Source organism: Neiella litorisoli (assembly GCF_014773395.1).
In the GTDB taxonomy this organism is placed as follows: Bacteria; Pseudomonadota; Gammaproteobacteria; order Enterobacterales; family Neiellaceae; genus Neiella; species Neiella litorisoli.
Genome location: NZ_JACXAF010000034.1, coordinates 1 through 45,884 on the forward strand (window position 1 = coordinate 1; position 45,884 = coordinate 45,884).

The following is a 45,884-nucleotide window of genomic DNA, read 5'->3' on the forward strand; positions in this document are numbered from 1 at the left end:
AAAAAAGTAATGTGGAGATCAGATCGAAGTTCACGGAAAAAGTTCAAAAAAATCCCCGCCAATTGCTTAGCGGGGATTTGTGTATAAGAGACAGGCTTTCGCGGGCTTTTTAGATCCAATTGGCGATCAGCTTGTCGCTGGCAATTTAGAAATCAGCAGAGCGAGGCGCACGTGGGAATGGGATCACATCGCGAATGTTAGCCATGCCAGTGACATAACTCACCAAACGCTCAAAGCCCAGACCAAAGCCTGAATGCGGTACCGTGCCGTAACGGCGCAGATCGCGATACCAGCTGTAATCTTCTTTGTCTAAGCCCATTTCGGCTAGGCGTGCATCAAGCACATCTAGACGCTCTTCACGCTGGCTACCACCGATGATTTCGCCAATGCCTGGGGCCAACACATCCATCGCCGCCACTGTTTTGCCGTCTTCATTCATGCGCATGTAAAACGCTTTAATGTCTTTCGGGTAGTTTTTCACCACCACAGGTGCGTTGAAGTGCTCTTCAGCCAGATAGCGTTCGTGCTCTGATTGCAGATCAATCCCCCACTCAACGGGGTATTCAAATTTCTTGTCACACTTGAGCAGAATATCGACCGCGTCGGTGTAATCCACTTGCACAAAATCACTGTCAACAAAACGCTCAAGCCGCGCCACCGCATCTTTGTCGATGCGTTGGGCGAAAAATGCCATGTCATCAGCACGCTCAGCCAATACCGCTTTAAAGGCGTACTTCAACATGCCTTCTGCTAGCTTAGCGACATCGTCGAGATCGGCAAAAGCCACCTCTGGCTCGACCATCCAGAATTCAGCTAGATGGCGGCTGGTATTGGAGTTCTCGGCACGGAACGTTGGACCGAAGGTATAGACCTTACTCAATGCACAAGCGTAGGTTTCAGCATTAAGCTGTCCCGATACGGTCAGGAATGACTCTTTGCCGAAAAAGTCCTGCTCAAAGTCGATTGCGCCTTTGTCGGTGCGTGGCAAATTCTCTAAGTCGAGCGTGCTGACGCGGAACATTTCGCCGGCGCCTTCGCAGTCACTGGCTGTAATAATTGGCGTGCTAACCCAAACGTAACCTTGTTCGTGGAAAAAGCGATGAATGGCTTGTGCTAAGCAGTTTCGAACCCGAGTCACTGCGCCACCGACATTGGTACGGGCGCGTAAATGCGCGTGTTCGCGCAGGTATTCCATGCTGTGACGCTTTGGAGCCATTGGGTAGGTATCAGGATCTTCAACCCAGCCGAGGACATTCACTTCAATGGCATTCAATTCGAATGATTGACCTTTGCCTGGTGATTCCACAACTTTGCCGGTAACGGCAACCGAGCAACCCGTGGTGAGTTTGGTTACTTCCGACTGATAATTGTCGAGTTCATTGGGCACTACGGCCTGAACGGCATCGAAACTTGAACCATCGTGGATGGCTAAGAATGAAATCCCTGCTTTGGAATCGCGACGGGTGCGAATCCAACCTTTAACTGTAATGACCGAATCAATTGAGTAGTCGCCGGCTAAAACTGCGGCAACAGTAGCATGCGTCATGAAGCAAATACTCCGAAATTGCTGTCTGCGTTCAAGATGAAAGACACACATCTTACAGGTAAGATAGCGCGATACCAATCAGATTGAGCCAATGGTTTCATTTTGTCATTGGTTTCAGTGGATTTGTTCGGCAAAATTATTGATTAAGCAGAAAAAACGGAGCGGCTATGGTGTGGGATGGAGTTGATCGGCGCAAGGGCCCCGATTGGCGTGTTCGAACACTGCAAGTTTTGGCAATCATCGCATGGCTACTGTTTATCGGTAGTTTGCTGCTGTTCCATTTTGCCCGCCCAGAAATGAACTCTGGCATTGCCCGTTACTATGAACTAGAAATTCGTCAGTTTTGGGAACCAAGCTATACCGGTCCATTGATGTATTTTGTCTGGAGCAGTTGTGTTGTCAGTTTGCTGAGCTTGCTAGCAAATCGGCAATTAAGTCGTCGCGCCGATGATACGCGTCGGTATAACCTGATCCTGCTCACTGTCATCACGGTGTCATTTGGCATACTGCTGACCGTCAAGCTACTCGGCAACAGTTAAGTAGTCCGTTCACTTATCAGATGTACAAAACCAATACGATGGTTTTGAGGAGATTAAATTGGCCATTGAACAAGCATTGGTACTGACCTTTAAAGACAAGCTTGCGCGCGATGTGTTGGTGATCCCAAGTTTGCCCGAAGTGGCGATGACTGTTTGTGAAACCGTAGAGCGGGACGACGTATCACTAAAAGAAATCGCTGATTTGATTACACGCGATGCTGGTATGGCGGCGCGGATGATCAAGATTGCTAACTCGCCGTTGTTTGGCGTGTCTCAGCGGATCAAGACTATCCATGACGCGGTCAACCGGATTGGCCTGACGGCGATTAAAAACATTGCCACCACCATGGCAATGGAGCAGCTATATGTCAGCTCTAACGAGCAGATCTATGAATTGCTCGAAGAGAACTGGAAGCGCGCCGTTAAGGTGGCCAGCAGTGCCGCCGCCTTAGCCACTATGTATCCCAATCGATTGCCATTTAATTCCGAACTAATCACCCTTGCTGGCGTTGTTCACAATATCGGGGCGTTGCCGATATTGCTTGAAATGGAACGGATGCCCAAGGTCAGCGCTGATGTCGAGGTCATTGTTCGGGTGGTTCAGTCACTACAGCATGAAATTGGCACTAAACTCCTCGCCGTTTGGGAATTTGATGAGACCGTCATTGATGCGGTAACACAGTTAGCCGAGCCCAAGCCAACCGACGGTGAAGCCTCGTTGGGTGACTTTATTTGTGCCGCAGTAATCGCTCAAGGCGGTTACCACGAACAAGACCAAGATGAGTTACTCAAGCCATTTATCGACAAAGGTATTGTCGCCGATAGTGATGTTTTCACTTCGCCCGATTATCTGACCCCCTATCGCGATACACTGAGTTCGTTTAACTAACAAATCATCATGCCTTCAATCCCGAGGGCTCATTTGCGATGGCATGGCGAAGTATCTTTGATTTGCAAAACAGCCACTTCCTAGCCATGTTTAACACTGCCATGATGTAGTTCAGGACAAGGAGCTTGCCAGTGGTGCGGTTGTTTATTGTGGGTTTGTTGCTGATTGTTAGCATGCTTCATTACCAAAGTGTGCGAGCGGCCGAGGTTTCTATTGAGCAACTCGAGCAGTTGATAGAGCGAACCCCTGCCAACAACGACGTTCTCATCGAGCGCTATCAACGAGCGATTCAGCTCCTTACCGAGCGCGATAATTTTGCCGCGGAAGCTGAGCAATATCGTCAGCAGCTAACTCAGTATCCCCAAGACATTGCGAATGCCAAAGTGCGACCAGTGGTTGATGAGCAGCAAATCGCTGACGCCTACCGAGACAAAGATCAAGAACAAATCAGTCGCTTGATTAAGTCATTAGAACAACAGATTGTGTTGACCCGCGAGCAAATCCAAAGCTTAGAAAACCAAGGCCGTAAGGTGCAGGCTCGAATGGTTGATATTCCCCGTGAGTTAGATGAAATCGTCGCTGAATTAGAGCGCGGTTATAGCGAACAACTGGCTATCTCTGGTGACGCCTTGCTGAATGAAGCGAGTCAATTTCAATACGATGCGCTGCGCGACATGCTGCTGGCCAAACAGCAGCTGATCCAGCTTGAATCGCAGGGTGTTAGCCAACGGATTGAGTTAAATCAGCTACAAATTGCGCAACAGAATCAAGCGTTGCTGAATCTAATGCGGCAGTTGCGCTTAGCCAATGACCGGCTTGCTCAATTGCGTCAGCAGGAGGCCGCTGAAGCACTGGCAGAGCTCGATCACGCTGCCAAAGTGGTGGCTGACGACGACCCTGAGTTGCAGGAAATCATTGCCAGAAATATTGAATTAACCCGCGAGCTAGAAGAGTTGCAGGCCACACAGCAATCGGCGCAATTACGCTATCAAGGGCTGCACGAACTGTCGGTGCAAATCAATTCGTTGTTGCGGGAGTTGCGTAAGGACATTGATCGGTTTGAGCCCTCGGTTGAGTTTTCCGATGCCATTGTTGAGCAGCTCGCCGCACTCAGTGGCTTACCGAATATCCAAGAATTATCGAGATTGCTCAACCAACTGCGGGTTGATAGCTTTTCTTACCGCAATGAGCAGCGTAAAAATCGGCAGAATTTTCAGTTATCCAAACGCAATGACGAGCGTGATTTACTCGATCTGCAACAGCAATTATTGACAGAGTTAATTGGTATCAATGGCCAGCTTGAAGTGTTATTGAAACAAGCGCTGGCCAATATTGATCAGCTCACCATCCGGCGCAGTGATCTTGAAGATCAAGCCTTCCGGCTACTCACCTGGATCCCAAATATGAAACCCTTGACTACGTCCGATATCCCGGATGTGGTCAGCGACTTTAAACGCATCGCCAGTGAGCTGGTCCACCAATGGCGACTATACAGTCATCGCCCCGGAGAGAGCGCTTTTCAGCTCGTGCTGTTATTGTTGCTGGCGGTGTATTTACAGCGATTTATTAGCAAGTATGACGCCTACATGAGCCGCATTGGCGACCGTATTGGCAATGTACGCCGCGACAAAGGTCATTACTCGCTCGCCGCGATCTTTGGCTTAATTGCTCTGGGTAGCTTGCTGCCGATGGGCGCTAAATTTTCCGATTGGTTGTCGCAAAATAGTCAGGTCATGATTCAGCAATTGATTTGGCTCACCACGATTGGCGCGAGTTTGCACTTGGTTGCACGGCAGCTGCGCAAGCCCCCAAGCGTGTTAATCCACCATTTTCGGATGAAGCCTGCCGCGATTCAATTGATCATGCGGCACGTGATCTGGTTATCGCCGCTATTTCTAACCGTCTTACTCATCTACAAATGGTTGGCAGATTGGAATCAACTCGCGCTGTTTAGTGCAACAGGGCGATTAATGCATTTAATCAACGCTGTGCTGCTGACATGGGCGACGGCTTGGCTGTTCCGGCTGGTGTCTAATTTGGTCCATGAGCGCGGTGATATCATGCGGTTGCCAATGCGAATGCTGTGGTGGTTCGGCATCGCAGTACCGGCGGCGGCCACTGTGTTGTTGTTGCTGGGCTATATCGTGGCGGCCCAAATGTTGCTAAAGGGCTACCTTTGGACATTGTTGTCTGCAATAACTATTTGTATTTCTTACTTTTTGGCGTTGCGCGGCCTTGCCATTCTCTATCGCCGTCTGGCTTTCGAACGAGCGTTAACGCGGCGCGCGCAAGCGCTCGCCAAGCGTGAAGAAAATGATGATTCCGCTGATCCTGCGATTGAAGAACCACAAGAGAGCTATATCGAATTTGATGACATTGGTGCGCAAGCGAGCAAATTACTGCGGACCACTTTCGTGCTGGCATTCTATTTTTCCCTATTACCAATTTGGAGCGATGCCTTTAATTCGCTCAGCGCTTTTAATGATCTCACCCTGTGGTCGGTGCAAAGTGTTGGCGCGCAAGGGCAACTCGAAACCACATCAATTACCGTTAAAGTGTTACTAACGGCGATTGTCACCGGAGGTTTTACCCTTGTCAGTGTCCGCAATATTCCGGGCATGTTGGAGCTGTTGGTACTCCAGCGTATGCAGTTATCTCCGGGAACTGGTTATGCCATCACCACCATTACCAAGTATGTCATTCTGGTGGTTGGGCTACTGGTGGTGGTCGGTGCGCTGGGTTTTGATTGGTCATCGTTGCAGTGGCTCGTGGCCGCATTGACGGTGGGCTTAGGCTTTGGTTTGCAAGAAATTTTTGCCAATTTCGTCTCCGGTTTGATTATCCTGTTTGAAAAGCCAATCCGGATCGGAGATACCGTGACCATTCGTGGCATGAGCGGCACAGTGACGCGGATCAATACCCGCGCGACCACTGTGGTCGACTGGGACCGCAAAGAAATTATTATTCCTAATAAAGCCTTTATTACCGAGGACTTTGTTAACTGGTCATTAAGTGACGCCATTACTCGGATCGTATTGCGCATTGGTGTGCGCCATGACTCCGATGTGCGCATGGTGACGAAGATGATTTTGCAAGCCGCTGATGAGTGCGAGATGGTGATCGATGAGCCAACACCAGAGGTGTTCTTGCTAGAGTACAGTGATAGTGCGCTGATATTTGAATTGCGTGCATTTACCAGTGACACCTCGCATCGGCTGCCATCAATTCATGAGATCCACAGTCGGGTCATTAAGAAATTCAATGCGTTGAATATTACGGTGGCTCACCCGCAGTTAGACATCCATGTTAAACACGCTGCGGGCATTGCCACTAACAACGGATAAAGCGATGCTTAGCCCAAGATAATGTGCGGCACGAAACGGCTGGTATCTTGGGTGATGAGGCTATTGTCCTCGCGAATGGTGAGTCCGGCGGCTTGGTTATCAATGACCCAGCTGCCGATTAAGGTGTGGCTGTCGGCAAACTTCGGTAGTGGTTGATAGGCTTGGTAAATATAGCCTTGGTCGCCATAGTCGCCGGCTGATTCTGCGATCAGCTGACTATCTTTTTCGATGCGAATATTGGCTCCTTCGCGGCTGAACAATGGCTTGCGGACGTGACCGCCATCGAGAGACGGATTGTCACTGGCAAAAAAGGCCGGTAGCAGGTTGGGGTGGTTTGGGTGGCGTTGCCACAATAGCGGCAAAATGCCCTTGTTGGATAAAACACTCTTCCACAGCGGCTCCAAAAAATGGCATTCGGCCTTGGGAATATAATGGCCAAAACTATCTTCGAACATCATCTCCCACGGGTAGAGCTTGAATAGCGCCTGAATTGCTGAGTCATCTTGCTGGACGAACTGTCCTCGGTCGTTAATGCCAATTTCATCAAGGTAGATAAAGCGCGTTGCAACGCCTCCTTGACGGGCACAATCTTCAAGATAGGCAACGGTACCGCGATCTTCATCGCTTTCGCGGCAACAGGTAAAGGTGATCGGCAAACTGCTTAAATCGGCGAATCTGGCGATTAGCTTTTCTTGAATGGAATTAAACTGATCGGCCTCTCGGGATAAGCGACCTGCATCCACCTGTTGTTGCAGCCAAATCCATTGGAAAAAGCCAGCCTCGTACACTGAGGTTGGGGTGTCAGCGTTGTATTCCAGTAGCTTCGCCGGAGATTTGCCATCGTAACTAAAATCCATGCGGCCATAGAGCGATGGATAGCCGTTGTGCCAGCTGTTGGCGATGGCATCCCAAAAATGCGGCGGAATCGCGAGTTGCTCCATTAACTCCTGGCTAGCGACAACATCACCGACCAAATCAAGACACATTTGATGAAGCTCTTCGGTTGGGGCCTCTAAATCTTGCTCAATTTGTTGCAGGGTAAATTGGTAATAGGCCGACTCGTCCCAATAAATGTCACCGTCAATGGTATGAAAGTTAAAGCCATATTCTGCTGCGATTTGGTCCAAGTTCGGGCGGACGGTAATTGGCACTCGAAGCAACGCTAGCTACCCCAGCTGCTGGAGCGTTGCCCAAAGCCGCCGCGATTGAGCGTTGCTGCCCGCTTACCCATGCTATTCGGGCGGCTGTATAGCGAAGCTTGTGAGGCTGACATTAGGCGGTTCGGTGCACTGCGCGGGCGAGTATCACCAACATTACCTGTTTTGACATTTTCAGCGGTGCGGAAGCTTGCTGGATCATCTGCTGAGCGATACAAGGGGCGCGAGTGCACTTGGCCGGAATTCAACCCAGCACCGACCGATCCGGCCAGCCGTGACATGAAAAAGCCAGCCATGAATGGCTGCCAGAAACTACCGTTGTGGTAACACTGATCGCGACCAAAGTCAGTCTGGCAATCATGGCCGTTTTGATACATAGGCGCATCCTGCGCCGCTTGCTGCTGTGCCTGCTGGTACTGGGCAACACATTCCTGCTCGGAAAACACTCGGTCATTGACGCATTCACTAATGTCCGAGTAATTGACAATTTCTTGTCGAGGCTCAGGAGAACAGCTGATTAAGCTGCCCGAGGCCGCGCCCATAATGGTCAGTTTTAGCCATTGTGATCGTTTCATCTGCAACCTCTAATAACTCATGCAAGCAGCATTTAGAATACCGGTTGCTAATGCCGCGCAGCCGAGAAATAAACCGGCAGCAATCTGATCATCATTGATTCGCTTGACCAAGTCAGTCATGTACCAGCGCACCGTCATGAAGGTCACGATTTGGGCGAGCAGGGCAACCACGGCCCAAATGATGTAGTCGATAATGCTGACCGAATGAATGGCAGCACTGGCTACCGGAATGGTGTAGCCGACCAAACTCAAACCGAAAGCGATGGATGCGGCTGCGTTGTTGTTGCGCATTAACGTCCATTCGCAATAGGGCGTTACTTTGCCATATAAGACGCAAAACAAAACGATAAAGCCATAGCCCACCACGAAGTAGAGAGCGAATGCTGGCAGTCCTTGCAGTGAATCAATAATCATAAAATCCGACTCCGAGAATGACTCAAGGGTGATTAGTGGACGCTATGTTACCAACAACATGGAGACCACAAAAGCGATGCCAATCAATCCAGCAATGACGCCCCAGCCAGTTTGCCATTAACGTCATGAAACTGTCACTGCCGCAGGTTAGAACTAGCATTAGGATCAACTAGGGATACGGCGACAGATGCTGAACTGGTTTACACCATCAAGCGAAAATATGACGGCAGTGAAGTGTGTCCGAGCGCTACGAGAGTTTGCCACCATTCATGAAGCGCAGGCGCTGGACCTAATCGAGCAGCTGGAGCGGCTCACCGGCCATCCGGATATTGCCACTTATTTACAGGACAATCAGTGGCGCCTGCAAATGCCAAGGACTGTAGTGCGCGACATTATGGCCGAAGTCAGGCTGTTACAGCAGCTCACCGATGACGACTCATTTACTGATACTGAGCATTAGTGGCGCTGTTGTTTGATAAAGCAGCAGTTGTTTCACTAATCACTAAACGGGTGTTGGCAAAGCTCGGCTGAGGCAATAGTCTAGACCGATTGTTGTCTTTTGGAGTCCCAGTTTATGCTGGCGGAATTGATTCAATCGCCCTTTTTTATTGTGGTGACCAGCCTCTCGTTATTGGTTGCCTTAACCGTTGGTTATTGGCTTGCCAAACGCCATGGCAGTCAACAGCAAGCTCTACTGCAAGCTGCTGCTGAGCAGACTGCCCAGCAGCATGCTGAGCTGCAACATGCGCTGCAGCAGCGTTACCAACAAGAGCAGGACAAGGTTGCCGCGTTACAGCTGCAACTGAGCGAACAACAGACCCGCCGCGTTGAATTTGAAACCAGCGACAAGTTACTGCGTGAGCAGCTGTTGTTGACTCAGGGCAAGCTGGAACAGCATGAATCGACGATTGCTGAACTTAGGGACAAACTAGAGCACAGCCAGCGTCAGTACGACACTTTAAAAGAACGCTACGCCAACCAGACTCAAGCCCTCGAAGAAAAACAAGCGTTGCTGCAGCAATCGGAGCAGCGTTTGAGTAAAGAGTTTGAAAACCTCGCGAACCGCATTTTCGAGCAGAAAACCCAAGCATTTCGGGTGAATTCTGAATCCAGTATGGAAGCCTTACTCAAGCCATTTCGTGAGCAAATTAGCGGCTTCCAGCAGCAGGTGTCAAAACAAGCTGAAACCGATCTGAAACAGCACACCTTGCTGAAAAAAGAACTCGATGATTTGAAAACCTTGAACCTTCGCATGTCTGAAGAAGCCACGAACCTTACTCGGGCACTAAAAGGTGACAACAAAACTCAGGGCAACTGGGGAGAGGTGGTGTTGCAGCGGCTGCTCGATCAGGCGGGCTTGACCGAAGGGCGAGAGTACGAATTGCAGGTGGCACTGAAAAGTGAGCAGGGCAAGCGCTACCAGCCCGATGTGATTGTTCGTCTGCCCCATGACAAAGACATCGTAATTGACTCGAAAGTATCGCTAACTGCCTATGAGCGCTTTATCAATGCCGAGTCAGACGGCGAAAGTACGTTGGCGTTAAACGAACACGTTGCTTCGCTTCGCAACCACATTCGAGAGTTGGGCAAAAAGAATTATCAAAGCCTTGAGGGCATTCGCAGCTTGGATTATGTGTTGATGTTTGTGCCGGTGGAAGCGGCATTCTTATCGGCAATTCAACAAGAGCCAGAGATGATCAAAACTGCGCTCGATGCCAATATCATGTTGGTTAGCCCAACCAATTTATTGGTGGCATTGCGCACTATTCACAATATTTGGCGAGTGGAACAACAGAATCAAAATGCGCAAGAAATCGCCGAGCGGGCCGGCAAGCTTTATGACAAGTTTGTTGGCTTCGTTGATGATCTGAACAAAGTTGATAACGCCTTGGCGCGAGTGAACAAAGAATTTGACGCCGCTAAGAGTAAGCTCTCCACAGGACCGGGCAACTTAGTGCGGCAGACTACCATGCTCAAGGAGTTGGGTGTTCGCAGCAATAAGCAACTCAGCAGCGAATTAATTGATAAGTCATAAAAAGAAACCGCCTGAACGGCGGTTTCTGGTATTTGTGGCACTGTCGACTTAGTCGTCGGTACGCTCAGTAGCGTAGCGGAAATAACTTGCTTTGGTGCTTGGTGCGGAAGATGACTTCACGCTTTGCGCCGCCGCAATCTCAGTGCGTTTGGTATTTTTCAAATAGCCTAAAACTTCGATAAAACCTGACATAGTAAACTCCTAGCTAACGATTCAGCATGGTTCACCAGGGACCGTATGCTGTTGATCACTGAATTAGTATTTGTGTGTGATCTGGATCTCAAATTACATAAAAGTGTGATGGAGATCAACTTTTATTTTTAGCCGGTGTCGTCCTTGCTAACAGCGCAATTAGGAGGGTGTCATTAGGCTAATATATTGATTTTCCTATTTTTATGTTAGGTATTAAAAAGCCGAGCAATGGTGCTCGGCTAATATAAAATTTTTATGGCAGAACTTTTTTAAAGGGTTTGACCATGACTTTGGCGTATACCCCAGCTTCGATATACGGATCTTGGTCGGCCCATTCTTGCGCCTGATCTAAGCTTTCGAATTCGGCAACCACTAACGATCCGGTGAAGCCGGCATCACCTGGGTCAATGCTGTCGATGGCAGGCAAAGGGCCAGCAATAAGCAGACGCCCCTCTTCTTTTAATAGCTGTAAGCGGGCTAGATGTTGCGCGCGTACTTTTTGTCGCAGCGGTAAACTGTCGGCGACATCTTCTGAGCAAATCATGTAATACATGCATCAGTCCTTGGGTTGTTCTAATTGTTCCTGGCCTTGTTCCTTCTGCTCTTTCGGCAGATAGCGCCAGATATAAAAGCCTTGTGCCACGGCGAATACTAAGGTCATCACGGTCAGTCCAAAGACCTTGAAATTGACCCAAGTTTCGAGTGGTAAGCTAAAGGCAACATAAACATTAAGTGCAGCGCAAAACAAGAAAAACACTGCCCACGCGTAACCCAATTTGACAAACACGTCATGGGGAAGTTGCAGTTCGCTGCCGAGCATGGCTTTGATTAATGGCTTGTTAAAGAACCATTGGCCAATTAGCAATGCCGCAGCCATAGCGCCGTAAATGGCGGTAACTTTCCATTTGATAAAGGCGTCATCATGGAAAAACAGTGTCATTGAACCGAATACGGTGACCATGACCAATGTGATCCAATGGATTTTCTCGACCTGATTCCAAATCCATTTGGCCGCAGCGATCTGGACAATGGTGGCGACTATCAACACCCCAGTCGCGGTGTATATATCATGCATCTTGTAGGCGATGAAAAACGCCAACAAAGGCAGGAAGTCAAATAGTTGTTTCATTGGCTTGCCTGTTGATTGTAAAGAACTGGCAGGCAGTGTACCCAGTTGTGTGGCGTTCGTCACCCTATTCAACGGCGCTAAAAATGTCTCAGAATATGACCAAAATGGATTAGTATAAGGCGCTGGTAAATCGTTCGTTGGGGGAAGTTGTGGCTAGTCTTAGCTCTTGGTTGTACGGCGAATTACATTCAATATCAACCGCTTTGGTCGCGTGTTTGATTGTTGTTTTAGGATCTGACATCAATCAGTTACTACGTAAAACCATGCGTCGACATCATTTTGTTGTCCGTACATCGGTATTTATTTTAATCAATGCATTTGGCTTTGGTTTGGCCATTGTTAAGCTGTCGCCAGTTGTTGCAGGGCAACTAGCGCAACTGTCGCCAGCATGGTTATGTGGTTTGCTGATTGGCTGTTTCATCTTTATTGGTTGTTGGGCACAGCGCAATCGTCATGTCTGAGGTTTGCCTGTGAATTGGGATCAGGTATCCTCAAAAAAATTTATCATTAAAAAGGAAATTTATATATGAAAATTCGTTCGTTGCTTTTGGCCGCAGTGACCGCGGTGATGGCATTGACGGGTTGTCAGCAAACGACGCACGTTGCCAGTGATCAACCGCGAATTGAAATTATCGATGAGCAGGCGCTGCAGTTTGTCTCTGAAACCACTCAGATTGAAGTCCTCGCAGAGGGATTTGAATGGACAGAAGGGCCGGTGTGGGTGCAGTCGCAAAATGCGCTGCTGTTCTCCGATGTGCCGGAAAATGTCATTTATCAATGGCGTCCGGGTGTTGGCGTCACCGAATTTCTGCGGCCATCGGGCTCCAGCGGTGTGTATGCTGATGCCAGTAAGCAAGGCTCTAACGGTTTAGCGCTGGATATGACCGGCCAATTGTTACTGTGCCAGCACGGCGATCGCCGAGTGTCTCGTTTGGCCGCGCCTTTCGAGCAAGCTGAGCCCAACTATCAAACCCTTGCGTCGCTTTATCAGGGCAAGCGTTTTAACAGCCCAAATGATTTGACGGTTGGCAAAAATGGCCAGATTTGGTTTACCGATCCACCGTATGGCCTGCCGCAGGGACAAAACAATACCGAGCAACGGGAATTGGATTTTCATGGTGTCTATCGATTGGATACCGACGGCAAAGTGACTTTGCTAACGAAAGAGATGACGCGTCCAAATGGCATTGCGTTATCCAATGATGAAAAGACGCTCTATGTTGCCAATTCTGATCCCAATAAAGCCATTTGGATGGCATGGCAAATCGCCGATGATGGCAGTTTAAACGACGGCAGAGTGCTGTTTGATGCCACGTTTCATCTGAGCACTGGGCATGGATTGCCGGATGGTTTAAAAGTGCACCCCTCGGGGGTATTGTTTGCCACTGGCCCAAATGGCGTGTTGCTGTTAACGCCAGAGGGTAACCATTTAGCGACGATTCACACCGTCACAGCGAGCGCCAACGTTGCCTTCAATCAAGATTTTTCGTCTTTGTTTATTACGTCGGATAATCGCTTACTGAGAGTGGCGATTAATCCGTAAGTGGTTTTTCAACCGGCTCGTTGTTGCTACTGGCTCTGCTGTCGCTTTCGCGCAGCAGGGCTTGGATTTCAGGCTGCTGCAAATCGACAGTGGTGATATAGGTCGCCTCGGTCAAAATAACATCGGGCAGGGCATGGCCCTGCTGTAGCTTTGATGCCGCCATGACTCCTTGATAGCCAATCAAAAATGGCCGCTGTAAAAACAAACTGTGCAGCTCTTGTTGGGCCAGTGACTTCAATAGCAACTTGTTCGAATCAACGCCGATGTGCACTATGGTTGACGGTTGCGCTAACGATTGCCGAGCTAATACAGCTGCAGTGGTCGTGGACTCGTTGGGCGTAAATAAGCCGGCCAATTGGGGCACACTGGCAATCAGCTGAGCGGCTTGTTGCGCAGTAGTTGCACCGCTATCTGCATCAGACTGCGGCGTATCAATGTAATCATCAAGTACCACAGTTAATCCGGCGACTTGGGCGCCATCAATGAAACCTTGCTCGCGCTCTGATGTTGAGCTGACCTGTTTATGCAATCGCAACAAGCCAACAGCCGATCCAGGCGGAAGCTCTGCCGCCATGGCGATTGCTGCTCGCTCCCCAGTTGCATAATTATCGGTTAAAATCGCCGTGGCGCGCTCGGCCGGAAAATCGCGATCGATAAAGATCGTGCGGATCCCCTGTTGTTTGAGCTTGGCGACATCCTGAGCCCGCTCAGGGCTATTGGGCGCCATGACGATGGTGGAACAAGCCATTGTTTGCAATTCATCGATCACCACGCGTTGCTGAGCGATGTCTTTGTCATCAAACGATGATCTCACTTCTAGCTTTAATTCGACCTCCGCAGCGGCTGCTGATGCGCCAGCCTCCACTTCTCGCCAGAACTGATCGCCACCACTGGCCGTGACTAGGCCGATGCAATCGGGAGTTTGTTGTTCGCTAGAGAGCAAGGCTAAGACCGCAATAAAAGCAGAAATCGTTGAGCTTGGCATGGCGTAACTAATTGGTGGTGTTGACGTAACCTTGAGATTAGTCGAAAAAAAAGCCTCCAGAGGTTGGAGGCTATTTAATGTGATTCGAACTGGCGTTTAAAGCTGAGTGGCAGCTTTCATCTCGCTGATATAGCGGGCCATTTGTGCTAACAACTGCTCTGGCTCATCGACGTTTTGTTCAATGACTTTGACCACCGCCGAGCCGGCAATAGCACCAGCTGCGCCAGAGCTAATGGCTTCATGAACCTGCTCGGGGCGGGAGATGCCAAATCCCAACAGTGGTTTTGGCGCGTTGAATTGGCTTAGTCGGGCCAATAGTTCACTGACCGGCATACCGGCTTCTGTTTCCGCTCCGGTGACACCCGCGCGGCTCAGCAGGTAAGTGTAGCCACTGCCCAATTTGCCCAGTTGCTCAAGGCTGTCGTCATCAGCATTCGGCGGCGCAATGAAGATTGCATCAACCCCGTTGGCTTTTGCTGCAGCGGCAAATGGCTCGCTCATTTCAATTGGCACATCGGCCACCAATACCGAATCAACACCTGCCTTGGCACATTCGGCATAAAACTGTTCGACGCCCTTGGCAAACACCAGATTGGCATACATCAGCAGGCCAATTGGCAGATCAGGAAATTCTGCGCGGATTGTGGCGATGATTTCAAAACAAGTGATCGGCGTGGTGCCAGAATCCAACGCGCGGATGGTGGCGCCTTGAATGGTTGGGCCATCGGCTAACGGATCTGAAAATGGAATACCCAGTTCAAGGGCATCCGCACCGGCCTTGACCATGGTGCGAATGATGTCCAAGCTAAGCTCAGGATTGGGATCGCCAATGGTCACAAAAGGAACAAACGCCCCCTGTTTTTTGGCCGCCAAAGCTTCAAACATCACATCGTAACGGCTGCTCATGACATCACTCCTTTGTCTTTTAGAATTTCATGAACGGTGAAAATGTCTTTGTCACCACGTCCAGATAGATTAACCACCAGCAGTTGTTCTTTTTCTGGTTCGTTACGAGCCATTCGCAATGCCATCGCCAGCGCATGAGACGACTCCAATGCGGGGATAATGCCTTCGTGTCGTGCCAACTCTTGGAAAGCGTCCAGCGCTTCGTCATCGGTCACCGAATCGTACTCGGCACGGCCGATCGAATTGAGGTAGGCGTGCTGCGGCCCAACCGATGGGAAATCAAGACCCGCAGAGACCGAATAAGATTCTTGCACCTGACCATGCTCGTCTTGCATCAGCGGCGCCCGCATGCCAAAGAAAATACCTTCAGGGGCGTGTTTCAATGGCGCGCCATGCTCGCCTGAATCGATGCCATGGCCGGCGGGTTCAACACCAATCAAGCGGACATCTTGTTCGTCGATAAAGTCGGCGAACATACCAATGGCATTGGAGCCACCGCCAACACAGGCGATCACCGCATCTGGCAAACGACCTTCAACTTGCAGGATCTGCGCTTTGGTTTCTTCACCAATCATGCGCTGAAACTCGCGAACAATGGTCGGGAATGGGTGTGGGCCAGCTGCTGTGCCAAGCAGATAGTGCGCTTTTTCATAACTTGCAGACCAATCACGCAAGGCTTCATTGCAGGCATCTTTGAGCGTTGACGAACCAGAATGAACGGGGATCACTTCTGCGCCCATCAGTTTCATCCGAAATACGTTGGGACTTTGACGCTCAACGTCTTTGGCGCCCATGTACACTTTGCACTTCATGTCCATCAACGCACAGGCGAGGGCGGTAGCCACGCCATGTTGGCCGGCACCTGTTTCGGCGATGATTTCATTTTTACCCATACGCTTGGCTAGCAATACTTGTCCAAGCACCTGATTGGTTTTATGGGCACCGCCGTGAAGCAAATCTTCGCGTTTGAGATAAAGCTTGGTGTTCGTGCCTTTGGTGAGGTTGCGGCAACGAGTCAGCGCGGTTGGGCGACCAGCATACTCTTTTAGCAAAGCGCTAAACTCAGCCTGAAATTCAGCATCGTTTTGGGCGTCAACAAACGCTTTTTCGAGCTGTTTTAGGGCTGGCATCAGAATTTGCGGCACGTACATGCCGCCGAAGGGACCAAAAAATGGGTCAAGTAAGGTTGTCATTGACGCAATCCTTAATAGTGTCGCAGGGCATTGAATACGCCTGCGATTTTGTCGTGATCTTTGATGCCGGGGGCGCTTTCAACGCCTGAATTAAAATCTAAACCGGCACAGTTTAATGCAGCTGCTTGTGCTGCATTGGCAAGGTTTAAGCCGCCTGCAATCATGATGTTGGTTAAATCAACATCTGCTAAAAGCTGCCAGTCAAAGGCTTGACCGGTGCCGCCGCTTTGGTTGCCAATACGGCTATCGAGTAAGTGGCGATCAGCAGGCCATCGTTCAAAATCAGGCACTGCATCGCTGATGCCATGAGCTTTCCAGATTGCTGTTCCTTCGCTCAATAATGGCCTTAGCGTGGCAATGTAGTCACCATCTTCGTTGCCATGAAGCTGCACGGCCGCAAGCTTAAGCTGATTGGCGATGGCTGCGACTTGTTCCGGCGCTTCATCGACGAACACGCCAACATAATCAAGAGACGCCGCCTTGATCACCGCTAGTGCTTGTTCTGGGCTGATACAGCGCGGCGACTTAGCGGCAAAAATTAAGCCGCCATATTTTGCTCCAGCCGAGTAGGCGGCAGCGGCATCCTCTGGCCGAGTCAGGCCACAGACTTTGTGTTCACCCAGTACTAAGTTAGACACGGCGCGGTTGAGATCATCTTGCGCCATCAGCGAACTGCCGACTAAAAAAGCATCCGCAGTGCGATGCAATTCGCGAACTTGTTGATGCGTGTAAATGCCGCTTTCAGAAACGATAATGCGATCGTCTGGAATTTGTTCGCCTAATTCGAATGTTCGATTCAAATCAATGCTCAAATCACGCAAATCGCGGTTGTTGATGCCAATGACTTTGGCGCCCAAGGCAATGGCTCGTTCCAATTCCTCTTGGGTTGACACCTCGGTCAGCACCCCCATACCAAGTTGATGAGCTAAATCGGCAAGCGGCTGGTATTCATCATCAGTGAGTACCGACAGCATGAGTAAGGTGGCATCAGCGCCGTGCAGGCGACCCAGATAAATCTGGTAAGGATCAATAATAAAGTCTTTCAGGATCACCGGCTGAGTAACTTGATCGCGCACTTGCTTTAAGTAGGCCATGCAACCTTGAAAGTACTTGCTATCGGTCAAGCACGAAATAGCCGATGCCCATGGCAAATAGGCTTGAGCGATTTCATCTAAATCGAATGGTTCGCGGATCAGTCCTTTTGATGGTGATGCCTTTTTACATTCCAAAATGAATGCTGGGCTCACCGCTCTTAATGCCTGATAGAAATCGCGATCGCTTGGCGTAACGTCAGCAACAAAACTATCAAGTGGGCGCTGTTGTTTTAGGGTGACTAAGGTGTCGCGTTTATCGGCAACAATTTTGCCTAAAATGGTGTCATTCAACATGCTCATAGTTCCACTTGGCTGGCGCTGGCAAGGCTAGCCAGTGTGGTTAGACCTTGGCCTGAGCTCAGTACACGTTTGGCTTTGGCTGCGCCGCGCTGCAATGTTGGCTCCTTGCCAGCCAAATAAAGTACAGCAGCAACATTGGCAATGATGGCGGCATTGTGCGCTGGTTCGCCTTGGCCAGCCAGAATTTCTTTCGCGATTTCAGCATTTTCCTCGGGAGTGCCGCCGACTAAGTCCTCAACGGCAAATTCTTCCAAGTCAAAATCAGCTGGCGTAATCACTTTCTCTTCGATTTCGCCATGATTAATTTCTGCCACTTGGGTTGGGCCATGCACGGCAATTTCATCAAGGCCTGAACCGTGAACCACCATCGCCCGAGTGACGCCCAGTTGAACAAGAGCCTGAGCAATCGGCAGCACCAAATCTGGTGAATAAACGCCGAGCAGCATCACATCGGGTTGTGCCGGATTAATCAACGGGCCAAGCACATTGAAGATGGTGCGAGATTTCAATGCGCCACGAACCGGCATAGCGTGGCGAATGCCAGCATGATATTCAGGTGCAAAAATAAAGCAGGCGCCGCTTTTATCCAGTGCTTTGGCAGCTACTTCCGGCGGCATTTGAATGTTCACGCCAAGGGTTCTTAGCAAGTCGGCAGAGCCAGATTTGCTCGATACGCTGCGATTGCCGTGTTTACAAACAGTTAGTCCCGCCGCTGCAGCGACTAATACGCTAGTGGTCGAGATATTGATGGTGTTCAAACCATCGCCGCCGGTACCGACAATATCAACCACCTGTCCTTCGGGGCGCGGAAATGAGCGAGCCGCAGCTCGCAGCGCTTGCGCTGCGCCAGCGATTTCATCGGCGGTTTCGCCTTTGATTTTCAGCGCGGTTAGCAAACCTGCCATTAACGCTGGTTCAACTTCGCCTGCAACGATGGCAGCGAAAATTGTGCGGGTTTGCTCGCTGGTTAAGTTGTTACCGGCACAAAGAAGCTCGAAGCACTCTGGCAAAAAATTTGAGTTCATGTGGATGTCCTTATGCTGAAGCTGGATTCGATGCTGCAGACTTAACTGGCGCAGCAAGTGCCCATGCCAGACTTTGATTCAGTAGTTTGGCGCCATCTGTGGTTAATACCGATTCGGGGTGAAACTGCATGCCCAGTACACGCTCATCAGCGTTCATCACTGCCATTGGGATCCCTTGATAACTGGCGACAACCTCGAGGCCGCCAGTGACTCTGGTGCCCATCAACGAGTGGTAACGGGCAACCGGAAGAGGTTGCGGCAATCCACTAAACATGTGCTCGCCACAATGATCGATAGCGGATGATTTACCATGCAGAATGTCGCCAGCAGAGCCGACTTCGCCGCCAAATTGTTCAATCAGTGCTTGGTGCCCCAGACAAATACCAATGATAGGAACGACACCACGCGCCAGAGCGATCAGTTCAATCATGCAGCCAGCTTCATGTGGCGCCCCGGGGCCGGGCGATAGCACCAACACCGGGTTGTCTGGGCAGGCATCAATGGCGGCCATTACTTGCGCTGCTTGCAGATTATTACGGTAAATCGTCACCGGATAGCCTTCCGAGCGAAATTGATCAACCAGGTTGTAGGTGAATGAATCAAAGTTATCTAACAAGAAAATGTGTGCCTTACTCATTGGCCTTCTCCTTGTGTCGATGGTTGCTCGGCGAGTTGCTGATTGGCACAACGCACCGCGTTGATCACGGCTTGCGCCTTATTGCGAGTCTCATCTGCTTCCGATTGCGGATCAGAGTCGTACACCACGCCAGCTCCCGCCTGCACGTGCGCGATCTGATCCTTGACGAATGCGGAACGGATCACGATACAGGTATCCATGGCGCCAGTGCCATTGACGTAACCGACGGCGCCGCCATAACTGCCACGGCGTTGTTGCTCGACCGAGCGAATCAACTCCGATGCTTTGATCTTGGGCGCGCCGGTCAAGGTGCCCATATTCATGCAGGCTTGATAGGCATAGAGGGCATCCAGATCGTGGCGCAATTTACCCACGACCCGTGAGACCAGATGCATTACATGGGAGTAGCGGTCGACCTTGAGCAAATTAGCAATGTGGCGAGTGCCAGGCTCGGAAATTCGCGCAACGTCGTTACGTGCCAAATCAACCAGCATCAAATGCTCCGACAGCTCTTTTTTATCGAGCCGTAATTCAAGCTCAATGCGGCTGTCCAAATCCGGGTTAATGCTGCCATCGTCGTTAAAACCGCGACGGCGGGTACCTGCAATCGGATAAACCTCAACATCGCGGCTATCGGCGCAGAATTTCACCGCACATTCAGGGGAGGCGCCAAACAAAGTGAAATCCTGATCTTGCATGTAAAACATGTATGGGCTGGGATTGCTTTGTCGTAATGCTTGATACGCCAGCAAGCTGTCAGGACAAGCGAGGCTGAAGGTGCGAGACGGCACCACCTGAAAAATATCACCAACAAAGATGTTGTGCTTTAGCTGCTTTACATGGTCGCGGAAGGTGGCATCGTCCATGCTTTCGGCAACATCAGAATTGTTTGGCGCAGCACTTGTGGAGCCGAAGGATTGCAATGTTGCGTCGTTGGTTAACTCGGCAATGGCCTCAATACGAGGGGCCAGTTGAGCGATAACTTTGTCGGCGTGTTCGCCGCCAAAGACGGTCGCGACCAAATGACAATGCTGATTCACATGGTCCAAGTGCAATAAGGTTTCAGCCAAATAGAACACAAAATCAGCGCAATCGTTCACTCCTTGTGGCACTTGCGGCAGTTGCTCGACGCTGGCAATCAGATCGTACGCAAACACACCACCAAGGAAAATGGCGTTGGGTTCATCCGAGTCGGTAGTGATTTGATTAACGATGGTTCTTAGTGCATCAAATGGTGACGCTGCTTTCAGTCGCGACTCTTCATCCAAGCCCAATGCTGGTATATCGAATTGGGCTTCTATGGCATCGCCAGCGCATGATGTGGTGGCGATCTGGCTTAACTGTTCGGTTAGAAAGGGCAGTAAGCTGCGGCCATTATCGGTAAGTGCGGTGATACAAACGGTTCGTTCGTTGCACTCTAATCGTAATGCCGCGTCGATCAGCATCAAGCTTTGGGTGTGTTGCTTGGAGTCAATTTCGGCGGATTCAAGCAGCATGCTGTTGCTGTGTTGATTGCGGCCGCAAATTCGCGAATACAAGGCGAGTGGATCGGCTTGATAGCTAAGCGAGCGGGTGACTACATGAGCCTGGCCGATGGCTAAAGAATGGTGCTCAGTCATAGTGCCTCCTGAGCCGATTGCCGCAGCGGCAATGTCAATGTGATAAACCGTTTCATCTCTGCAATTCCTTATAATTGGTTACTGCGCGATAACCAGCAGAGTCAAGGTACAAAAAAGCCCGCTCTGGCTGGAGCGGGCTTTGCGATTCGTTAATTTCAGGCAATCAAAACTCAACGCACAACCCGCAAGGGACGTGCCACCACCAGTTGGTTACTTGAGTGTTTGCTGCAAAAGTCATTGCTAACGCCTGAATCTTTTTTGTGGGTGTTATTGGTACGTGATTGACCAACTATTGTCAAGAGAAGACTGGCCTGAGGAGCAATTACGGCATAAAACGGCATAAAAAAAGATGCCAACTGTTAATTGGCATCTTTGTCGTCGGTGTCATGGATATCGACTTGGACTAATCCTTGATGCTGGTTAGCAGGTGAAGCCCAAGCCATGTCACCAGCCAACCTGCTAGTGGCAGACTCCACCAGACCAGTAATTCGACCGGTGACAACATCAGGGTTATTCGCCTGATTCGTCAGTTTCGACCATGGTTTGCAAGCTGGCCCAAACTTGTTCTAGTTGGCGAACAGAACTTTCTTTGATGTCTGCGGCCACTTGCTCAGCAACTTCCATAGCAACTTCTGTGACCGTCTCGGTCAGATCGTTAGCCGAAGCCGCAGGTGCGAAAGCAGTTGAAGCCAAAGTTAATCCAGAAATAAGTGCGATTTGAATGCGTTTCATGATTTCTCTCCAGTACCCTTTCCTGTCTGTTGCAGGGGTGTGGGTTAGTGTTAGTTTCCAGTGACACCGCTGTGCTTCACTGCGTTACACAACCAGTAATTCAAGCTGTGTGCCAACTTGGTTAAAATTTTTAACGTATTGTTTTAATTATTGTTTATTTTGGTTGGTTAGTTTTTTTGAAATTGTAACGAGTGCCTTGGGCGGGATGTGTTAGTGAAAATAACTAGCGAGTTGGTGATTTTCACAAGTGCTGATAGTGCAACATAGCCGAACCATGAGTGCTGTATGCTGTTCTCATCAAATCGCTTGGCAGGTTTTTGTTACTGCGGTTACCATCGCATTTTGATTTCAGCCAAAGCTGAGCCATCACTAAACCGGACCAACAGCCAATGAAGATTGATTTGCATTGCCACAGCACATGCTCTGACGGCACCTTAACGCCGCAGGAGTTGCTATTGCGTGCCAGCAACATGCAGGTTGATGTATTGGCGCTGACCGATCATGACTCGGTTGAGGGCGTTGCCAAACTTCGAGAAGCGGCACAAGCGGTAAAGCCCCCCATCCAAATTATTAATGGTGTCGAGATCTCCTGTGCTTGGCACGGGCTCGAAATACACATCGTCGGTTTGCACTTTGATTTGCAGCACCCAGCAATCACTGAGTTATTGGGTCAGCAGGCCGAGCGACGCTTGACCCGCGCCATGACGATCGCCGCTCGTTTGCAGCGCAAAGGGCTGGACAACTGCTGGTCTAAAGTATCGGCGCTTGCCCAAGGCGGGCAAGTGACGCGCTCTCACTTTGCCCGCTTGCTGGTCAAAGAAGGTTGGGTAAGTTTGGAGAAAACCGCCTTCAAAAAATATCTGCGCAAAGGTCGCAATGCCTACGTTGCGCCACCTTGGTGTTCGATCCCCGAGGCAATTGCGGCAATTCAAGCGGGCGGCGGCCGAGCGGTGCTGGCACACCCACTGGATTACCAACTGGCTGGCAATTGGCTCAGCAAATTATTGGATGAGTTTAGTGATGCTGGCGGCGATGCGATTGAAGTGGCACAATGCCAGCAAACACCGGCGCAACGCCTGAAGTTGGCCGAATTAGCCAGACAGTACAATTTGCTCGCCTCGCAGGGTTCTGATTTTCACTTTCCTGCAGGGCGCCGAGAGTTAGGCCGAAGCCTTGAACTCCCAGCAGATTTAACCCCAGTGTGGGACGGCTGGTTGACAGCAAACGAGGCGTGAATAAAACAAAAGGATCCCGGCCATGAGTCAATTTTTTTATGTGCATCCCGACAACCCACAAGCCCGACTAATCAATCAAGCGGCAGCGATCATTCGCAATGGCGGCGTGGTAATTTATCCAACTGATTCGGGCTATGCCATTGGTTGTCATATTGGTGATAAGAAAGCGTTAGACCGCATTTGTCGTATTCGAAAAATCGATAAAGACCACAACTTCACCTTGGTTTGTCGCGATTTATCTGAGTTGAGTTTATATGCCAAGGTAGAGAACTCTGCTTTTCGCGTTATTCGTAATAACACGCCTGGCGCTTATACTTTTATTTTTAAAGCGACCAAGGAAGTGCCTCGCCGGTTATTGAATCCGAAGAAGAAAACCATTGGTATTCGAGTGCCGGATAACACCATTGCGTTGGCGCTGCTCGAAGCCCTTGGCGAGCCGCTGATGTCGACCACCTTGATCTTGCCAGACAGCGATGTTGCCGAGTCCGATCCGGAAGAAATTCGTGATCGCTTGGAGCATCAAGTGGATCTGATCATCAACGGCGGCCACCTTGGCGAATCGCCAACGACAGTCGTTGATTTCAGTGATGATGAGCCGGTTATCGCACGAGTTGGGCAGGGCGATCCTGACGTGTTTGCCTAAGCCATGAGCGAGGTTGCGTCGTCGCAAACAACACCCTCTAGTCTGGCGGAATCGTCTGTTCAAAGCCCGACGCAACAACAGCCCTTGCCGCTGGGCTATGTCCGCGGCGAGGCATTTACCGACCAGCCTCAAGATCTCTACATTCCACCTGAAGCTTTGGCCGTTATCCTCGATGTATTCGAAGGGCCAATGGATTTGCTGCTGTATCTGATTCGACGCAATAAGCTCGATATTCTTGATTTGCCGGTACTTGAAATTACCGAGCAATACATGGAATACATCGCCCTGATGGAAGAGCTAAAGCTGGAGTTGGCTGCTGATTACCTATTGATGGCGGCATTATTAGCTGAGCTAAAATCGCGCATGCTATTGCCTCGCCATTCAGACGATGAAGCAGAAGAAGCTGACCCACGAGCAGAGTTACTGCGGCGCTTGCAAGAATACGAGCTATTCAAGCGCAAAGCCGAGGAAATTGAACAGCTGCCGCGCAATGAGCGAGATTTCTTTTGCGCCAAAGCCGATCTTGATGACACGGTGAAGCCGACCAAACTGTCGCCAGATGTGGAATTAGAGGATCTGATGATGGCATTTGCTGGCGTCGTCAAACGGGCGCAGGCGTTTGATCATCACCATGTTGAGCGCGAAGCCTTATCGACGCGCGAACGCATGACTCGGGTGTTGGAAACGTTACAGCACGGAAAGTTTGTCAGCTTCGATCAGCTATTTGATGTCGAAGAAGGTAAGGGCGGCGTGGTCGTGACCTTCTTGGCGATTTTGGAGCTGGCTAAAGAGCAGCTGTTAGAGCTAACTCAGGCCGAACAGTTTGGCCAAATCCATGTTCGAGCGAAGGCTGCGTGATACAACTCGAATCGTTTGTATGAAGGGTTCTATGGTTTGTTGTGAGAGACGCCGTAAAATCATCCCTGATGGCTCTGCTGCTGCATCCATGCAGCAGAAGCTCACACAACAAACCATAGAACCCTTCAACGTAAGCTCTTGGCCTTCTATAGTGAGTTCGAAGTTTGCTGGCGATTGCTTGGGCTACATAACTAAAATAGCCGATTGATTAGGCTAGTTAACTAGAAATAACTGTAACGATGAAACCGGAGTCATCAGCAGAAAATGGCAAAACCCATTAACGACGAACAACTTGCCCAAATCATCGAAGCGGCCTTGTTTGTTGCAGATCAACCGATGACGCCGGTGGCATTGCGTGATTCGGTGTTGCAGCAATTCGCGGTGCCATTGCCACGGATCCGCGAAGCCCTAGAGCGGCTCAGGCAGGATTATTTATCACGAGGGGTGAACTTAATTGAAGTGGCGTCGGGATTCCGTTTTCAAACCGCGCCGGTGGTCAGTGAACAAATCGCCCTCATGTGGACCGAACGCGCGCCACGCTACTCCCGAGCAACGCTCGAAACCTTGTCATTAATTGCTTATCGCCAGCCGATCACCCGAGCTGAAATTGAAGACGTGCGCGGCGTGTCGGTGTCGTCGCAGATCATGAAAACCTTACAAGAGCGCGGTTGGATTAAATCGGTTGGTCATAAGGAAGTGCCGGGCAGGCCATCCTTGTGGGCAACAACTGCTGAATTTCTGGATTATTTTGGCCTCAAAAGCCTCAGTGATTTACCCGAACTTGAGATGCCTGAAAATGCTCGAGAGCTGGCGCTGGCTAACGAATATCCGTTACTTAATGAGGTTGAAACGAGCAAAAAAACTGAAGCCGAGGATCAAACCCAAAGTGCCGACGCAGATGTTTCAGTTGCTGAACAGGCGATAGTTAAAGACCTAGACTGATTACTTGATGTTCGTATCAAAATGATACACACTGTCATTCACATTGAATTGGCGCTTTGCCGGATCTGAATAGGGAATTACAGTGACACTGGAACAAGTTAACTTCTCGCAAAAACAACGTCTTGCCTATATCGATTTCAAATTACTCTTCACTGGTTATGTGACCCGCAGCGAAATCGTCAATCGCTTTGAGCTGGGATTAGCCGCCGCAAGTCGCGATTTGTCGCTCTACAAAGAGCTAGCGCCGAATAATATGGCGTATGACAACGCCGAGAAAAAGTACTTTATCACCAACAAATTCGCTCCGATTTACCACCACGATCCGCGCACCTCATTGATGAAAATTGCCTATCAGATTTCTGATGGTTTCGATGCTGTTGGCGATGTTCAATTTCCGGTTACCGCACCCACTCAGCTTAACGTGCCTGATATTTTTATTGTCGCGCGCTTATCCCAAGCAGTGATCAACAAACGCCCTGTACGGGTGACCTACACATCGCTAAGCAGCGGCACCAGTGAGCGTGAATTGGTACCGCACACCATTGTCGATAATGGCTTGCGTTGGCATGTCAGAGCCTATGATCGCAAAACCGAATCGTTCCGAGATTTTGTTGTCACTCGCTTGAGCAAAGTGGAAGTGCTGGCAGAAACCATCGATGAAGTTGAAACGTCGAGCTACGACACCCACTGGCAAGCGCCGTTGACCTTGGAGCTAGTGGCTCACCCAGCCAACATCAAGCACCCGCAGGCCATTGAAATGGATTACGGCATGGACAACGGGGTATTAATGATTAATACCAAAGTCGCCCTAGCCGGTTACCTATTGCGCCGCTGGAATGTTGACTGCTCCGGCATGGCGAGCTTGCGTGGGCCGGAGTATCAGCTGTATTTGCGGAACAGCAAAGTGCTTGACGGCATTGAAGAGCTGGCTATTGCGCCGGGCTACCAACTGCCTCAACGCTAGTTTCGCAATCTGTGCAGTTGCTGGAGCGCCGCAACCAAGCAACTGCAGCCATCAGCGCCAGCGCAACTAATGCGGCAGCGATAGAGCCCAACATCGCGTGTTTGAATCCCCAGTACTGGGCCAGCAAGCCGGCCAATGCTGTGCCTGCCATCATGCCGCTGCGCATTGCATTGGTGTAAAAAGCAGAAGCAAAACCCAAACGCGCAGTTGCTGCATCTTGGATCAGACTGATCCCCAAGCCTGCGAAAATGCCAAAATAAATAGCGTTGAGAGCCTGCAGTGCAAATAGCTGCAATGGCGATTCGGCAAACTGCATGCCGATGTAGAACAGCAGGGCAAAACCAAAGCCCAAGGTGAACATGCGGTAATGGCCGAATCGGCCTGCCCAGCGAGGAACCAACAACATAATCGGAATTTCCAAACCAGCGGTCAGGCCCATGAGCATACCGGGTAATGACACCGGCAGGGCAAGTTCTTCGGTAAGATAGAGCGGCAGAGCGGTCAGATACAAGGTGTTGGCGAGGTTGCCGACTAACATCACCGCGCCAAGCAGCCACAACTCCAATGAAAGTGGCACCTTGGGTTGTTCCGTTGATGCTGACTTTTGTACCGTGGTTGCCTTTGGCAGGCACGTCCACGCCATCACAATGACCAGTAAGCACAGCATGGCTGATAAGTAGAAATTAGCCGAAAATCCAAACCAATCGACTGCCGTGAAGGCAATCGTTGGGCCAATAATCCACACAAGCGATACCCCCGATCGCATCTGGGAGTTGAGCGCCACGCTGTTTTTACCACTGCTGTCGGCATAGCTGCGGATCATCGCTAGCATCAACGGAAAGCTGGCACTAGCGCATCCCATTAACACAACGCCCACCACCAGTGCTTGCCAGAAATTGGTGACGTTTGCAAAGGCGATACCGGCTAATAATGCTGCCGTCATTGAGATCGTGAACAAGGGCAGGCCAGATTTGCCGCGGTCGAGTAATCCCCCAAGGAATTGACTAAGCAAAATACCTGAAAGGGCGGTGGCGATGGTGTAAATGCCAATATAAGACGGTGGCGCTTGCAAATGTTTAATAAGGAAATAGCTCATAATCGGCATGATCAGGCTATAGGACATCGCCGTGAGGCTATTCACCACGAAAAGTCGACTAGCATCACCACGCAGCGACGCCAGTGCAGAGAGAAATTTTGTTTTCATTAAAACTGCCTGAGCTGTGACAATAGCTCAAAAGAAAAATGTGAAAGAAAGCGCATACATTTTATTTTGATTTGGTTGGTTTGCAACCAAAAACTGTGTTTGTTCATCGCTTCAAATCACGTTTAGATTTGTTTTTTGTGGTGTGAGCCGCCACCAAGTATCACTATCCGGTGAAGCCAAATTCACAAAGCGATAAAGAAGGCAAGTCAACGTTCAGACGCCGTAAATACTTCCATGTAGGCTCGGCGCTGGCTTCCATGCCAGCGACGCTTCACTATAGCCTTGTCATCTTTATCGTATTCAATGTGTGAGGGGTAGTTAAAAGTAGTTTGCCGGCTGAAGCACCTCTCAGTGATACTTGCTGCTTGCTCTCCGGAGTAGAACAGTCACCCGAACATGCTGAGTAATGAGCTATTCGTCATCTACGAAGACCTTCTGCAGCAGGGATGCTGCGGTAGAGCTTACATGGGACAAATTTGCAAATTTGTCGCGCAGGCAGGAAGCCGAAGCGGGGCTTTGCAGAGGGCAGGAGCCCGGCAGCAAAGTATTTACAGCGTGTCTGAGTGGTTAATGAATAGCTTATTGCTCTTGCTTTGGATTTTACTAGGGCACACAAGCCACCAAGTATCACTATCCGGTGAAGCCAAATTTACAAAGCGATAAAGAAGGCAAGTCAACGTTCAGACGCCGTAAATACTTCCATGTAGGCTCGGCGCTGGCTTCCATGGCAGCGACGCTTCACTATAGCCTTGTCATCTTTATCGTATTCAATGTGTGAGGGGTAGTTAAAAGTAGTTTGCCGGCTGAAGCACCTCTCAGCGATACTTGCTGCCTTCTCTCTAGAGTAGAACAGTCACCCGAACATGCTGAGTAATGAGCTAATCGTTATCTGCGAAGACCTTCCGCAGCAGGGATGCTGCGGTAGAGCTTACATGGGACAAATTTGCAAATTTGTCGCGCAGGCAGGAAGCCGAAGCGGGGCTTTGCAGAGGGCAGGAGCCCGGCAGCAAAGTATTTACAGCGTGTCTGAGTGGGTAATGAATAGCTTATTGCTCTTGCTTTGGGTTTTACTAGGGTGCAGAAGCCAGCAAGTATCACTTTTCGGTGATGCTCAAGTCCATCCATGGAGCGCTCTGCATCCGGCATCCATGCCGGATGAAGCACCTCTCATTGATACTTGCTGCCTGCTGTGAACTATCAATGGCCTTTTATGGTAAGCGGGATAAATAGTTCCACAACAAGCTTCTGCTGCAGGACGCAGCAATAGAGCCATCAGGGATGATTTTACGGCGTCTTGTTGGGGAACTGTTTGTCTCGGTTGGAACGCTATGACTAACAAGTATTGCTAGACGAAGTTAATCGCAAAACTTGAAGGCGATGAGTTGTTCATTAGCCATGAAGGCCTTCCGCATCATGGATGCTGCGGTAGAGCGCAGAAACACTCGATTAAATCGGCGGGGTGCTTGGCTAAAACACCGCAACTCGGCCATTGGCGAGTTCAACACGTTCAACTTGATGCTGCCAGTACTGGGCGATGGTATCTGTGTCGAGTACCGCTGATGGCGTGCCTTGTGCAACTAGTTTACCGCTTTCAAGCAATGCACAGTGATCGCAATACTGCAACACTTGATTCAAATCGTGGAGCACAGCAAGGACTGCAAATCCCCGTTGATGGGCGAGCTTTTGAGCGAGCGCTAAGATCTGGTGCTGCTGCCCCAGATCTTGAGCTGAAGTCGGCTCATCAAGAAGCAGTAGCGGTGTCGTTTGTGCTTGGCTCAGCTGCAATAAAACTCGAGCCAATTGCACCCGCTGACGTTCGCCGCCAGACAGAGAAGGAAACGAGCGCTTAGCAAATCGCAGGCAATCGGTTTCTGCCATCACCTGCTCGATGGCCCGCTGGGCTTGCTGTTTTGATAAGGTCAGCGGGGTTAAACCCAAGGCAACCACTTCCTCCGCGGAGAATGGAAAAGTCAGCTGACTTTGTTGCGGCAATACGCCAACGTGTTTAGCCCGCTCCAATGCAGGCCACTGGTTAATTGGTCGGCCATGTAATTCAATTTGTCCTGTGGCGCGAATGTCGCCACTAATCGCCTTTAACAAGGTCGATTTTCCAGCACCATTCGGGCCTAACAGCGCACTTAGTTCGCCGCCGTTTAGGGTTAGCGTGTCGATATCCAGCAACTGGCGATGGCCAGCGCGATAGCTAATATTCGTCACGGTTAACATGTTAGCTCCACTGTTTGCGCTGTTGGATCAGTAACGCGAGGAAAAACGGCGCGCCGAGCAAGGCGGTGAGCAAGCCAACGGGTAATTCAGCAGGTTGCACCACAGTTCTCGCCAGCAAATCGGCCACCATCAGTAACGCGGCTCCTAGGAGTCCCGATAAGGGCAGCAAGGACCGATGATTGGGGCCTGTCGTTAAACGGACTAGATGTGGCACCACCAAGCCAATAAAACCGATGATCCCCGCGCAAGCCACAGTCACACCAACGCCAACAGCTGTCAGGACAATTAATTCCAGCTTGAGCCGCTCTACGGCGATCCCTAAATGACGCGCTTCGGCTTCGCCTAAAAGCAGAGCATTCAGTGCGGCTGCGCGTGATTGAAACGCCACTGCTAAGGCAATAGCAGTGGCCAATGCCAACCATAAACTTGCTGAATTTGCGCCAGTTAATGAGCCCATTTGCCAAGTTGTCAGCTGGCGCAAGCTTTGATCGTCAGCAAAGTAGCTTAAAAAGCCAATCGCAGCCCCAGCAAACGCAGCGATGGCTACGCCTGCCAACAATAAAATCAAGACTGAGGTGCCTTGTTTAGATTGCGCCAAGCCATACACCAATAAGGTCGTCAGTAACCCCATCACAAATGCGCTGGCAGGAATGGTCCAAGCGCCCCAAGCTAGTGGGAACAACACAATCGCGACGATGGCACCAACCGCGGCGCCCGAGGACACACCGATAATGCCAGGATCGGCTAACGGGTTGCGAAACAGCCCCTGCATCACGGCGCCACACTGAGCCAGAATAAACCCAACAAACAGCGCTAGTAGCAGACGGGGTAAGCGCAATTCCATGATCACGACTTGTTCGTGGGGGGCAAGTTGACTCATTGGCTGTTGCCAGCCAGCCACATGATCAACCAACGTCAGCAAGCTCTCTTTAGCGGGCAATGTCATGGCGCCAGAGATCAGCGACACCATCATCCCGATAGCAATGACCAGAAGTAACGACGTGGCGGTATAGCGTGTTGGCCAGCGCATCAGTGAGCTGCCGTCACCAGTTGTTGCAGGCGCAGCGCTTCGTCAATTGCGCCAAGGCTCAAACCTGCGACCAGAGTGGCGCCATTGACCGAATAGAGACGTTGGTGTTGGCCTGCTGGGGTGTGTGCAAGAACAGGGTTGGCAGCGAGTAGATCGGTAACGGCTTGTTGTGCCGAACGTCCGGCAACCAGAATGACCGTCGGCGCCATGCTTAGTAAGGATTCTGCCGATACATTACGATAATTGTCGTAGTCAGCGACATTAGCTGCGCCCATTTGTTGGATCAGCGCATCACCAGCGGTGCCAACGCCGGCCAGACGCAATTTGGCAGGATCCATTGCCAGAATAAACGCAACTCGATGATTGGCCAAAGGCGTTTGCTGTAGTTGAGCTTGTTTGCTGTCGAGCTTGGCAAGCAATTGTTGCCCGCGCTCGGGCTCGCCTAGTGCCTTAGCGGCAGCTTGAATGTTACTGCGCAGCTGCGTCGTTGTCAGCGCGCCGGGGAGTTGCAACAGGGCCACATTGGCTTGTTTCAGGGCCGCTACCGTTTCCGGTGGCCCCATGTGTTCGCTACCAATGACGGTTGTTGGATTGAGGCTGAGCAAACCTTCTGCCGACAGCGCTCGGTGATAGCCAATATTGGGTAATTTAGCGGCGCCCTCCGGCAGTTTGCTGGTGACATCGATGGCAACTAATTGATCGAGCAAACCAAACTCCACAACCAAGCTGGTGGCGGCTGCATCGGTGGCGATTAGCCGGTGCTCCTCGGCTTGGGCAGTCGTCGCTAAGCTAATCAGCGAACCTAAGCTAACAAACGACATCAATATTAGCGGGCGGATTTTGGCAATCATGGTTGTTGTTCCATCAAAATTTGAGTGTTGGTGATTTGTTGTTGATTCAATAAAGCGAGTAATTTCAATAGCGGCTCAACATCGGCATTGCGATCAGCGGCAATTGTCACTTGCTGATCTGCATTGGCCAACAATGGACTTAATGCTTGTTCAAACGCTGCCCAGGACTCATAGCCTTGCTGATTTATCGCGAACATGGGGCTGTTCGGCTGTATCGCAAGAGTGAGACTGTGATGGTTGGCTGATGCTGGCGCAGCCTGATCGGTGGTTGGAATATCGACCGGTAGCGACAATAGTCGTGCATTGGCGGTTAACAGCAAAAACACCACCACAATAAACACAATATCAATCAATGGCGTCAGCTCGAGCTGAGTGCTCATTGGTGCTTGTTGTTGGGTTTTGATCATGCCAGCGCCTCGGTGCCAACCCCATCGATTTTCAAGCTGGAGATATTGATGACGTACTCGGCACGTGACACTAGTTTATCGACCCACAGTTGGAATCCGTGGGCGCCAAGCATCGCTGGCACCGCAATAATCAAACCGGCAGCGGTGGTTTTCATCGCCATACCCAAGCCTTCGGCCAGCATTGCAGGCTCAATTGGGCCGGCGTGTTCGCCGATGGTGTCAAATACTTGAATCAAACCAATCACAGTGCCAAGCAGGCCCAATAACGGCGCAACTAAAGATATGATCTGTAACACCCGAATACCGGCGGCGAGTTTACGCTGCTGGCCACTTAGCCAAACGGCGACGATTTCCTCGCGTAGCGCTTTGGCTTGGTTGCTGTGGCTTTGCAGCAAGGCAATACCCCGATTTGATAAGGTTCGCTGGGCGCTGCGCATGCTCAGAATGAGCAAGCGCTCAATGATGATCATGGTGGCTAGAAGGGCGCACAACATCAACGGCAAGGTCAGAGGGCCAAGTTGCCCGTGCAAGAATGCGTAACTGCTCATAATTGTTTTCGCTTGGTTATTGCAATGAAAATTCGATCGGAATTCGGACCCTAGAAGCCATGGCCAAGCCATTGACTTGGTGCGGCTTAAAGCGCCAGCTACCGACTGCCGCCAAAGCCGACTCATCAAGTACGTTTAGGCCCGAGCTTTGGCTAATGGTGGTTTGCGTTTGCTGCCCTTGCGCGTCGAGCCACACATCTATCCATACCACGCCTTGCTGACCCCGTTTGCGGGCTATGGTTGGGTAGCGCGGAGGGCTAGGGGGCGCGGCAAACAAAGGCTCGACCAAGACCGGTTGCTGGTGCGCTCCGCTGGCCTGATGATTAGCGGCAATCGCCGTTTGCTGTTCGTTACCGACATCGCTTTTCGTGACTTTCTCGATTTCAACCATTTCCTCAGTTACCTCAGTCAATGGTGGTGTCTCGGTGGTGGTAGCCGATGGTTCGTTGTTGGCGATTAGGACTGCTTCTTGCTGCTCAGTAGTTTGCTCTAACGGTGTTTCTACCGGTTCCGCAGGTTGCTCGAATAGGGCTGCTGACGTGACTTCAGCGGCGCTTGGCTCAGCTACTGGTACAGGCTGAGCGTTCGCGGACGCTGGCTGTCTAGCAACAGGTTGGGGAGCAGCAACCATATTGACTTGGACGGATACCGCCGAGCGGATCCCCATTGGTGATGACAGTGGGGCAGGTGTGACATCCATGGATACCCAAAACAAGCACAACAAGGCGGCTGTGATCATCAGTGCGCGGCCACTTAACAGTGGCCAGTTTCGTTTCAGGTATACCGTCATGTCGATTTGTCGCTATAAAACAGTTGGTTAACAAACGCTATCGGTTGTGCTCGGAAGCAGTTACAGGTCGTACTCGGGCTATAATAACGAAAGAAATAAATAATGCAAATGAGAACGATCCGTATTTACATTATTAAATATAGCCGTTAGCATTGCCCGAAATTGCTCCTCAAGAGAGCAACCAATGAGCGGTATGTCATTGCCGCCGCTGAATAATGCAAGCCAGTAATCTGTATTCGAAAGTTTTTGGGATAGTTATTTTTGGGATAGTTATGAACGTTAAACCGTTAGCACTTTGTATCAGCACCGCGTTGTGTGGTGTGGCCGTTGCCGCAGATGAGCAAAACGCCGCTGCAGCGCCAGCCGAACAATCGGTCTTTGAAGTGAATGCTGTGGTAGTGAACGCCACTCGTATCGAGACTTCACTGGATGAGGTTACTCGCCCAGTTGCGGTTGTTAATAAAGAAACCATTGAAACCATTCAGCCGCAATCGGTCGCTCAAGCTGTTGCTTATGAGCCTAACATTACCGTCAGTGGCGGCCCGCGTGCCAATAACCAAAGTGTCAATATCCGTGGTTTATCGGGTAATAAAGTTTTGCAAACCGTGGATGGCGTCCGTCAGGTATTTGAATCTGGGCATCGGCCAACTTACTTTTTTGACCCTGAACTGCTGACCAGCGTCGAGGTGGTTAAAGGCCCTGCGAGTAGCTTGTGGGGATCGGGCGCTGTCGCTGGTGTGGTATCGCAAAACACCGTGTCTGCCGGCGACCTGTTAGCGCCAGAGCAAACGATTGGCGGTTTTGTTAAAACCGGCTTCAATGACAACAACGATCAGTCCACTACCACCGCCGCAGTAGCAGGGCGCACCGATAGCGTCGATCTATTATTCAGCGCCTATTACCGTGATTCCAACGATGCCGAATTGGGTAACGGCCAATCATTAGTCGGTTCGGGCTCTGAGGACAAAGGCATGCTGGCCAAAGCACAATGGCAGCTTGATGATGCCCAATCACTGGAATTCAATTTCCGCGCGGCTAACGTCGAAGGGGCAGTGCCATCGAATGCATCTGCCGATCCAAACGGCAGCTCGAACTTTATGATCGGGCGCGATCAGGACACCATGAACGCGGCGTTGGATTACCGCATTAATACCGCCTCGCCACTGCTCAATGCTCAAGTCATGGCGTACTGGAATAGTGTTGAAATGGACGAAGAGCGGCTCAGTGATGGTCGCTCAGACAACACTGAACTGGATGTTTACGGCCTCAATATCAACAATGTCTCGCAAATTGGCGATGTTACCTTGTTGTACGGGATTGATGGTCATCGTGAGGAATTTAGCGCTGATCGCGGCGGTGAAAATAGGCCGATTCCGCCTGATGCCGACACGGATATTTTTGGTGGCTTTGTGCAAGCGAGTTATCCCGTTGCTGATGGTTGGCGAGTGGAAGCGGGCGTTCGCTACGACTACTTTTCAACCGAGGCGAAAAACCTAGGTGACGATCGCTCTGATAATGATATCAACCCATCGGCAGCCATCATCTGGCAAGCGCAAGATTGGTTGGAGCTGACGCTGCGTCATGACCGCGCTTTCCGGGCGCCAAGTTCTGAGGAACTTTACTCCACCGGCTACCACTTTTGTATGTTCCCAGGCTTTTGTAACAGCTTTGAGCCCAACCCAGATCTGAAACCTGAACAAGCCGCCAATACTGAGTTAATGGCCAAGGCCGAGTTCGCTGGGGTGTTTGGTAATGATGATTCTTTGCACATTCAATCTTCGGTATTCCAGAATAAAGTCGATGATTTCATTCAACAAATTGTGACGGCACCGGCCTTTGGTCCACAAATGGATCCGGGTAAAACCTATTGGTACAACGTCAATGAAGCGACCATCAAAGGCTTTGAGATCAGTGCTAATTATGCTTATCAGGCGTTTAAAGCCAGTTTGGCGTACGGCATTGTCCGCGGCGAAGATGATCACTCTAACGACGATCTGACCAATATCCCGGCCGATACCCTGACCGCCGATCTGAGCTATGGCTTCTTCGATAGCCAGTTGACCACCGGTGTCCGTATCACCCATGCCAACGATCAAGACAAAACTAAGTACGAAGCTAACACCGATGGCACCACCTACGATGGTTACACCGTTGGTGATTTGTACGTCAGTTACAAGCCTGCCGCTTGGCCGGCGGTCAAGGTAGATTTAACCGTCAACAACATTAGCGATCGCCATTATCGTCAAGCGTGGAGCGAGCTGGACGAAGTTGGCCGAGAAGTGATTTTGTCTGCGAAATACAGTTTCTAAACCATTATGTAATTAGCCCCCGCATGTGGGGGCTTTCTGTCGAGGTAGTTATGACCGAACAAGTCTCCCCACAAGCTGAGCAAGCCACCGTTCTTCCTGGTAGTCAGGCGCAGGCGCTGATGACCGAATTAGCGTCATGGCGCAACACCACCACTATTGTCATTGTGGCTGGTTGTGTCTTTGAATTTAAGGGAGTTTTTCCTGCCGGCAGTATTGCAGAAGGGTATTACAACTTAGCGCTTGGCGAGATGGGTTTTAGTGGCCACATTAAGTTGCAGGCGATTGCGTCGATTCGGCTGATTGAGCGTAAGCACCGTGGCACCGACAGCTTTGCGTTTGTGTTTGAAGACCGCAAGGGCCAACCAATCTTCAAGGTATATCTGGGGCGCGATGATCAACACGTCATTCACCCTGAACAACTCGAACAATTCCAACAAATAAAAGCCAATGGCTTACAACCTAATTAATGATCTGGAGAGACCATGACGAGTGAACGAATTGCCGGCCGCGTCGGCCCGGAAATTAAACAATTACTGGACAGCCGCAAGAGCTTGTTTTTGTCGTCAATTACCAAAGATGGCGCCCCTTACGCATCTTATGCGCCATTTGCCATGGGTGACGAATGTTTCTACGTGCTGCTCAGTGAAATTGCCGTTCATGCGGTGAATTTGCAAGTGAATCCAGTGGCATCTGTGTTGGTGATTGAAGATGAAGACAGCGCCAACGAGTTGTTTGCTCGGTTGCGGGTTAACTATCAGGTGGAGGCCCATGTGTTGCCGGTTGATAGCGACGAGTGGCAGTTCGGACTCGATCAACTCACAGGCCGCCATGGCGAGTTAGTGAGAAATCTTAGCCAGTTAGGCGATTTTAAAATGTTCCGTTTGGAGCCAATTAGTGGCCGCTTTGTGAAAGGCTTTGGGCGCGCGTTCTCGTTTTCAGGTAAAGGACTGTTAGGGGAGCAAATTGAACACATGCGCGATGGCCACAAAAAGCGCGAGCAAGCCGAGGCGTAATCGCGCCAATTACCCATGTTAGCCGGCCTGTTGTGCCGGCTTTATCGTTAGTGATGCCAAGCAATTTCGGAGTATGTGATGTCGACACCTTTTGATCCTTGTTCTCTAACCTTGACTGAAGCAATGACAGGGCGACCATCACCATCGCCGCTGCAATATGCGTTCGCGGCCAAAACTGGTGCTCACGCTGGTCGTGGCGGAACCCCGCCGATGACAGCAGGCGCGGCTCGGCAGCAATTATCGTCGTTACTTGCACAGTCGTCTGCCAGCAGCCAAGGTAGAGCCTTGTACGTGCATATTCCGTTTTGCCGGGTGCGTTGTAGTTTTTGTAATTTCTTCAAATACGCCGCCTCTGCTGAACTCATGGCGAACTACTTCGATTTGTTATTGCTCGATTTAGAACGCAAAGCGGTGCAGCCTTGGTCACAAGCACAGCCATTTGATGCGGTTTATATCGGCGGCGGTACGCCGACCGACTTAACTGCGGCGCAAATTTTCACCTTGGGTCAGCGAATTCAGCAATGTCTACCATTGGCTGATGATTGCGAAATAACGCTGGAAGGTCGCCTCAACAAGTTTGACGATGACAAATTTGCCAGTGCTTTGAAAGCTGGCTTCAATCGCTTTTCATTTGGTGTGCAAAGCTTTGATACGCAAGTGCGCCGAGCGGCCAAACGACTCGATGACCGCGAACCACTGCTGGCTCAGCTCAAACGTTTGACTGCCAGCAATGCCGCCACCATAGCCATTGATTTGATGTATGGGCTGCCGCATCAGACGGCCGATAGTTGGCAGCAAGACCTAGAAGACACGCTGAGCGCAGGCGTTGATGGGGTTGATTTATATCAGCTGATTCAGTTCAAAGGTTCAGGTATCGAGCGCGATGTTGAAAAAGGTCGCATTACACAGCCGATGGATTCGCCGCAACGCGCCTTGTTGTATCAGCAGGGCAGTCGTTATTTTGCTCAGCATGGCTTGAAACAATTGAGTTATTGCCATTGGGCAACGAGTAACAAAGAGCGTAGCCGCTACAATTCATTGGCAAAATCAGGCGCGGAGATCTTGGCTGTCGGCGCAGGTGCCGGCGGTAGTTTAGCTGGTTTTGGTTACATGCAGCCGCGCGATATCGAGCCGTGGCAACAAGCCATTGAGAACAATCAATGGCCGGTCGCCATGATGATGGTCAAGCCTGCTAATTACCTCCAAGATGCAGCGTTGGTTGGCGCTTGTGATACTGGTCTATTGACGCCAGCGCAAATCGGCGCGGCTCGTTTTCGGGCAGCACAGCCGCTCTTTGCCAAATGGCAACAGCATGGATTAGCTAAATTGAACATCCAAGCGGGACAAGACTGTGTTGAATTGACCACAGCCGGTAAATTCTGGTCGGTGAACATGGCCAATGGTATGTTGCAATACCTGAATCAAAATCCACAAGCAGTCGAGGCGTGCGAAACAGCAGCATGACAACGAATCACATTAGCTGGGCCAGTTTATGGCAACAAATTAAGTGCCATAAAGCCACTTTGGTAAAGGCTCATGTTATTGCTATTTTGGCGACGCTGATCAGCGTGCCCATTCCACTCATGATGCCTTTGATGGTTGACGAGGTATTGCTCAATCAACCCGGTATCGCGGTTGATTGGATGAACCGTATGTTGCCGCAAAGCTGGCATTCCAATGGCGGTTACATCGCGGCGATCCTGCTTGCTGTTGTGCTGTTGCGGTTACTGTCATTGGCATTGACCGTGTTGCAATCACGCCAATTTACCATCATCGGCAAACAAATCTGTTTATCGGTTCGCCAGCGTTTGTTGGCTCATCTACCCAAAGTGCAACTGCAGCAATACGAAACTCAAGGCTCCGGCGGTATTAGTGCGCGTTGCATTACTGATGTGGATACCCTCGATCAGTTTATTAGCAGCTCGGTGTCGAAGTTTCTTGTGGCGGCGTTGTCGCTGGTTGGCGTGGCCGCCATTTTACTGGCGATTAGTTGGCAGCTCGGGCTGTTCATTTTATTGCTCAATCCGGTGGTGATTTATTTTTCACAGCTGTTTGGTAAACGGGTTAAGCAACTAAAAGTGAGAGAAAACGCAGCCACCGAGGCATTTCAAAGTTCGTTGATCGAAACCCTCGATGCTATTCACCAATTACGTGCCATTCGGCGCGATGGTCATTACTTTGCAAAAGTCGGGCAGGCGGCCATTGAACTCAAAGATAGGGCGATTGCTTCGCAATGGAAAACCGAAGCCATGGGCCGGTTTAGCTTCACCGTGTTTCTAGTTGGTTTTGAGGTGTTTCGTGCCGTTGCCATGATGATGGTGCTGCTTTCCGATTTAACCATTGGTCAGATGTTCGCAGTGTTCGGTTACTTGTGGTTCATGATGGGGCCGGTACAAGAGCTGCTGAATATGCAGTACGCCTGGTTTGGCGCAAAAGCGGCTATGGGCCGGTTAAATGCGGTGCTCGATTTACCATCTGAAGTTGCTGAAAAGGGCCAGATCGACCCGTTCGACCGAGCGCCGACGGTTGCTTTAAGCTTCGAACAAATCGATTTTGCCTATGGCGATAAGCCGCCAGTTCTGAAGCAGGTCAACTTGGCTATACCGGCTGGCAAAACCGCGGCGTTGGTGTCGATGAGCGGCGGTGGTAAATCAACCTTAGTTCAACTGCTGTTGGGGTTATATCAACCGCAAAGCGGCACGGTCCGTTATGACGGCCATGCAATCGAGCATGTTGGGGTCGAAGCGGTACGTGCCAATATTGCCACGGTGTTGCAGCAGCCGGCATTGTTTAATACCAGCTTGCGTGAAAACCTGACGATGGGTGCCGATCATAGCGATGATGCCATTTGGCAAGCATTGGCAATTGCCGAGTTGGATGATTTTGTGCGCGAGCAAGATCAGCAACTTGAGACCATGGTCGGGCGCAATGGCGTGGCTTTGTCAGGTGGCCAACGACAACGTTTGGCGATCGCCAGAATGGTATTAAGCGATCCCAAAGTGGTGGTGCTGGATGAGGCCACTTCGGCTTTGGATGTCGCGACCGAAGCCAAGGTGTTGGCGAACTTGCAGCGTTTTTTGCAAGGCAAAACGACGCTGATCATTGCCCACCGGCTCAGTGCTATTGAGCAAGCTGATGAGATTTTTGTCCTCGATGATGGAACGATCAGCCAACGCGGCTCTCATCAGCAGCTTCTTTCCGAGGCTGGACTGTATCAAACACTCTACGGGTCGCAGGTGGTCTAGTTTTACGCCTTGTTGACGAAATGCTTATTCCGGTGCGTATAGCGCAGGCAACAATTACCATTATATCGGTGACGCTCAAGTCCATCCTTGGAACGCTCTACACCCGGCATCCATGCCGGCTGAAGCACCTCATAGCAGTATTTGCTGCCTGCTTGACTGTCACAAATCTATGTTGGCGCGGGAAAGCGATGAGTTATTTATTGCCGTCGAATAGCTCCCGTAGCAGCGACACTTCGCTAAAGCCTTGCTCTCTTAGTCGCTGGCCAAGTTCTGGGATTAGTGATTTCACTTCGCCTTGTTGGCGAAATATTTATTCTGGTACGTATCGCGCAGGCAACAATTACCACTATATCGGTGACGCTCAAGTCCATCCTTGGAACGCTCTACACCCGGCATCCATGCCGGCTGAAGCACCTCATAGCGGTATTTGCTGCCTGGTTGACTGTCACAAATATAAGTTGGCACTGCCCGCTCTTTCGCTTGCGAGCGGATAACAAAAAGTCATTATTGTCACGATAAATAAATTTCGTTTTGCAGAAGCAGCAACGCGCTCTATCGTGCGTTCAAACTATCACGAGATGTTTTACGCAATCTGGTAACAGGGTGAACGCAATGAGTATTCGACATGGCCACAAGGCTTACTACGACTTTGTAAAGTTCCCACGAGGATTCAATAAAACGGGTGATTTCACCCTAAAAGAAGCCGATTTGTTGACTCATTTTGGCCATACGTTGGTCGCACTTGAGCAACGGCAGCTGCAGCCGCTGAACTCCGAAGAGCTGCATTTTGTTGATGTTGTATCGGGCTTAACCGAGCCGCAAACCTTGCTTGAAAAAGCCTGGCTCAAATACATCAAGCTGAGCCGTTGCCACCGTGCATTTCATGGTTTATGTGGCAGCAAGCGTTCGCTATCTGAACCAGTGGTGGAAAGCGATAGCGATAACGATGATTATTTTGGCGATTAGCGATTAGCGATTAGCGATTAGCGATTAGCAATTAAAGGGCGTTGGTAAATGACAATGAGTCGATTATTAATCGGCAATTTAGAGCTTTGCAGCTTACCTGATTTAGGCATAAGCGATTTGGAAGTACGCATCGATACAGGAGCGAAAACATCATCGCTACATGTCGACAATTTGGTTCGGCTGCAAAAGCACGGTCGCCCTTATGTTCAGTTTGATCTTCATCCAGATGTTTACGACCTGGCTCATACTGTTAGTTGTGAAGCGCCGCTGCATGACTCTCGGCGGATCAAATCCTCGAATGGTGAAGCTGAACAACGCTGTGTCATCAAAACGATGTTTGTGATCGGCAATGAGCAATGGCCAATTGAAATCACCCTGACTAATCGGCAAGACATGAGTTACTTAATGTTGCTGGGACGAGAAGCGATGGCCGATCGTGTTTATGTTGACCCGTCATCAACGTTTTTGATTGATAGCGAAAGCAACTAAAAGTAGGTCGTAGCCCGCTTTCATGGTTTCGCTTCGCTACTAAATGGCGCGGGCGGGTTAAATAAAAAATCGGGTAATTGCATTTTGTAGCCGGGTGGCAGCAACTTTAACTGTTCGGCATCTTCAATGTAGAACTGACGCCGCTCTAGCAGATTGGCCTGAGCTAACATGGCCTGAATAATTTCGGAGTGATAAAGCTTGGCTTGATAGCTGCCATCCGCTAATGCCAACGCCATGCCTCGCTCAACTAACGCCTTTAATTCTGGTTGATCGGCGGCGACATAGAAATAAAGCACCAACGGGTAAACCAGCAGAATGTTCTTTTCTACTGTCAGCCCCATATCTTGCCGAATCGCCAGATCCGGCCAAGGCTCATGCGCGCCCAACGGCATGTAATCGAAGCGCTTGGACGCCAACATTTTCCACAGCGCCTCGTTTTTGGTTGCCGTCATTACTGAGAACCCAGCACGCTTTAAGATTTGCGTATCGCCCCAGAATGCCCCTTGGCCAACTTTCAGCTCTTTTAACGGATCGAGCGAATAGATCGAGTCGAACCGCTCTTGCTCACCTTGTCTAATGACGAAAATTCGAAAACCCGTTAGTCCCATAAATATCGGCTGCTTAATGGGTACCACATATTCATCGGCACTGAAGCCAGCACTGGCCCAATGAATGCTGAGCACACCTTTTTTGACTAATGCAGCTTTGCGGCCATCGGTAACGAAAATAGGCAGCGGTTGGTAGCAAATATTGGCTTCGGTCTTACTCAGAGCAAGTTTCAGCAGGGATAGAACAAGTTCGCTTTTGCGGGTTTCTAGCTTTGGATGAGTGAGGGTGAGATCACAGGCCAAACACAGGTTCGGTATGGCAACCAACAACACCATCAACTGCTTCCAGCCCATCAATCACGATCCTGTCGGCTAACCTGTCGTCAGTATAGCCAATGGCGCTATTTTCTCTCGACCAATTACTGCTATTTGCTGGGTTGATCCGATTGCAGCAAGAACGCGGGCAACTCCATCACATAACCTTCAGGCAGCAGTTTGCTCAATTCAGCATGGTGAATCTGAATTTGGCGCCGTTGGCTGATATTGGCATGGGCTAAAAGTGACTGAATCATTTCTGATTGACGGAGCAGTTGTTGATAGCTGCCGTCGGTGGTGGCACGTGCCATCCCTTGGCTTATTAGAGCCTTGAGCTGCGGGCGTTGAGGGCTGACATAAAAGTACAGTACCGACGGGTACACCAGCAGCAGATTTTGCTCGACGGTCAGGTTCAACTCCGGCCGCAGCGCAATGTCTTTCCACGGTTCATGGGCACCGAGCGAGATGTAATCAAAACGGTGCGATGCCAGCATCTTCCACAATCGCCGCGCTTGGGCGGTGGTAACTACATCAAAACCTGCGCGTTGTAGTAATTGGGTGTCGCCCCAAAACAAGCCTTGGCCAACCCGCAATTGTTTTAAGTCATCGGCGCTCTTGATGTTGTCAAAGCGGTGTTGTTCGCCTTGTCGGATCACTAATACCCGAAAACCAGTCAGACCAAAAAAGATCGGCTGTTTAATCGGATCGGCGTAAGTATCAGCGCTGGAGCCAGCACTGGCCCATTGTACGCTCAGTTGGTTGCTATTGATGAGGGCCGACTTGCGCGCCTCGGTCACCACCAATTGCAACTGTTGGTAGCAAATATCGGCGTCCGTCTTACTAAGAGCGAGTGATAGCAGCGAAAAAATCAGCTGATCTTTACTGGATTCAAGGGGCGGATGGGTCACTGTGTGCTGGCATGACGATGCGATTGCAGGCTTGATCAACACGCCCAAAATGGCCACACAAACGATCAATGGGGCTTGCAAAAACTTCATAGCCAAGGAGTCCAGTGTTGGTGAAATGGGGGCCGCAATGCAGATGTTTTTGAATGCAGCCAATACTACCAGACCCTACCATGGACCGGTAAAAAGACTGTAGCACCTCAGGACGAATTTAGTCACCGAAAACCACGCTGCGTGGCTTTGCGCTTAACCGGTTTTAATGATTACAGATTTTGTCAGCGGCTGTGTTAAAGCCATCATCCGATTCGACAAATTTGCCGCGCGCGGCGAGAAAATCAATCAATTCATCGGCATCCATATCGCTGGCGCTGCAGGTGTGGAACTTAGTCGCTGGGCCAAATTTTTGTTCAATCGCTTGCTTTAGTGTGGCGCGAGTAAATTGCTGCTCTGAATCGAGCATCATGTGCATTACTTCGTGGCCGTGAACGGAATCAGTCATTGTTGTGCTCCGAATGCATTAATGAGTTGGCAGTGTGACCAATGTCTCGCTTGAGAATGCTGATCTAACTCAAAGCGACGGCGACATTTTTTACGCGACGTCTGCGCGGACTTAATTTTTGCGGCGAATTAACATTTTATAGTGTTTTTCAACTCGGTAAAAAATGTTTATAAATCAGTATATTTGTTATTCAAATTTCGCGATTGTGTAAATTAATTACGTTGTTTAAGTGGTTTTCACCGTTAATTTGGCTAAAAAGTGTGTTTTTTTCGGTTGATTCTATTGTTTTATGAAATTTGCAAAAAAACGGTGTAATTAAGGTTCAGATCAAGTTTCGTTTGGCTGAACCCAGTAAGCTTTTCAACGCTTAACAGCCCTCTAATAAGTGGCACAAATTTATAACAAGTACGTAAGGGTAGATTAAATGTCTGATTCTGGAGAATTGGGTTACGCGGAGCAACGTCGTCCGGCGGCGTCATTTGATAGCCGTGAAGACTTTCTTAATCATGAGCTGGAAATTACCAATGTAAAGCGATGGGGCATTAACCTGCCATTTCGCGATTTCGGTATTGAAATCGAAGATTGGGTACCAGCGCTAGCAGCAACGATCGGTAAGATCGTGATGGTGACAGCAATGGTGGCAGCATTTGCTGCCCAATACGGCCTATCACCAGAATTTGTGGCTGAAAATGTTCGTTTTGAGCTGTTGATTGCCGGTGTTTTGTTTGTTGTTCTTTTTTCTGCGATTTTGAACCCAGCAGCCAACTTGGCTGGCACGCACGGGCCGATGATCCCGCTTATTCCGCTCATTGCTTTGGCCGGCGGACACCCGCTTGCGCTGGGTATCATGGTCGGCATTTTCGGACTTCTGCTGAGTTTCTCCAAAGGCGGCTCGCGTTTGGTCAATGCGACTGGCGAAGGGGTTCGTGGCGGACTACTCATTTATTTGGGCGCCGTGGGCACCATCAGCCAGATCAGTAAGCTAGGCGGCTGGGCGGCTGGTATCGAAATGAGCACAGTATCGTTCGGCGTTATCGTCGTCACTATTGTGCTGTACGCTTATTTAGCTCGTATTCAGAAACGTTGGTTGGCGATTCCATTGTGTTCGGCCATCGCCGGTATTGTTGCTTACGCCATGGGCGCACCGTTTGAGTTTGTCACTGAACCTGGTTTGCCAAATATGAACCCATTCTACTGGTGGGGTGAAGACACAGGTTGGCAGTTAGGCTGGCCGTCATTCGAACAATACATCGCGGTGATTCCGTTTGCGGTCTTGGCCGTTGCGATGTGGTCTCCAGACGTATTAGGACACCGTGTATTCCAAGAATTGAACTACCCGCCAAAGGCGAAAAAAGTGCTAATGAACGCCGATGACACCATGGCCGTTGCTTCGATTCGCCAGATCGTCGGTGTAAGCCTGGGTGGCGGTAACTTGGCGTCTTCTTGGGGTACGTACATGATCCCTGCTGCAATTGCTAAGCGCCCAATTCCTGGCGGTGCAATTCTGACCGGTTTGTTGTGTGTGTTGGCCGGTATCTTTGGTTACCCAATGGACTTGGCAATGTGGGAACCAGTATTGCGCGTGGCGCTGTTGGTTGGTGTATTCCTGCCGTTGCTAGAAGCCGGTATGCAGATGGTTAAAGATTCCAAGAACTCACAAAGTGCTGGTATCTGTATCTTCTCTTGTGCCTTCGTAAACCCTGTATTCGGTTGGGCTCTAACCATGTTGCTCGACAACTTGGGCTTCATTGGTGACAAAGAGCGTCCGAAGCAATTGTCTACTCTAGACCGTCTGTGGTTGCCACTGGTTGCCTTCGTTGTGTGTGTTGGCTCTTTGGCTTTGGTCGGTCAGCTACCGGGTATTCCTGCACTACTGTAATTTTTCCAGAGAGACTCAATGGACTGAACTCTCACACTTCTCTGATAAAAAAGCCGCCCGATAAATCGGGCTGTCTCTTATACACAAATCCCCGCTAAGCAATTGGCGGGGATTTTTTTGAACTTTTTCCGTGAACTTCGATCTGATCTCCACATTACTTTTTT

Annotated in this window: 45 protein-coding genes; 20 read left to right on the forward strand and 25 right to left on the reverse strand. The window is 50.3% G+C overall.

Annotated elements, in window-relative coordinates:
* Positions 1–145 precede the first annotated feature (145 nt).
* Entirely contained in the window at positions 146–1,546 is a 1,401-nt protein-coding gene (gene asnS, locus IC617_RS17850; protein WP_191146350.1) for an asparagine--tRNA ligase, read from the reverse strand.
* 167 nt (positions 1,547–1,713) lie between these two features.
* On the opposite strand from asnS, the gene IC617_RS17855 reads away from it, so the two are divergent.
* From IC617_RS17855 to IC617_RS17865, 3 genes are all read left to right on the forward strand, one after another.
* Positions 1,714–2,085: a hypothetical protein gene (locus IC617_RS17855; protein WP_191146351.1), complete on the forward strand. Its 372-nt coding sequence runs from the start codon at positions 1,714–1,716 to the stop codon at positions 2,083–2,085.
* Between the two features lie 58 nt (positions 2,086–2,143).
* On the forward strand, positions 2,144–2,974 hold the full coding sequence (locus tag IC617_RS17860) for an HDOD domain-containing protein (protein WP_191146352.1): 831 nt from the start codon (positions 2,144–2,146) through the stop codon (positions 2,972–2,974).
* Positions 2,975–3,108: 134 nt separating this feature from the next.
* Complete coding sequence (locus IC617_RS17865) at positions 3,109–6,318, forward strand: mechanosensitive ion channel domain-containing protein (RefSeq protein WP_191146353.1); 3,210 nt, start codon at positions 3,109–3,111, stop codon at positions 6,316–6,318.
* 8 nt (positions 6,319–6,326) lie between these two features.
* Here the strand turns inward: IC617_RS17865 and IC617_RS17870 are convergent, their stop codons facing one another.
* The 3 genes from IC617_RS17870 to IC617_RS17880 are packed head-to-tail and all read right to left on the reverse strand — an operon-like array spanning position 6,327 to position 8,464.
* Entirely contained in the window at positions 6,327–7,478 is a 1,152-nt protein-coding gene (locus IC617_RS17870) for a glutathionylspermidine synthase family protein (protein ID WP_191146354.1), read from the reverse strand.
* A gap of 2 nt (positions 7,479–7,480) precedes the next feature.
* Positions 7,481–8,050 carry a DUF1190 domain-containing protein gene (locus IC617_RS17875; protein ID WP_191146355.1) on the reverse strand — a complete coding sequence of 190 codons (570 nt, stop codon included), beginning with the start codon at positions 8,048–8,050 and terminating at the stop codon, positions 7,481–7,483.
* Between the two features lie 9 nt (positions 8,051–8,059).
* Entirely contained in the window at positions 8,060–8,464 is a 405-nt protein-coding gene (locus IC617_RS17880) for a DUF350 domain-containing protein (protein ID WP_191146356.1), read from the reverse strand.
* A gap of 187 nt (positions 8,465–8,651) precedes the next feature.
* Here IC617_RS17880 and IC617_RS17885 point away from each other — a divergent pair, with 187 nt between their 5' ends.
* Together IC617_RS17885 and IC617_RS17890 are read left to right on the forward strand one after the other, a co-directional pair.
* Positions 8,652–8,924: a hypothetical protein gene (locus IC617_RS17885; RefSeq protein ID WP_191146357.1), complete on the forward strand. Its 273-nt coding sequence runs from the start codon at positions 8,652–8,654 to the stop codon at positions 8,922–8,924.
* Positions 8,925–9,038: 114 nt separating this feature from the next.
* The gene (locus IC617_RS17890) at positions 9,039–10,499 is read left to right on the forward strand and encodes a DNA recombination protein RmuC (protein WP_191146358.1); all 1,461 of its coding nucleotides are present in this window, start codon (positions 9,039–9,041) and stop codon (positions 10,497–10,499) included.
* A gap of 48 nt (positions 10,500–10,547) precedes the next feature.
* Here the strand turns inward: IC617_RS17890 and IC617_RS17895 are convergent, their stop codons facing one another.
* The 3 genes from IC617_RS17895 to IC617_RS17905 form a co-directional block, all read right to left on the reverse strand.
* Positions 10,548–10,691 (reverse strand): hypothetical protein, encoded by a 144-nt coding sequence (locus IC617_RS17895; RefSeq protein WP_191146359.1) that lies wholly within the window; start codon positions 10,689–10,691, stop codon positions 10,548–10,550.
* Between the two features lie 253 nt (positions 10,692–10,944).
* Positions 10,945–11,244 carry a YciI family protein gene (locus tag IC617_RS17900; RefSeq protein ID WP_191146360.1) on the reverse strand — a complete coding sequence of 100 codons (300 nt, stop codon included), beginning with the start codon at positions 11,242–11,244 and terminating at the stop codon, positions 10,945–10,947.
* Between the two features lie 3 nt (positions 11,245–11,247).
* Positions 11,248–11,820 carry a septation protein A gene (locus IC617_RS17905; RefSeq protein WP_191146361.1) on the reverse strand — a complete coding sequence of 191 codons (573 nt, stop codon included), beginning with the start codon at positions 11,818–11,820 and terminating at the stop codon, positions 11,248–11,250.
* 149 nt (positions 11,821–11,969) lie between these two features.
* Between IC617_RS17905 and IC617_RS17910 the strand changes: the two genes are divergently transcribed.
* Positions 11,970–12,281, forward strand: a complete 312-nt coding sequence (locus IC617_RS17910) for a DUF3392 domain-containing protein (protein ID WP_369410433.1) — start codon at positions 11,970–11,972, stop codon at positions 12,279–12,281.
* A 65-nt stretch (positions 12,282–12,346) separates the two neighbouring features.
* Positions 12,347–13,363, forward strand: a complete 1,017-nt coding sequence (locus IC617_RS17915) for an SMP-30/gluconolactonase/LRE family protein (RefSeq protein WP_191146363.1) — start codon at positions 12,347–12,349, stop codon at positions 13,361–13,363.
* Here the strand turns inward: IC617_RS17915 and IC617_RS17920 are convergent.
* The 8 genes from IC617_RS17920 to IC617_RS17955 all read right to left on the reverse strand — a co-directional run bounded on the left by IC617_RS17920 (position 13,353) and on the right by IC617_RS17955 (position 21,854).
* Positions 13,353–14,348, reverse strand: coding sequence for a substrate-binding domain-containing protein (locus tag IC617_RS17920; RefSeq protein WP_191146364.1), 996 nt, complete (start codon positions 14,346–14,348; stop codon positions 13,353–13,355). The genes IC617_RS17915 and IC617_RS17920 overlap by 11 nt on opposite strands.
* 96 nt (positions 14,349–14,444) lie before the next feature.
* The gene (gene trpA, locus IC617_RS17925; protein ID WP_224746117.1) at positions 14,445–15,254 is read right to left on the reverse strand and encodes a tryptophan synthase subunit alpha; all 810 of its coding nucleotides are present in this window, start codon (positions 15,252–15,254) and stop codon (positions 14,445–14,447) included.
* Positions 15,251–16,447, reverse strand: a complete 1,197-nt coding sequence (gene trpB / locus IC617_RS17930; RefSeq protein ID WP_191146365.1) for a tryptophan synthase subunit beta — start codon at positions 16,445–16,447, stop codon at positions 15,251–15,253. The genes trpA and trpB overlap by 4 nt, the downstream gene beginning before the upstream one ends.
* Positions 16,448–16,458: 11 nt before the next feature.
* Positions 16,459–17,841: a bifunctional indole-3-glycerol-phosphate synthase TrpC/phosphoribosylanthranilate isomerase TrpF gene (gene trpCF, locus IC617_RS17935; protein WP_439651283.1), complete on the reverse strand. Its 1,383-nt coding sequence runs from the start codon at positions 17,839–17,841 to the stop codon at positions 16,459–16,461.
* The gene (gene trpD, locus IC617_RS17940) at positions 17,838–18,866 is read right to left on the reverse strand and encodes an anthranilate phosphoribosyltransferase (RefSeq protein ID WP_191146366.1); all 1,029 of its coding nucleotides are present in this window, start codon (positions 18,864–18,866) and stop codon (positions 17,838–17,840) included. Before trpD ends, trpCF begins: the two co-directional genes overlap by 4 nt.
* Before the next feature lie 10 nt (positions 18,867–18,876).
* A complete protein-coding gene (locus IC617_RS17945; RefSeq protein WP_191146367.1) occupies positions 18,877–19,503 on the reverse strand; it encodes an aminodeoxychorismate/anthranilate synthase component II in 627 nt (208 codons plus the stop codon).
* Entirely contained in the window at positions 19,500–21,122 is a 1,623-nt protein-coding gene (locus IC617_RS17950) for an anthranilate synthase component 1 (RefSeq protein WP_191146368.1), read from the reverse strand. The genes IC617_RS17945 and IC617_RS17950 overlap by 4 nt, the downstream gene beginning before the upstream one ends.
* 510 nt (positions 21,123–21,632) lie before the next feature.
* Complete coding sequence (locus IC617_RS17955; protein WP_191146369.1) at positions 21,633–21,854, reverse strand: hypothetical protein; 222 nt, start codon at positions 21,852–21,854, stop codon at positions 21,633–21,635.
* A 389-nt stretch (positions 21,855–22,243) separates the two neighbouring features.
* Between IC617_RS17955 and IC617_RS17960 the strand changes: the two genes are divergently transcribed.
* The 5 genes from IC617_RS17960 to IC617_RS17980 all read left to right on the forward strand — a co-directional run bounded on the left by IC617_RS17960 (position 22,244) and on the right by IC617_RS17980 (position 26,496).
* Complete coding sequence (locus tag IC617_RS17960) at positions 22,244–23,089, forward strand: PHP domain-containing protein (RefSeq protein WP_191146370.1); 846 nt, start codon at positions 22,244–22,246, stop codon at positions 23,087–23,089.
* Between the two features lie 22 nt (positions 23,090–23,111).
* Positions 23,112–23,732 carry an L-threonylcarbamoyladenylate synthase gene (locus IC617_RS17965; protein WP_191146371.1) on the forward strand — a complete coding sequence of 207 codons (621 nt, stop codon included), beginning with the start codon at positions 23,112–23,114 and terminating at the stop codon, positions 23,730–23,732.
* Between the two features lie 3 nt (positions 23,733–23,735).
* Positions 23,736–24,590 (forward strand): segregation and condensation protein A, encoded by an 855-nt coding sequence (locus tag IC617_RS17970; RefSeq protein ID WP_191146372.1) that lies wholly within the window; start codon positions 23,736–23,738, stop codon positions 24,588–24,590.
* A 264-nt stretch (positions 24,591–24,854) separates the two neighbouring features.
* Positions 24,855–25,532, forward strand: coding sequence for an SMC-Scp complex subunit ScpB (gene scpB, locus IC617_RS17975; protein WP_191146373.1), 678 nt, complete (start codon positions 24,855–24,857; stop codon positions 25,530–25,532).
* Between the two features lie 82 nt (positions 25,533–25,614).
* Positions 25,615–26,496, forward strand: coding sequence for a WYL domain-containing protein (locus IC617_RS17980; protein WP_191146374.1), 882 nt, complete (start codon positions 25,615–25,617; stop codon positions 26,494–26,496).
* Here the strand turns inward: IC617_RS17980 and IC617_RS17985 are convergent.
* The 7 genes from IC617_RS17985 to IC617_RS18015 all read right to left on the reverse strand — a co-directional run bounded on the left by IC617_RS17985 (position 26,462) and on the right by IC617_RS18015 (position 33,552).
* The gene (locus IC617_RS17985; protein ID WP_191146375.1) at positions 26,462–27,700 is read right to left on the reverse strand and encodes a sugar efflux transporter; all 1,239 of its coding nucleotides are present in this window, start codon (positions 27,698–27,700) and stop codon (positions 26,462–26,464) included. The genes IC617_RS17980 and IC617_RS17985 overlap by 35 nt on opposite strands.
* Before the next feature lie 1,467 nt (positions 27,701–29,167).
* Positions 29,168–29,926, reverse strand: a complete 759-nt coding sequence (locus IC617_RS17990) for a heme ABC transporter ATP-binding protein (protein WP_191146376.1) — start codon at positions 29,924–29,926, stop codon at positions 29,168–29,170.
* Position 29,927: 1 nt separating this feature from the next.
* Positions 29,928–30,956, reverse strand: coding sequence for a FecCD family ABC transporter permease (locus IC617_RS17995; protein ID WP_191146377.1), 1,029 nt, complete (start codon positions 30,954–30,956; stop codon positions 29,928–29,930).
* A complete protein-coding gene (locus IC617_RS18000; protein ID WP_191146378.1) occupies positions 30,956–31,807 on the reverse strand; it encodes a heme/hemin ABC transporter substrate-binding protein in 852 nt (283 codons plus the stop codon). Before IC617_RS18000 ends, IC617_RS17995 begins: the two co-directional genes overlap by 1 nt.
* The gene (locus IC617_RS18005) at positions 31,804–32,214 is read right to left on the reverse strand and encodes an ExbD/TolR family protein (protein ID WP_191146379.1); all 411 of its coding nucleotides are present in this window, start codon (positions 32,212–32,214) and stop codon (positions 31,804–31,806) included. The genes IC617_RS18000 and IC617_RS18005 overlap by 4 nt, the downstream gene beginning before the upstream one ends.
* Complete coding sequence (locus tag IC617_RS18010) at positions 32,211–32,762, reverse strand: MotA/TolQ/ExbB proton channel family protein (RefSeq protein ID WP_191146380.1); 552 nt, start codon at positions 32,760–32,762, stop codon at positions 32,211–32,213. Before IC617_RS18010 ends, IC617_RS18005 begins: the two co-directional genes overlap by 4 nt.
* A gap of 16 nt (positions 32,763–32,778) precedes the next feature.
* Positions 32,779–33,552: an energy transducer TonB gene (locus IC617_RS18015; protein WP_191146381.1), complete on the reverse strand. Its 774-nt coding sequence runs from the start codon at positions 33,550–33,552 to the stop codon at positions 32,779–32,781.
* 272 nt (positions 33,553–33,824) lie between these two features.
* On the opposite strand from IC617_RS18015, the gene IC617_RS18020 reads away from it, so the two are divergent.
* From IC617_RS18020 to IC617_RS18050, 7 genes are all read left to right on the forward strand, one after another.
* Entirely contained in the window at positions 33,825–35,861 is a 2,037-nt protein-coding gene (locus IC617_RS18020) for a TonB-dependent hemoglobin/transferrin/lactoferrin family receptor (protein WP_191146382.1), read from the forward strand.
* Between the two features lie 50 nt (positions 35,862–35,911).
* Positions 35,912–36,328 carry a heme utilization cystosolic carrier protein HutX gene (hutX, locus tag IC617_RS18025; RefSeq protein WP_191146383.1) on the forward strand — a complete coding sequence of 139 codons (417 nt, stop codon included), beginning with the start codon at positions 35,912–35,914 and terminating at the stop codon, positions 36,326–36,328.
* A 15-nt stretch (positions 36,329–36,343) separates the two neighbouring features.
* Complete coding sequence (locus tag IC617_RS18030) at positions 36,344–36,874, forward strand: pyridoxamine 5'-phosphate oxidase family protein (RefSeq protein WP_191146384.1); 531 nt, start codon at positions 36,344–36,346, stop codon at positions 36,872–36,874.
* Positions 36,875–36,952: 78 nt separating this feature from the next.
* Positions 36,953–38,338, forward strand: coding sequence for a heme anaerobic degradation radical SAM methyltransferase ChuW/HutW (gene hutW, locus IC617_RS18035; protein WP_191146385.1), 1,386 nt, complete (start codon positions 36,953–36,955; stop codon positions 38,336–38,338).
* Positions 38,335–40,119: an ABC transporter ATP-binding protein gene (locus tag IC617_RS18040; RefSeq protein ID WP_191146386.1), complete on the forward strand. Its 1,785-nt coding sequence runs from the start codon at positions 38,335–38,337 to the stop codon at positions 40,117–40,119. Before hutW ends, IC617_RS18040 begins: the two co-directional genes overlap by 4 nt.
* Before the next feature lie 612 nt (positions 40,120–40,731).
* Positions 40,732–41,085 carry a MaoP family protein gene (locus IC617_RS18045; RefSeq protein WP_191146387.1) on the forward strand — a complete coding sequence of 118 codons (354 nt, stop codon included), beginning with the start codon at positions 40,732–40,734 and terminating at the stop codon, positions 41,083–41,085.
* Between the two features lie 54 nt (positions 41,086–41,139).
* The gene (locus IC617_RS18050; RefSeq protein ID WP_191146388.1) at positions 41,140–41,574 is read left to right on the forward strand and encodes an ATP-dependent zinc protease family protein; all 435 of its coding nucleotides are present in this window, start codon (positions 41,140–41,142) and stop codon (positions 41,572–41,574) included.
* 20 nt (positions 41,575–41,594) lie between these two features.
* Here IC617_RS18050 and IC617_RS18055 read toward each other — a convergent pair whose 3' ends face one another.
* From IC617_RS18055 to IC617_RS18065, 3 genes are all read right to left on the reverse strand, one after another.
* Positions 41,595–42,476: a type 2 periplasmic-binding domain-containing protein gene (locus IC617_RS18055; protein WP_191146389.1), complete on the reverse strand. Its 882-nt coding sequence runs from the start codon at positions 42,474–42,476 to the stop codon at positions 41,595–41,597.
* A 71-nt stretch (positions 42,477–42,547) separates the two neighbouring features.
* The gene (locus IC617_RS18060; protein WP_191146390.1) at positions 42,548–43,435 is read right to left on the reverse strand and encodes a transporter substrate-binding domain-containing protein; all 888 of its coding nucleotides are present in this window, start codon (positions 43,433–43,435) and stop codon (positions 42,548–42,550) included.
* Positions 43,436–43,598: 163 nt separating this feature from the next.
* Positions 43,599–43,841 (reverse strand): YecH family metal-binding protein, encoded by a 243-nt coding sequence (locus tag IC617_RS18065; protein WP_191146391.1) that lies wholly within the window; start codon positions 43,839–43,841, stop codon positions 43,599–43,601.
* Between the two features lie 424 nt (positions 43,842–44,265).
* Between IC617_RS18065 and IC617_RS18070 the strand changes: the two genes are divergently transcribed.
* On the forward strand, positions 44,266–45,720 hold the full coding sequence (locus tag IC617_RS18070; protein WP_191146392.1) for a DUF3360 family protein: 1,455 nt from the start codon (positions 44,266–44,268) through the stop codon (positions 45,718–45,720).
* The last annotated feature ends 164 nt before the right edge of the window (positions 45,721–45,884 follow it).

Excerpts from the sequence above, each read along its gene's own strand:
- hutX (WP_191146383.1), top strand. The coding sequence starts at position 35,912 with ATGACCGAACAAGTCTCCCCACAAGCTGAGCAAGCCACCGTTCTTCCT.
- IC617_RS18000 (WP_191146378.1), bottom strand. The coding sequence starts at position 31,807 with ATGATTGCCAAAATCCGCCCGCTAATATTGATGTCGTTTGTTAGCTTA.
- IC617_RS17900 (WP_191146360.1), bottom strand. The coding sequence starts at position 11,244 with ATGTATTACATGATTTGCTCAGAAGATGTCGCCGACAGTTTACCGCTG.
- scpB (WP_191146373.1), top strand. The coding sequence starts at position 24,855 with ATGGCAAAACCCATTAACGACGAACAACTTGCCCAAATCATCGAAGCG.
- IC617_RS17920 (WP_191146364.1), bottom strand. The coding sequence starts at position 14,348 with ATGCCAAGCTCAACGATTTCTGCTTTTATTGCGGTCTTAGCCTTGCTC.
- IC617_RS18065 (WP_191146391.1), bottom strand. The coding sequence starts at position 43,841 with ATGACTGATTCCGTTCACGGCCACGAAGTAATGCACATGATGCTCGAT.
- IC617_RS17990 (WP_191146376.1), bottom strand. The coding sequence starts at position 29,926 with ATGTTAACCGTGACGAATATTAGCTATCGCGCTGGCCATCGCCAGTTG.
- trpD (WP_191146366.1), bottom strand. The coding sequence starts at position 18,866 with ATGAACTCAAATTTTTTGCCAGAGTGCTTCGAGCTTCTTTGTGCCGGT.
- IC617_RS18070 (WP_191146392.1), top strand. The coding sequence starts at position 44,266 with ATGTCTGATTCTGGAGAATTGGGTTACGCGGAGCAACGTCGTCCGGCG.
- IC617_RS17955 (WP_191146369.1), bottom strand. The coding sequence starts at position 21,854 with ATGAAACGCATTCAAATCGCACTTATTTCTGGATTAACTTTGGCTTCA.
- IC617_RS17895 (WP_191146359.1), bottom strand. The coding sequence starts at position 10,691 with ATGTCAGGTTTTATCGAAGTTTTAGGCTATTTGAAAAATACCAAACGC.
- IC617_RS18060 (WP_191146390.1), bottom strand. The coding sequence starts at position 43,435 with ATGAAGTTTTTGCAAGCCCCATTGATCGTTTGTGTGGCCATTTTGGGC.
- IC617_RS17965 (WP_191146371.1), top strand. The coding sequence starts at position 23,112 with ATGAGTCAATTTTTTTATGTGCATCCCGACAACCCACAAGCCCGACTA.
- hutW (WP_191146385.1), top strand. The coding sequence starts at position 36,953 with ATGTCGACACCTTTTGATCCTTGTTCTCTAACCTTGACTGAAGCAATG.
- IC617_RS17875 (WP_191146355.1), bottom strand. The coding sequence starts at position 8,050 with ATGAAACGATCACAATGGCTAAAACTGACCATTATGGGCGCGGCCTCG.
- IC617_RS18055 (WP_191146389.1), bottom strand. The coding sequence starts at position 42,476 with ATGGGCTGGAAGCAGTTGATGGTGTTGTTGGTTGCCATACCGAACCTG.
- IC617_RS17880 (WP_191146356.1), bottom strand. The coding sequence starts at position 8,464 with ATGATTATTGATTCACTGCAAGGACTGCCAGCATTCGCTCTCTACTTC.
- trpA (WP_224746117.1), bottom strand. The coding sequence starts at position 15,254 with ATGAGCAGCCGTTACGATGTGATGTTTGAAGCTTTGGCGGCCAAAAAA.
- IC617_RS17890 (WP_191146358.1), top strand. The coding sequence starts at position 9,039 with ATGCTGGCGGAATTGATTCAATCGCCCTTTTTTATTGTGGTGACCAGC.
- IC617_RS18015 (WP_191146381.1), bottom strand. The coding sequence starts at position 33,552 with ATGACGGTATACCTGAAACGAAACTGGCCACTGTTAAGTGGCCGCGCA.
- trpB (WP_191146365.1), bottom strand. The coding sequence starts at position 16,447 with ATGACAACCTTACTTGACCCATTTTTTGGTCCCTTCGGCGGCATGTAC.
- IC617_RS17885 (WP_191146357.1), top strand. The coding sequence starts at position 8,652 with ATGCTGAACTGGTTTACACCATCAAGCGAAAATATGACGGCAGTGAAG.
- trpCF (WP_439651283.1), bottom strand. The coding sequence starts at position 17,841 with ATGAGCATGTTGAATGACACCATTTTAGGCAAAATTGTTGCCGATAAA.
- IC617_RS18040 (WP_191146386.1), top strand. The coding sequence starts at position 38,335 with ATGACAACGAATCACATTAGCTGGGCCAGTTTATGGCAACAAATTAAG.
- IC617_RS18020 (WP_191146382.1), top strand. The coding sequence starts at position 33,825 with ATGAACGTTAAACCGTTAGCACTTTGTATCAGCACCGCGTTGTGTGGT.
- IC617_RS17950 (WP_191146368.1), bottom strand. The coding sequence starts at position 21,122 with ATGACTGAGCACCATTCTTTAGCCATCGGCCAGGCTCATGTAGTCACC.
- IC617_RS17960 (WP_191146370.1), top strand. The coding sequence starts at position 22,244 with ATGAAGATTGATTTGCATTGCCACAGCACATGCTCTGACGGCACCTTA.
- IC617_RS17855 (WP_191146351.1), top strand. The coding sequence starts at position 1,714 with ATGGTGTGGGATGGAGTTGATCGGCGCAAGGGCCCCGATTGGCGTGTT.
- IC617_RS17985 (WP_191146375.1), bottom strand. The coding sequence starts at position 27,700 with ATGAAAACAAAATTTCTCTCTGCACTGGCGTCGCTGCGTGGTGATGCT.
- IC617_RS17995 (WP_191146377.1), bottom strand. The coding sequence starts at position 30,956 with ATGCGCTGGCCAACACGCTATACCGCCACGTCGTTACTTCTGGTCATT.
- IC617_RS18030 (WP_191146384.1), top strand. The coding sequence starts at position 36,344 with ATGACGAGTGAACGAATTGCCGGCCGCGTCGGCCCGGAAATTAAACAA.
- IC617_RS18005 (WP_191146379.1), bottom strand. The coding sequence starts at position 32,214 with ATGATCAAAACCCAACAACAAGCACCAATGAGCACTCAGCTCGAGCTG.
- IC617_RS17970 (WP_191146372.1), top strand. The coding sequence starts at position 23,736 with ATGAGCGAGGTTGCGTCGTCGCAAACAACACCCTCTAGTCTGGCGGAA.
- IC617_RS17945 (WP_191146367.1), bottom strand. The coding sequence starts at position 19,503 with ATGAGTAAGGCACACATTTTCTTGTTAGATAACTTTGATTCATTCACC.
- IC617_RS18045 (WP_191146387.1), top strand. The coding sequence starts at position 40,732 with ATGAGTATTCGACATGGCCACAAGGCTTACTACGACTTTGTAAAGTTC.
- asnS (WP_191146350.1), bottom strand. The coding sequence starts at position 1,546 with ATGACGCATGCTACTGTTGCCGCAGTTTTAGCCGGCGACTACTCAATT.
- IC617_RS17915 (WP_191146363.1), top strand. The coding sequence starts at position 12,347 with ATGAAAATTCGTTCGTTGCTTTTGGCCGCAGTGACCGCGGTGATGGCA.
- IC617_RS17905 (WP_191146361.1), bottom strand. The coding sequence starts at position 11,820 with ATGAAACAACTATTTGACTTCCTGCCTTTGTTGGCGTTTTTCATCGCC.
- IC617_RS18010 (WP_191146380.1), bottom strand. The coding sequence starts at position 32,762 with ATGAGCAGTTACGCATTCTTGCACGGGCAACTTGGCCCTCTGACCTTG.
- IC617_RS18050 (WP_191146388.1), top strand. The coding sequence starts at position 41,140 with ATGAGTCGATTATTAATCGGCAATTTAGAGCTTTGCAGCTTACCTGAT.